Source organism: Allomuricauda sp. d1, assembly GCF_039592695.1.
Lineage (GTDB): Bacteria > Bacteroidota > Bacteroidia > Flavobacteriales > Flavobacteriaceae > Flagellimonas_A.
This window is the reverse complement of record NZ_JBBUTK010000003.1, coordinates 519,044-574,945: the sequence shown is the minus strand read 5'-3', so window position 1 is coordinate 574,945 and position 55,902 is coordinate 519,044. Positions and strand designations below refer to the sequence as shown.

Annotated in this window: 61 protein-coding genes and 2 tRNA genes (2 of these 63 only partly in view); 38 read left to right on the top strand and 25 right to left on the bottom strand. The window is 43.8% G+C overall.

Annotation, left to right across the window (positions count from 1 at the left end; translation table 11 throughout):
* Nucleotides 1-1,478, bottom strand: partial view of a translation elongation factor 4 gene (gene lepA, locus AAAH86_RS14395; protein ID WP_343488347.1) — the 5' portion only. 319 nt of this gene lie to the left of the window's left edge; 1,478 of the gene's 1,797 nt are visible here — the first part of the coding sequence; it begins with the start codon at nt 1,476-1,478; its stop codon lies off the left edge, out of view.
* Nucleotides 1,479-1,583: 105 nt separating this feature from the next.
* On the opposite strand from lepA, the gene AAAH86_RS14390 reads away from it, so the two are divergent.
* Entirely contained in the window at nt 1,584-4,001 is a 2,418-nt protein-coding gene (locus AAAH86_RS14390; RefSeq protein WP_343488346.1) for an outer membrane beta-barrel family protein, read from the top strand.
* A gap of 54 nt (nt 4,002-4,055) precedes the next feature.
* Complete coding sequence (gene dusB / locus AAAH86_RS14385; protein ID WP_343488345.1) at nt 4,056-5,048, top strand: tRNA dihydrouridine synthase DusB; 993 nt, start codon at nt 4,056-4,058, stop codon at nt 5,046-5,048.
* On the opposite strand, the gene AAAH86_RS14380 is transcribed toward dusB, so the two are convergent.
* A complete protein-coding gene (locus AAAH86_RS14380) occupies nt 5,045-6,253 on the bottom strand; it encodes an ABC transporter permease (RefSeq protein ID WP_343488344.1) in 1,209 nt (402 codons plus the stop codon). The two genes, dusB and AAAH86_RS14380, sit on opposite strands and share 4 nt — an antisense overlap.
* Before the next feature lie 2 nt (nt 6,254-6,255).
* The gene (gene rbfA / locus AAAH86_RS14375) at nt 6,256-6,648 is read right to left on the bottom strand and encodes a 30S ribosome-binding factor RbfA (protein ID WP_343488343.1); all 393 of its coding nucleotides are present in this window, start codon (nt 6,646-6,648) and stop codon (nt 6,256-6,258) included.
* A 90-nt stretch (nt 6,649-6,738) separates the two neighbouring features.
* On the opposite strand from rbfA, the gene mce reads away from it, so the two are divergent.
* On the top strand, nt 6,739-7,161 hold the full coding sequence (mce, locus tag AAAH86_RS14370) for a methylmalonyl-CoA epimerase (RefSeq protein WP_343488342.1): 423 nt from the start codon (nt 6,739-6,741) through the stop codon (nt 7,159-7,161).
* A 107-nt stretch (nt 7,162-7,268) separates the two neighbouring features.
* Nucleotides 7,269-7,345 (top strand) — tRNA-Ile (locus tag AAAH86_RS14365).
* Nucleotides 7,346-7,385: 40 nt separating this feature from the next.
* On the opposite strand, the gene AAAH86_RS14360 is transcribed toward AAAH86_RS14365, so the two are convergent.
* Nucleotides 7,386-7,562, bottom strand: a complete 177-nt coding sequence (locus tag AAAH86_RS14360; protein ID WP_343488341.1) for a hypothetical protein — start codon at nt 7,560-7,562, stop codon at nt 7,386-7,388.
* 84 nt (nt 7,563-7,646) lie between these two features.
* Nucleotides 7,647-8,393 (bottom strand): sulfite exporter TauE/SafE family protein, encoded by a 747-nt coding sequence (locus AAAH86_RS14355; RefSeq protein ID WP_343488340.1) that lies wholly within the window; start codon nt 8,391-8,393, stop codon nt 7,647-7,649.
* Nucleotides 8,394-8,458: 65 nt separating this feature from the next.
* On the opposite strand from AAAH86_RS14355, the gene AAAH86_RS14350 reads away from it, so the two are divergent.
* A complete protein-coding gene (locus tag AAAH86_RS14350) occupies nt 8,459-10,261 on the top strand; it encodes a sodium:solute symporter family protein (RefSeq protein ID WP_343488339.1) in 1,803 nt (600 codons plus the stop codon).
* Nucleotides 10,262-10,267: 6 nt separating this feature from the next.
* Here the strand turns inward: AAAH86_RS14350 and AAAH86_RS14345 are convergent, their stop codons facing one another.
* Nucleotides 10,268-10,858, bottom strand: coding sequence for a riboflavin synthase (locus AAAH86_RS14345; protein WP_343488372.1), 591 nt, complete (start codon nt 10,856-10,858; stop codon nt 10,268-10,270).
* 218 nt (nt 10,859-11,076) lie between these two features.
* Between AAAH86_RS14345 and pdxA the strand changes: the two genes are divergently transcribed.
* The 7 genes from pdxA (at nt 11,077) to AAAH86_RS14310 (ending at nt 17,243) form a co-directional block, all read left to right on the top strand.
* Entirely contained in the window at nt 11,077-12,129 is a 1,053-nt protein-coding gene (pdxA, locus tag AAAH86_RS14340; protein WP_343488338.1) for a 4-hydroxythreonine-4-phosphate dehydrogenase PdxA, read from the top strand.
* Nucleotides 12,130-12,240: 111 nt separating this feature from the next.
* Nucleotides 12,241-12,771, top strand: coding sequence for a DUF177 domain-containing protein (locus tag AAAH86_RS14335; RefSeq protein ID WP_343488337.1), 531 nt, complete (start codon nt 12,241-12,243; stop codon nt 12,769-12,771).
* Nucleotides 12,772-12,777: 6 nt separating this feature from the next.
* The gene (gene rpmF, locus AAAH86_RS14330; protein WP_343488336.1) at nt 12,778-12,978 is read left to right on the top strand and encodes a 50S ribosomal protein L32; all 201 of its coding nucleotides are present in this window, start codon (nt 12,778-12,780) and stop codon (nt 12,976-12,978) included.
* A gap of 169 nt (nt 12,979-13,147) precedes the next feature.
* Nucleotides 13,148-14,143: a beta-ketoacyl-ACP synthase III gene (locus AAAH86_RS14325; RefSeq protein ID WP_343488335.1), complete on the top strand. Its 996-nt coding sequence runs from the start codon at nt 13,148-13,150 to the stop codon at nt 14,141-14,143.
* Between the two features lie 24 nt (nt 14,144-14,167).
* A complete protein-coding gene (gene accB, locus AAAH86_RS14320) occupies nt 14,168-14,656 on the top strand; it encodes an acetyl-CoA carboxylase biotin carboxyl carrier protein (RefSeq protein WP_343488334.1) in 489 nt (162 codons plus the stop codon).
* Nucleotides 14,657-14,741: 85 nt separating this feature from the next.
* On the top strand, nt 14,742-16,094 hold the full coding sequence (accC, locus tag AAAH86_RS14315; RefSeq protein WP_343488333.1) for an acetyl-CoA carboxylase biotin carboxylase subunit: 1,353 nt from the start codon (nt 14,742-14,744) through the stop codon (nt 16,092-16,094).
* 36 nt (nt 16,095-16,130) lie between these two features.
* Nucleotides 16,131-17,243, top strand: a complete 1,113-nt coding sequence (locus tag AAAH86_RS14310; RefSeq protein WP_343488332.1) for an FAD-dependent oxidoreductase — start codon at nt 16,131-16,133, stop codon at nt 17,241-17,243.
* Nucleotides 17,244-17,267: 24 nt separating this feature from the next.
* Here the strand turns inward: AAAH86_RS14310 and AAAH86_RS14305 are convergent, their stop codons facing one another.
* The gene (locus AAAH86_RS14305; RefSeq protein WP_343488331.1) at nt 17,268-18,377 is read right to left on the bottom strand and encodes a LytTR family DNA-binding domain-containing protein; all 1,110 of its coding nucleotides are present in this window, start codon (nt 18,375-18,377) and stop codon (nt 17,268-17,270) included.
* Between the two features lie 185 nt (nt 18,378-18,562).
* On the opposite strand from AAAH86_RS14305, the gene AAAH86_RS14300 reads away from it, so the two are divergent.
* The 10 genes from AAAH86_RS14300 to AAAH86_RS14255 all read left to right on the top strand — a co-directional run bounded on the left by AAAH86_RS14300 (nt 18,563) and on the right by AAAH86_RS14255 (nt 25,279).
* A complete protein-coding gene (locus AAAH86_RS14300) occupies nt 18,563-18,958 on the top strand; it encodes a hypothetical protein (RefSeq protein ID WP_343488330.1) in 396 nt (131 codons plus the stop codon).
* A gap of 26 nt (nt 18,959-18,984) precedes the next feature.
* Nucleotides 18,985-19,539: a YceI family protein gene (locus tag AAAH86_RS14295; protein WP_343488329.1), complete on the top strand. Its 555-nt coding sequence runs from the start codon at nt 18,985-18,987 to the stop codon at nt 19,537-19,539.
* A gap of 2 nt (nt 19,540-19,541) precedes the next feature.
* A complete protein-coding gene (locus tag AAAH86_RS14290; RefSeq protein WP_343488328.1) occupies nt 19,542-19,955 on the top strand; it encodes a hypothetical protein in 414 nt (137 codons plus the stop codon).
* A gap of 12 nt (nt 19,956-19,967) precedes the next feature.
* Nucleotides 19,968-20,816, top strand: coding sequence for a DUF5777 family beta-barrel protein (locus AAAH86_RS14285; protein ID WP_343488327.1), 849 nt, complete (start codon nt 19,968-19,970; stop codon nt 20,814-20,816).
* 11 nt (nt 20,817-20,827) lie between these two features.
* A complete protein-coding gene (locus tag AAAH86_RS14280) occupies nt 20,828-21,100 on the top strand; it encodes a hypothetical protein (protein ID WP_343488326.1) in 273 nt (90 codons plus the stop codon).
* A gap of 140 nt (nt 21,101-21,240) precedes the next feature.
* The gene (locus tag AAAH86_RS14275; protein ID WP_343488325.1) at nt 21,241-22,788 is read left to right on the top strand and encodes a hypothetical protein; all 1,548 of its coding nucleotides are present in this window, start codon (nt 21,241-21,243) and stop codon (nt 22,786-22,788) included.
* A 240-nt stretch (nt 22,789-23,028) separates the two neighbouring features.
* Complete coding sequence (locus tag AAAH86_RS14270) at nt 23,029-23,352, top strand: hypothetical protein (protein WP_343488324.1); 324 nt, start codon at nt 23,029-23,031, stop codon at nt 23,350-23,352.
* Complete coding sequence (locus AAAH86_RS14265) at nt 23,345-23,890, top strand: YceI family protein (protein WP_343488323.1); 546 nt, start codon at nt 23,345-23,347, stop codon at nt 23,888-23,890. The genes AAAH86_RS14270 and AAAH86_RS14265 overlap by 8 nt, the downstream gene beginning before the upstream one ends.
* Nucleotides 23,880-24,800 (top strand): DUF5777 family beta-barrel protein, encoded by a 921-nt coding sequence (locus AAAH86_RS14260; RefSeq protein ID WP_343488322.1) that lies wholly within the window; start codon nt 23,880-23,882, stop codon nt 24,798-24,800. Before AAAH86_RS14265 ends, AAAH86_RS14260 begins: the two co-directional genes overlap by 11 nt.
* Before the next feature lie 107 nt (nt 24,801-24,907).
* A complete protein-coding gene (locus AAAH86_RS14255) occupies nt 24,908-25,279 on the top strand; it encodes a SnoaL-like domain-containing protein (RefSeq protein ID WP_343488321.1) in 372 nt (123 codons plus the stop codon).
* Between the two features lie 114 nt (nt 25,280-25,393).
* Here the strand turns inward: AAAH86_RS14255 and arfB are convergent, their stop codons facing one another.
* The 7 genes from arfB to AAAH86_RS14220 form a co-directional block, all read right to left on the bottom strand.
* Nucleotides 25,394-25,795 (bottom strand): alternative ribosome rescue aminoacyl-tRNA hydrolase ArfB, encoded by a 402-nt coding sequence (gene arfB, locus AAAH86_RS14250; protein ID WP_343488320.1) that lies wholly within the window; start codon nt 25,793-25,795, stop codon nt 25,394-25,396.
* A 27-nt stretch (nt 25,796-25,822) separates the two neighbouring features.
* Nucleotides 25,823-26,812 carry an ABC transporter ATP-binding protein gene (locus AAAH86_RS14245; protein ID WP_343488319.1) on the bottom strand — a complete coding sequence of 330 codons (990 nt, stop codon included), beginning with the start codon at nt 26,810-26,812 and terminating at the stop codon, nt 25,823-25,825.
* A 65-nt stretch (nt 26,813-26,877) separates the two neighbouring features.
* Entirely contained in the window at nt 26,878-29,031 is a 2,154-nt protein-coding gene (locus tag AAAH86_RS14240; protein WP_343488318.1) for a prolyl oligopeptidase family serine peptidase, read from the bottom strand.
* A 249-nt stretch (nt 29,032-29,280) separates the two neighbouring features.
* Nucleotides 29,281-30,270 (bottom strand): aspartate-semialdehyde dehydrogenase, encoded by a 990-nt coding sequence (locus tag AAAH86_RS14235; protein ID WP_343488317.1) that lies wholly within the window; start codon nt 30,268-30,270, stop codon nt 29,281-29,283.
* A gap of 182 nt (nt 30,271-30,452) precedes the next feature.
* The gene (gene mscL / locus AAAH86_RS14230; protein ID WP_343488316.1) at nt 30,453-30,848 is read right to left on the bottom strand and encodes a large conductance mechanosensitive channel protein MscL; all 396 of its coding nucleotides are present in this window, start codon (nt 30,846-30,848) and stop codon (nt 30,453-30,455) included.
* A gap of 66 nt (nt 30,849-30,914) precedes the next feature.
* Nucleotides 30,915-32,021 carry an alanine racemase gene (gene alr, locus AAAH86_RS14225; protein ID WP_343488315.1) on the bottom strand — a complete coding sequence of 369 codons (1,107 nt, stop codon included), beginning with the start codon at nt 32,019-32,021 and terminating at the stop codon, nt 30,915-30,917.
* Nucleotides 32,014-32,658: a thymidine kinase gene (locus AAAH86_RS14220; protein ID WP_343488314.1), complete on the bottom strand. Its 645-nt coding sequence runs from the start codon at nt 32,656-32,658 to the stop codon at nt 32,014-32,016. The genes alr and AAAH86_RS14220 overlap by 8 nt, the downstream gene beginning before the upstream one ends.
* A gap of 157 nt (nt 32,659-32,815) precedes the next feature.
* Between AAAH86_RS14220 and AAAH86_RS14215 the strand changes: the two genes are divergently transcribed.
* The 9 genes from AAAH86_RS14215 (at nt 32,816) to AAAH86_RS14175 (ending at nt 38,803) form a co-directional block, all read left to right on the top strand.
* The gene (locus tag AAAH86_RS14215; RefSeq protein WP_343488313.1) at nt 32,816-33,496 is read left to right on the top strand and encodes a hypothetical protein; all 681 of its coding nucleotides are present in this window, start codon (nt 32,816-32,818) and stop codon (nt 33,494-33,496) included.
* A gap of 46 nt (nt 33,497-33,542) precedes the next feature.
* The gene (locus tag AAAH86_RS14210) at nt 33,543-33,896 is read left to right on the top strand and encodes a DoxX family protein (RefSeq protein WP_343488312.1); all 354 of its coding nucleotides are present in this window, start codon (nt 33,543-33,545) and stop codon (nt 33,894-33,896) included.
* 9 nt (nt 33,897-33,905) lie between these two features.
* A complete protein-coding gene (gene rsmI, locus AAAH86_RS14205; protein WP_343488311.1) occupies nt 33,906-34,577 on the top strand; it encodes a 16S rRNA (cytidine(1402)-2'-O)-methyltransferase in 672 nt (223 codons plus the stop codon).
* A 35-nt stretch (nt 34,578-34,612) separates the two neighbouring features.
* Nucleotides 34,613-35,737, top strand: coding sequence for a DUF819 family protein (locus AAAH86_RS14200; RefSeq protein ID WP_343488310.1), 1,125 nt, complete (start codon nt 34,613-34,615; stop codon nt 35,735-35,737).
* A gap of 63 nt (nt 35,738-35,800) precedes the next feature.
* Nucleotides 35,801-36,850: an AraC family transcriptional regulator gene (locus AAAH86_RS14195; RefSeq protein ID WP_343488309.1), complete on the top strand. Its 1,050-nt coding sequence runs from the start codon at nt 35,801-35,803 to the stop codon at nt 36,848-36,850.
* Between the two features lie 87 nt (nt 36,851-36,937).
* A complete protein-coding gene (locus AAAH86_RS14190) occupies nt 36,938-37,288 on the top strand; it encodes a hypothetical protein (protein WP_343488308.1) in 351 nt (116 codons plus the stop codon).
* Nucleotides 37,289-37,298: 10 nt separating this feature from the next.
* Entirely contained in the window at nt 37,299-37,649 is a 351-nt protein-coding gene (locus AAAH86_RS14185; RefSeq protein WP_343488307.1) for a hypothetical protein, read from the top strand.
* 38 nt (nt 37,650-37,687) lie between these two features.
* On the top strand, nt 37,688-38,152 hold the full coding sequence (locus AAAH86_RS14180) for a YHS domain-containing (seleno)protein (RefSeq protein ID WP_343488306.1): 465 nt from the start codon (nt 37,688-37,690) through the stop codon (nt 38,150-38,152).
* Nucleotides 38,153-38,227: 75 nt separating this feature from the next.
* A complete protein-coding gene (locus AAAH86_RS14175; RefSeq protein ID WP_343488305.1) occupies nt 38,228-38,803 on the top strand; it encodes a uracil-DNA glycosylase family protein in 576 nt (191 codons plus the stop codon).
* Here the strand turns inward: AAAH86_RS14175 and AAAH86_RS14170 are convergent.
* From AAAH86_RS14170 to AAAH86_RS14160, 3 genes are all read right to left on the bottom strand, one after another.
* Nucleotides 38,781-39,365 carry a Crp/Fnr family transcriptional regulator gene (locus tag AAAH86_RS14170; RefSeq protein ID WP_343488304.1) on the bottom strand — a complete coding sequence of 195 codons (585 nt, stop codon included), beginning with the start codon at nt 39,363-39,365 and terminating at the stop codon, nt 38,781-38,783. The genes AAAH86_RS14175 and AAAH86_RS14170 overlap by 23 nt on opposite strands.
* A 58-nt stretch (nt 39,366-39,423) precedes the next feature.
* Nucleotides 39,424-40,002 (bottom strand): hypothetical protein, encoded by a 579-nt coding sequence (locus tag AAAH86_RS14165; RefSeq protein ID WP_343488303.1) that lies wholly within the window; start codon nt 40,000-40,002, stop codon nt 39,424-39,426.
* A gap of 112 nt (nt 40,003-40,114) precedes the next feature.
* Nucleotides 40,115-40,717, bottom strand: a complete 603-nt coding sequence (locus AAAH86_RS14160) for a carboxymuconolactone decarboxylase family protein (RefSeq protein WP_343488302.1) — start codon at nt 40,715-40,717, stop codon at nt 40,115-40,117.
* Between the two features lie 57 nt (nt 40,718-40,774).
* Between AAAH86_RS14160 and AAAH86_RS14155 the strand changes: the two genes are divergently transcribed.
* The 4 genes from AAAH86_RS14155 (at nt 40,775) to AAAH86_RS14140 (ending at nt 44,600) form a co-directional block, all read left to right on the top strand.
* Entirely contained in the window at nt 40,775-41,203 is a 429-nt protein-coding gene (locus AAAH86_RS14155; RefSeq protein WP_343488301.1) for an OsmC family protein, read from the top strand.
* 36 nt (nt 41,204-41,239) lie between these two features.
* Entirely contained in the window at nt 41,240-41,590 is a 351-nt protein-coding gene (locus AAAH86_RS14150; protein WP_343488300.1) for a four helix bundle protein, read from the top strand.
* A 63-nt stretch (nt 41,591-41,653) separates the two neighbouring features.
* Nucleotides 41,654-43,342, top strand: coding sequence for a single-stranded-DNA-specific exonuclease RecJ (gene recJ / locus AAAH86_RS14145; RefSeq protein WP_343488299.1), 1,689 nt, complete (start codon nt 41,654-41,656; stop codon nt 43,340-43,342).
* A 1-nt stretch (nt 43,343) separates the two neighbouring features.
* Nucleotides 43,344-44,600, top strand: a complete 1,257-nt coding sequence (locus AAAH86_RS14140; RefSeq protein ID WP_343488298.1) for an MFS transporter — start codon at nt 43,344-43,346, stop codon at nt 44,598-44,600.
* Between the two features lie 13 nt (nt 44,601-44,613).
* Here the strand turns inward: AAAH86_RS14140 and AAAH86_RS14135 are convergent, their stop codons facing one another.
* From AAAH86_RS14135 to AAAH86_RS14110, 6 genes are all read right to left on the bottom strand, one after another.
* Entirely contained in the window at nt 44,614-45,381 is a 768-nt protein-coding gene (locus tag AAAH86_RS14135) for a UDP-2,3-diacylglucosamine diphosphatase (RefSeq protein ID WP_343488297.1), read from the bottom strand.
* A 20-nt stretch (nt 45,382-45,401) separates the two neighbouring features.
* Nucleotides 45,402-46,583 carry a Gfo/Idh/MocA family oxidoreductase gene (locus tag AAAH86_RS14130; protein ID WP_343488296.1) on the bottom strand — a complete coding sequence of 394 codons (1,182 nt, stop codon included), beginning with the start codon at nt 46,581-46,583 and terminating at the stop codon, nt 45,402-45,404.
* Between the two features lie 130 nt (nt 46,584-46,713).
* Nucleotides 46,714-47,481, bottom strand: a complete 768-nt coding sequence (locus AAAH86_RS14125) for an enoyl-CoA hydratase/isomerase family protein (protein ID WP_343488295.1) — start codon at nt 47,479-47,481, stop codon at nt 46,714-46,716.
* The gene (locus tag AAAH86_RS14120) at nt 47,471-47,875 is read right to left on the bottom strand and encodes a nuclear transport factor 2 family protein (protein WP_343488294.1); all 405 of its coding nucleotides are present in this window, start codon (nt 47,873-47,875) and stop codon (nt 47,471-47,473) included. The genes AAAH86_RS14125 and AAAH86_RS14120 overlap by 11 nt, the downstream gene beginning before the upstream one ends.
* 13 nt (nt 47,876-47,888) lie before the next feature.
* On the bottom strand, nt 47,889-49,229 hold the full coding sequence (locus tag AAAH86_RS14115) for an MATE family efflux transporter (protein WP_343488293.1): 1,341 nt from the start codon (nt 49,227-49,229) through the stop codon (nt 47,889-47,891).
* A gap of 3 nt (nt 49,230-49,232) precedes the next feature.
* Nucleotides 49,233-49,733, bottom strand: coding sequence for a GNAT family N-acetyltransferase (locus tag AAAH86_RS14110; RefSeq protein ID WP_343488292.1), 501 nt, complete (start codon nt 49,731-49,733; stop codon nt 49,233-49,235).
* A gap of 213 nt (nt 49,734-49,946) precedes the next feature.
* On the opposite strand from AAAH86_RS14110, the gene AAAH86_RS14105 reads away from it, so the two are divergent.
* From AAAH86_RS14105 to AAAH86_RS14095, 3 genes are all read left to right on the top strand, one after another.
* Complete coding sequence (locus AAAH86_RS14105) at nt 49,947-50,744, top strand: universal stress protein (protein ID WP_343488291.1); 798 nt, start codon at nt 49,947-49,949, stop codon at nt 50,742-50,744.
* Between the two features lie 56 nt (nt 50,745-50,800).
* Nucleotides 50,801-50,874 (top strand) — tRNA-Ala (locus AAAH86_RS14100).
* 431 nt (nt 50,875-51,305) lie between these two features.
* Nucleotides 51,306-51,524 (top strand): hypothetical protein, encoded by a 219-nt coding sequence (locus AAAH86_RS14095; protein ID WP_343488290.1) that lies wholly within the window; start codon nt 51,306-51,308, stop codon nt 51,522-51,524.
* Here AAAH86_RS14095 and AAAH86_RS14090 read toward each other — a convergent pair.
* Nucleotides 51,521-53,746, bottom strand: a complete 2,226-nt coding sequence (locus tag AAAH86_RS14090) for a TonB-dependent receptor plug domain-containing protein (RefSeq protein ID WP_343488289.1) — start codon at nt 53,744-53,746, stop codon at nt 51,521-51,523. The two genes, AAAH86_RS14095 and AAAH86_RS14090, sit on opposite strands and share 4 nt — an antisense overlap.
* 789 nt (nt 53,747-54,535) lie before the next feature.
* Nucleotides 54,536-55,902: the 3' portion of a methylmalonyl-CoA mutase gene (scpA, locus tag AAAH86_RS14085; RefSeq protein ID WP_343488288.1), read on the bottom strand. Its footprint extends 706 nt past the window's final position; the window shows 1,367 of its 2,073 coding nt (coding positions 707-2,073); its start codon lies beyond the right edge, outside the window; it ends in the stop codon at nt 54,536-54,538.

Sequence of the window (55,902 nt, the reverse complement as noted above, 5' to 3'; positions counted from 1 at the left end):
GGTTGCGCATTCAGAAGGATGTCTACCCGAACCAATTTTGAGGTACGCATCCCAATGGGGGAATAGTCAAAAGACGCATAGCCTTTCGAAACTGTTTTTAGGCGGTCGTAAAAATCAAAAACGATTTCGGCGAGGGGCATATCAAAAGTAAGCTCAACGCGCTCAGTGGTCAGATAGGTCTGATTGGTAATCTGGCCACGTTTGTCAATACAGAGCGACATTACATTGCCGACAAAATCAGACTTGGTAATGATAGTGGCCTTGATGTAGGGTTCTTCAACGCGGTCAAGTGTTGATGGGTCGGGCAGATCGGAAGGGTTGTTTACAGTGACCACTTCTTCTGGGTCTTTGGTAGTGAAAGCATGATAGCTCACGTTGGGCACAGTGGTGATGACGGTCATATCAAACTCGCGCTCCAAACGCTCTTGAATGATTTCCATGTGCAGCATCCCCAAAAACCCACAGCGGAACCCGAACCCAAGAGCCGCACTGCTTTCGGGAGTGAACACTAAAGAAGCATCGTTCAGTTGCAGTTTTTCCATCGAAGAGCGCAGCTCTTCATAATCCTCGGTATCAACAGGATAAATTCCCGCAAAAACCATCGGCTTTACATCTTCAAACCCAGAAATGGCCGCTGTAGCCGGGTTTTCTGACAAAGTGATGGTATCCCCAACCTTAACCTCCCTCGCATCTTTGATGCCTGTGATCAAATAGCCTACATCACCGGTCTTTATTTCTTGTTTGGGATGTTGTGTCAACTTCAAGGTGCCGATCTCATCGGCAAAATAGCTTTTGCCCGTGGCCATAAACTTGATTTTCTGGCCTTTTTTGATAGATCCGTTAAGCACCCTGAAATAAGTTTCGACACCCCGAAAGGGATTGTAGACTGAATCAAAGACCAAGGCTTGTAGTGGCCCCTCTTCATTTCCTTCTGGTGCCGGAATTCGTTCAATGATTGCTTTCAAAATGTCATCTATACCGATACCGGTTTTTGCGCTTGCAGGAATGACCTCTTCGGGCTTGCATCCCAATAAATCAACAATATCATCGGTCACCTCTTCAGGATTCGCACTGGGCAGATCCACCTTATTCAGCACAGGAATGATTTCGAGATCATTTTCCAAAGCCAAATACAGGTTTGAAATGGTCTGTGCCTGAATACTCTGGGCTGCATCGACCACCAATAGTGCCCCTTCGCAGGCCGCAATCGAACGGGATACCTCATACGAAAAATCAACGTGCCCGGGAGTATCGATAAGATTCAAGATATAGGTGTCGCCATCGTATTGGTATTCCATCTGAATCGCATGGCTCTTGATGGTGATGCCGCGTTCACGCTCCAAGTCCATACTGTCGAGCAATTGCTCTTTTTTTTCGCGTTCGGTCACAGAACCTGTATAATCCAATAATCGGTCGGCCAACGTGCTTTTACCATGGTCGATATGGGCAATAATGCAGAAATTTCGAATCTTTTTCATAAGAACTGCAAATATACTTCTTTTGAAGGCCCAGAGGGGTCTTTTATTGCTTTAACAATAGCCTCGCAAATAAATCGTTAGATTTGCCTACAACCCAAACGATGAATGAAACCACTGCTGCGCTGTTTCGTATTAGCGGCTTTTGCCATTTCTAGCATTTCTGCCCAGACCTTCTCCATAAAGGGCAAAGTAATTGACGACAGTAACGAGGTAGTGGCTTTTGCCAATATCTTGTTGTTGAACGCTACAGATTCCACATTTGTGCAGGGTACTTCAGCTGATGAGCAGGGCATTTTTAATCTTGAAGACATCGCCCCCAGCCTCTATCTGTTGCAGGCCAGTTATGTGGGGCGTGCTTCAAAACCCTTGGCTTTGGACGTCAAGAACGATATATCGCTGGGCGCATTGATCATTCCCGCAGCTGCCCAGACTTTGGATGAAGTGGTGGTGACCGCAAAGCGCCCGACCCTCGAACGACTTTCGGATCGATTGGTCTTCAACGTCGAGAACACGGTCGTTTCACAAGGCAGTTCTTGGGATATTTTGAGAAGCACACCTGGGGTCATTGTCAATCAAGAAGACCTTCAGATCAAGGGGCAATCGGCCACGGTATATCTAAACGACAGAAAAGTGCAATTGTCAGGTCAGGAAGTGAAAGACTTACTGGAAGGATTATCGGGAACGAACATCAAATCCGTTGAAGTGGTTGCCAACCCACCTGCGCGCTACGATGCCGAGGGCGGACCGATATTGAACATTGTTACCAGCAAGAACATCATACCGGGCTACAAGGGCAGTGTCAACGGGAGTTTTACCCAAGCCATATTTCCCAAATATGTCATCGGCACGAGCCATTATTTCAAAACAGACAAGCTGAGCCTTTTTGGCAACTATTCTTTCAATCCAAAAAAAGAGTCTCTACAGGTCGACAAGGGCATCAATTTTATCAATGACAGCAACGATGTTTTTTCAAGATGGTCGACAGATGATGAACAGATTACCGATTCGCAGATCCATACCGCTACAGTTATAGCTGATTATGATATTGACGGTAGAAACAGCCTGAATCTGACATCAAACCTGTCTTTTAATCCAGATCAAGAATGGCGAAGAAATCTGGACGCTGTAATACTCGACGGGCAAAACCAGTTGGATTCCACCTTTGTGACCGACAATTCAGGAAGACGCGACCGCACCAACCTCGCTTTTGATGTGAACTATATGCACAAATTCAAAAAAGAAGGCGCCCAATTGTCGCTCAATGCGCATTACACCGATTATGGCAAAGCATCCACACAAAACATTCTTTCAGATTATTTTGATGCAACGGGAGGTTTTTCAAGAAGCTTTGGGTTTCGGACCGATGCAAATCAAGACATTCAAATTTTGACCGGCCAGGCCGATTTGTACTTTCCATTTGGAACAACATCGTTGGAGACAGGCCTGAAAGTTTCGACTATCGATTCTCAGAACAGCATTTTGTATTCCAATTTTTTGGGCAACAGCGATGTAGTCGATAGCTCACTGTCTGATGATTTTGAGTACAATGAATCGATTTATGCGGCCTATGTGAGCATCTTGAAGAGTTGGGAAAAATGGTCGGTCAAAGCCGGGGTCAGGGGCGAACAAACCAATGCCGAAGGCATTTCACGCACCCTTGACGTGGTCAATTCACAAGATTTTTTGAGTGTTTTTCCTTCTTTGAATGTGCTGTTCACGGCATCAGAAAGCCATAGCTTTTCATTTGATTACGATAGGGGCGTGGCACGGCCAAGGTACAATGATTTGAATCCGTTTCGATTTTTCTATAACGAAAATGATTTTGAGGACGGTAACCCAAGGTTACAGCCCAACTTCACCAATAACTTCAACCTCAACTATACCCTGAACAACGAGTTTTTCTTTGATCTGTATTATCGCGATAATGGCAACTACATCAGCGACTTGGTATTTCAAGACAACAATTTGTTGGTGCTGCGACAGTTGAAGCAAAATGTTTTGGAAAGCACATCATACGGCATTGACTTTACATTGAGCAAGAGTATTGCCAATCCTTGGTTTTTGTACGCCTATACTTCTATTTTTCACGAGGATGAAACTTTTTTGGCAGTGGAGAGTGGCGACATCCCCGCGACTAATAGCATTGAGGGCTTTTACGTATACTTGGCCAATTACCTCACTCTTTCAGAAGATGGAAGTTTTACAGGAGAGGTCACGTTCACCCATTTTTCAAAATATCTCTTCGGTTCGTACGTACAATCACCTACCACGAATCTGACGCTTGGCCTCAGAAAATCGTTTTGGAACAACCGCGCCGTAATATCCATTGCTGCAGAGGACCTTTTGGGCAAAGCAAACGGCACCTACACCTCTCAATACCTGAACCAAGACAATTTCTATTTTTCACAGCCTGAGACCCAGTTCGTCAGGTTTGGGTTCACCTATAACTTCGGCAATTTCAGACTCGAAGACAACGAGCGGACCATTGAAAAGAAAGAACGTGAACGACTTGAAAATCAATGATTTGCCCTTCTTTTTGGCAATTTTGTAATTTTGCTGTCCGAAAAAGAAAATGGTTTGCCCAAAATAGGAAACATAGAACTGCCTGATTTTCCGTTGCTTTTGGCCCCTATGGAAGATGTCAGCGACCCACCCTTCCGTGCGCTTTGCAAAGAGAACGGGGCCGATGTGGTGTACACCGAGTTCATTTCTTCTGAAGGATTGATTCGCGATGCCGCAAAAAGCGTCATCAAATTGGACATTTACGAAAAAGAACGCCCCGTGGGCATCCAAATCTTTGGGGCCGAAATGGATTCGATGTTGCAAGCCATTGATATCGTTGAGAAATCCAACCCAGACATCATCGACATCAATTTTGGTTGCCCGGTAAAAAAAGTGGTCTGTAAAAATGCTGGGGCAGGTATTCTTCGCGACATTCCCTTGATGGTCAAATTGACCGAGGCCATGGTGAAGCGCACCAAGCTTCCGGTGACCGTAAAGACCCGCTTGGGGTGGGACCACAATTCCATAAAAATAGTTGAGGTTGCCGAACGCCTTCAAGATGTGGGCATTCAGGCCATTTCCATTCATGGAAGAACAAGGGTTCAGATGTACAAAGGTGAAGCTAACTGGAAACCTATTGCTGAGGTCAAAAACAATCAAAGAATGCACATTCCCGTTTTTGGTAATGGCGATGTGGATACCCCTGAGGCTGCAATGAGAATGCGTGATGATTACGGACTTGATGGTGCTATGATAGGCAGGGCAAGTATTGGCAACCCTTGGTTCTTCAACCAAGTGAAACATTATTTTGAAACAGGCCGGCACTTAGACCCCCCAACCATGGAAGAACGTGTTGAGGCGGCCCGTCGCCATTTGCAGATGGCCATCGATTGGAAGGGCGAAAAATTGGGCGTGTTCGAGACCCGAAGGCATTATACCAACTATTTTAAGGGCATTCCACACTTTAAGGAATACCGAATGAAAATGGTGACCAGTGACGAAGCAATTGATGTGTTCGCCGCTTTTGATGAGGTTCTCGAAAAGTTCGGAAATTTTCAATTCGCCTAGAAAGACACCAGTTTTTTTGATACCCGACTACTGGCAATCTTTGAAGAAATGACCCCCAACACCACAATCGTTGCCAAAACGATGACAACATTCATCACACCATATTCTACTGGGTAAGCCAGAGAAGGGGTGATTTTAAGCCAGCCGAAAGCCAATTGTGAAACAATCAGCAATGAACCTATGATGACACCGATAAGCCCACCCAACGAGGTCACCAAAACGCCCTGAACAAAATAAATTCTTCGAAGTTCTTTGATGGTCGTGCCCAGACTGAAGAGTGTTTTTGAATTTTGTTGTTTGTCCAAAATCATCATGATAATGGCCCCGACCACGTTGAACAGGGCGATAATGAGCACCAATGTAAAAATAAGGTAGGTGGCCAAATTTTCTGTGTTCAGCATACGGTATAGTGTCCCGTTGAGCTCACGTCGACTCAGTACAACCACTTTTTCGCCCAAGATGTTTTTTATGGCTGTGCGGACTTCCTCTAAATCAACACTAGGGTTCAGTTTGAAATTAATGCCTGAAATCTCGCCATCGTCTTTTTGCAGAAGATTTTGAACCAGAGGAAGGGAAACAAAAACATACTTTTTGTCGAGATTGTCTTCAATGGCGTACACACCGCTCAAAACGAGGGGCAGTTCTGTATAGGGCTTTGAATTGAGCGATTGCGATGAAACAGAACCTTTGCCCGGTTTTGGGGCCAAGACCACCATGGGGTTTTGATAGTTGCCGACAGGAATGCCCAGTGAATTACTGATACCGATACCCATGACCGCGCTCTGCCCATTCACGCCCCAATTACCAAAATATATCGTACTGTCAATACCTGTGGTCTTTCGATAATTCTCATCTACCCCCTTGATATCAACAATATCACCCTTGTCTTTAAACGAGAGGTATACGCGCTCTTCCAGCTCTTTTGAAAAATGAGTGACCTCGCCAATGTTGCCCAATTCGGTTTCCTCTTGTGGGGAAAGGGAAAAAACCTTCCCGGTCACAGGCATCGCTTTTAGGTCAGGGTCAAAGCTGTTGGTAAACTGTAGACTAAAAGTCTTCAATCCCGCAAAAGCAGAGAGAACAATAAACAAGGCTGCCGACCCGATGACAATCACCAAAAAAGTGATAAAATTGATAATGTTCACCGCATTTTGGCTGCTTTTAGAGCGTAGATACCGCTTGGCGATGTACAATGGAAAATTCAAAGCTATTTTTTCTTTCGCTTATCCAGAAGGTCGCGATTTTCAAGTGGATTTTCATTGCCCTTCAATGATTTTTCGATGTCTTCTATGTAGTCAAGAGAATCATCCAAATAAAATATCAGCTCTGGTACGCGGCGCATTTGATGGCGCGTGCGCTGGGCCAGCTGGTGTTTGATCAAGGGTTCGTTTGATTTGATGCCGTCCAATAATTCTGTCCCTTTATCCGAAGGAAAAATACTGATGTACACCTTTGCAATGGAAAGGTCGGCGGTCACATTCACCTTTGAAACGCTGATAAGAACGCCCTTCATACCACCATCTGTGGCGGCCCGTTGCAATATTTCGGCGAGGTCTTGCTGTAAGATACCCGCTATTTTTTTCTGTCGTTGCGTTTCCATCTTGCAAAAATAAGCCAATTAATGACCAAACTCATCATTTGATAATTTAGGAGTGGTTAAATTGGGGCTAACTTTAGTAATTTCATGCAAATGAAGAAAATAGAGCACATCGGTATTGCCGTGAATGATTTGGAAGCCTCAAACAATCTGTTCGAAAAATTGTTGGGCAGGCCCCATTACAAAATAGAAGAAGTGGCCAGCGAAGGGGTACGCACCTCTTTTTTCAAAAATGGCCCCAATAAGATCGAACTGCTGGAAGCGACCAACCCCGATAGCCCCATTGCAAAATTTTTGGAGAAAAAGGGGCAGGGCATACACCATGTTGCCTTTGCTGTGGATGATATTGTGGGTGAAATCAAAAGATTAAAAGGGGAAGGGTTCACCATATTGAACGAAACCCCAAAAAAAGGAGCAGACAATAAGTTGGTGGCTTTTTTGCATCCAAAAACCACAAATGGGGTGTTGGTGGAATTGTGCCAAGAAGCCCCTCTCCCCAAAGGAGAGGGGGCTTAAAAATTGGAATCCATTAGAAATATCGGAAGAATAGCTTAATTTTGCCATCCTCAAAAACATTTCTCATTTTGGGATTTGGATTTTGAGTTTTGTCGCTAAAGCGACAGGGTCCTATAGCTCAGCTGGTTAGAGCACTTGACTCATAATCAAGGGGTCCCTGGTTCGAGCCCAGGTGGGACCACCAGTATAAGCCCTGCGAAAGTGGGGCTTGATTTTTGTTTAGATTATAGTTTTGCCAGACTATTCTCCATATCAGGCAAAAGCTCAACAACAGTTTTTTCAATGTGATCTGAGATTTCCTCTGAATACTCCCTATGTACTGTATAGGCCAAAACTGCAATACTGAACAGTAGGGCAGCGGTAAGAATTCGTGCAGCGGTTACATTTTCTTTGGCTTTCATCGGAATAAATGATTGATTCACAGGCATGAAGATATTTCAAATAGTTAGAATTAACAAATACTTAACAAAACAGAAAGGCTTGCACTACCTGAACAATATCACCACAGCCCCAATCGCGGTCACCACCAAGACAAACTGCCGGTATTGTTTTTCATTGATGATCTTTACCAAGAACACACCCAAGACCAAACCAGCAAAAATGGCGGGCAACAACTTTAGATCTATGATTAAGGTTTCCCAAGAAATGGTTTTCCAGACCCAGATGTGAAAGGGCATTTTAAAGGCATTGGTAATCAAGAACAGCCATGCCGCAGTACCCACAAATTCATTTTTGGGCAGGCGCATGGCCAAAAAGAAAATGTTGGTAAACGCCCCAGCCAAATTACCGATCATGGTGCAAATACCGGCCAAAACACCGATGCTTCCCGCAAAGCTCCAGTGCGTGGGTACAGACTTTGATTTTCGTCTATCCCAATAAACCAAAAGGGCCAAGCTGATAAAAATGACAATGACCATTCCGATTTTGAACTGGGTTTCGGGCAGCTCTTTCCCAATCCATACTCCGATCAGAATTCCGGTAATCATCCATGGCATAAAGCGTATGATATATTTCCATTGGGTATGGCGGTTGTAATAAATCACGGCAAATACATCACCCACCAAAAGCAGCGGCATCATTATTCCTGTAGACTCCCGTGCTCCGAAAGCAAGCGCCAATAGCGTTACATTAAAAATGGAGAGCCCTTTCAGACCAGATTTTGAAATGCCCAAAAGAAAAATGGCGGTATAGGCCATGGCCCAAGCGGCGGTAGAAATAGCAATGGTCGACATAGTGCTGGCTGAAGGTCAAAAATATTGATAAAATACTATCTTTAACATTCGACCAACATCAAATTATGGATATTCAAACCCTCGATTACGCCATTATTTTTGGCTTTTTTGCCCTTGTGCTCTTCATTGGCGTCTACGTTTCAAAACAATCGGGAAAAAACACCACAGAGTATTTTTTGTCGGGCCGAAACATGCCTTGGTGGCTATTGGGCTTTTCAATGGTAGCCACCACCTTTTCAACTGACACCCCTAATCTGGTCACTGATTTTGTACGTACCGATGGGGTTTCGGGCAATTGGGGCTGGTGGGTCTTTTTGCTGACAGGGTTATTGACCGTTTTTGTCTACGCCAAACTTTGGCGAAAATCTGATGTCAAGACTGATATGGAATTCTACGAACTTCGCTATGGTGGTAAACCAGCCGCTTTTTTAAGGGGATTCCGCTCAATTTATCTCGGTATTATCTTCAATGTCATGGCCATGTCTGCGGTAACCTTGGCGGCCATAAAAATTGGGCAGGTCATGTTGGGGCTTAGCCCCATTCAAACGGTGCTGATTGCCGGAAGCATCACCATGATTTTCAGTGCCATTGGCGGCTTTCGAGGCGTCGTCTATACCGATTTTGTGCTCTTCTTTTTGGCAATCGTTGGCGCTATTGGCGCGGCCATCTATTTGGTGAACATGCCAGAAGTCGGTGGGCTCTCAAGCATATTGGAGAACGATTTGGTCAAGAGCAAAATGTCCATTCTGCCCGATTTTTCGAATACCGAAGCGTTGATTACCGTGTTGATAGTGCCCCTGGCCGTCCAGTGGTGGAGTGCATGGTATCCAGGTGGCGAACCGGGTGGCGGTGGCTATATCGCGCAGCGTATGCTCGCGGCCAAAAATGAAAACCACGCCGTTGGGGCCACGTTCTTCTTCAATATTCTTCACTATGCCCTGCGTCCATGGCCATGGATTCTGGTCGCGTTGGCATCATTGGTGGTTTTTCCAGACTTGGAGAGTATTCGACAGGCATTTCCCAATATTGAAGAAAGCAAATTGGGCCATGATTTGGCCTACTCGGCCATGTTGACCAAATTGCCCTCGGGATTGTTGGGCATTGTGCTGGCTTCGTTGGGTGCTGCCTATATGTCAACAATTTCAACCCACCTGAACTGGGGCTCATCGTACGTGGTCAATGATTTTTACAAGCAGCAAATCAACAAAAACGCCTCTGAAAAAGAATTGGTCAGGGTGGGGCGTATCACCACAATTGTGCTTATGGTGCTCAGTGCACTGTTCGCCTTGGCCTTGCAGAACGCTGTGCAATTGTTTGACATCATCATCATGTTCGGTGCGGGCACGGGGCTTATTTTTATACTCCGATGGTTTTGGTGGCGCATCAATGCATGGAGCGAAATCGTTGCTATGTTCTTTTCTGGTTTTGTCTCCATTTTGTTTTGGCAATTTGAAGACGAATTGTTTCTGTCGGATGGCGCACCATTTCCTGCATGGAGCAAATTTGTATTAGTGGTGTTGCTGACCACCATTGTTTGGTTGGCGGTCACCTATTTGACAAAACCTGAATCTAAAGAAACCTTGTACGCTTTTTACAAAAAAACACAGCCCGGTGGCCCTGGATGGGAAAAAATTCGGAAAGCTGCCCAAGCTGAAGACAAATCTATAGTTGACGGCACACAAAGGTGGACTGTTCCTTCGGGAATCATTGCCATGCTCGTAGGTTGCGTACTGGTCTACAGTTGCCTTTTTGCTACCGGCAACTGGATTTATGGCAATTATACATTGGCGGTAATATTGACCATAATAGTTGTGATTTCTGCTGTTACACTGCGCCGAGTATGGGCCAAGATGAAAGACGTTTTCTGAACGCTTTCAATCGTTAAGTTGCAACAACCGTGCGACATACTTGCCAATCACATCAAACTCTAGATTGATCACGCTTCCTACTTTATAGGTGCTGAACCGTGTATTTTCGTAAGTATACGGAATGATGGCCACTGAGAACGAACCTTTTTTTGAATCAATAACCGTTAGGCTGACACCATCAACAGTGATGGAACCTTTTTCAATGGTAACATTTTTTTTTGAAGTGTCATATCCGAAGGTAAAAACCCAGCTACCGTCTTTCTCTTCAATATTGTTACAAATTGCGGTTTGGTCCACATGGCCTTGAACAAGATGCCCATCCAATCGTGAGCCCAAGACCATGGCACGCTCCAAATTGACGATGTCGCCCACTTCAAGATTTCCCAGATTGCTTTTGTCCAACGTTTCTTGAATGGCGGTAACAGTGTACACATTTCCTTCGAGGGCGACTACGGTTAGGCAGACCCCATTGTGGGACACACTTTGGTCTATCTTTAGCTCTGAAGTGATGGAAGATGTAATGCTGATATGAAGGTTTTCACCCTCTTTTTCGAGGGCGACCACTTCGCCCAAGGTCTCAATGATGCCCGTGAACATATTCGTTTTATTGAGTGAACTCATTTAAACTTTTTGGATTGAAGCGAAAATTAGCAGTTTTGTGCCCATTTGCAGGCTTTTTCTAGTTGCATAGCTGGGCTACGGAAGGAAAAAAAGTCAAAAAATGGGCGCAAAAAAGCAATTTTATAGCCAATTGAAAAAGTTTAAATGAGTTCAGTAGCTTTGTGCTGTAAAAGTACGCATCACAGGTAGAATACATGGGTGAAAATGGCAAAATAAAATTGGGGATATCCATCGGGGATTTAAATGGAATAGGCTGCGAGGTGGCCCTGAAGACCTTTGAAGATAAACGGATGCTCGATTTTTGCACCCCGGTTCTTTTTGCTTCGAACAAAACGATCTCGTTTCAAAAAAACGCCCTGAACCTGAACCTTACCTTTAATGGGATACCCTCAGCAGACAAAGCACTTGACGGTAAACTCAATGTGGTCAATGTTTGGAAAGAATCGCCAAAAACCGAATTTGGCAAAGCAACGGATGAAGGAGGAAAATTTGCCATCAAATCATTGCGAGCAGCCGTTGAAGCTCTCAAAACGGGTGTGATAGACACTCTGGTGACCGCCCCAATAAACAAGAACAATGTTCAGGCAGATGACTTTAAATTTCCAGGCCATACCGATTATCTCGCACAAGAATTTGATGGCGAAAGTTTAATGCTCATGGTTTCTGAAGGGCTTCGTGTCGGGTTGTTGACTGATCATATCGCTGTAAAAGATGTAGCAGTGGCCATTACCCAAAAACTGGTGCGAAACAAAATCCAGATCATGGCAAAGACCCTGCGAATGGATTTTGGCCTGCGAAAACCCAAAATCGCCTTATTGGGAATCAATCCGCATACCGGAGACAATGGCACCATTGGCAATGAAGACCAAAAAATCATCATGCCCGTGATAAAAGAACTGTTTGACAAGGGCGAAATGGTCTATGGCCCTTACGCCGCTGACAGCTTTTTTGGTTCAAAAAACCATGAAAAGTTTGATGGAATTTTAGCCGCCTATCATGATCAAGGGCTGATACCCTTTAAGACACTGTCTTTCGGCAAGGGCGTGAACTTCACGGCAGGGTTGTCAAAAGTACGCACATCGCCCGACCATGGCACGGCCTATGAAATAGCAGGTCAGGGCAAAGCAGACGAAGGTTCGTTCAAAGAAGCGGTCTTCTTGGCCCTACAGGTTTTCAAGAATCGCAGGGAGTACCAAGAACTGGTTTCAAATCCGTTAAAAAAACAAACGCCCAAGAAGTCCGCATAAAATAAGTAGCTTCAATTGGGCATTCACAAATAAATACTATCTTTGCACCCGCTATAACCGAAACGGGTTGAGCCGTTTATATGGCGAAGGTTGCAAATCTATTAGGAGAAGATGGGAAACAAGGAGTTTACAATTCCTTTTTCAGGATTAAAAGAGGGAAGCCACGGATTTGAATACCAACTCAACAACACGTTCTTTGAGTCTTTTGATTACAACGAGTTCAATGGGGCGGCCATCAAGGTAAAAGCCATCTTAAAAAAGATGTCGACCATGATGGAGCTTGATTTAGATGCGGGCGGCACGGTCAATGTTGATGGTGATCTCAGCGGAGAACCCTTTGATCAGCCGGTCAATGCGAACCTACATTTGGTCATCAAGTTTGGGGAAGCTTATGACGACACCGATGATGAGATTCTGATTATTCCCCATGGAGAACATCAAATCAATATTGCACAGTATGTATATGAGATGTTGGTGTTGGCGGTTCCACAGAAGAGAATCCATCCGGGGGTGCTAGACGGCACTTTAAAATCAGACATGCTCGACAAATTGGAAGAGCTGCGATTGAAAGACGAAAAAAGTAAATCAGATACGACCGACCCCAGATGGGACGGATTAAAAAAATTATTAACAAACAAATAGGAAACGATGGCACATCCTAAAAGAAAAATCTCGAAAACCAGAAGAGATAAAAGAAGAACACATTATAAGGCTACCATGCCCACCATCGCTAAAGACTCTACAACTGGCGAGATGCACTTGTACCACAGAGCGCACTGGCATGAGGGTAAACTCTATTATAGAGGCCAGGTTTTGATTGACAAGACCGAAGAAGAGACAGCTGCCTAAAGGCATTGATTCAATGACAGTATAGACTCCCGGTGATGAACCGGGAGTTTTTTTATGGAAAACACTTTGCGAACACAAAATCTAATTTTGGCCAAGATGTTGCAAAAAATCACTACTTTTCATCGTTTTTGGGTCAAAAAACACGATTTTTGACGAAAATATCCCTCAGATGAACAAAACTACGGCAGCGATTACAGCTGTGGGAGCCTATGTCCCGAAATTTGTATTGACCAACAAGCTGTTGGAGACCATGGTCGAAACTACCGATGAGTGGATTACCACCCGAACTGGAATCAAGGAACGGAGAATACTAAAAAAAGAGGAAGGAGAAGGCACTTCATATCTTGGCATCAAGGCTGCTGAGAACTTAATCGAGAAAAGCGGGATCGACCCTGCTGAAATCGATATGGTCATTTTGGCTTCTGCCACCCCTGATATGCCCGTGGCGGCCACTGCATCCTATATCGCCGCTGAGATTGGAGCAGTAAATGCTTTCTCGTACGATTTGCAGGCTGCATGCTCCAGTTTTTTGTACGGCATGTCGACTGCGTCAAGCTATATTGAGTCTGGTCGTTACAAAAAAATATTGTTGATCGGGGCAGATAAAATGTCGTCAATCGTCGATTATACGGATCGCACGACCTGTATTATTTTTGGTGACGGTGCCGGGGCAGTATTGTTTGAGCCCAATGATGAAGGGCTTGGGGTTCAAGATGAATACTTGAGAACCGACGGTGGGGGCAGGCAATTTTTAAAAATTGATGCGGGGGGGTCTCTGCTTCCTGCTTCGGAAGAAACCGTAAAAAACAAGCAACACTACGTCTTTCAAGACGGTAAATCAGTATTCAAGTTTGCCGTTTCTAATATGGCGGATGTTTCCGTTTTGATGATGGAGCGAAACAACTTAACTTATGATGATGTAAACTGGCTTGTGCCCCATCAGGCAAACATGCGTATCATTAATGCAACAGCTAATCGCATGGGGATTGATGAAAACAAGGTGATGGTAAACATAGATCGCTATGGCAATACCACATCTGCTACATTGCCACTTCTGTTGCATGATTATGAAGACAAACTAAAAAAAGGCGATGACCTTATATTTGCTGCCTTTGGGGGCGGATTTACTTGGGGTGCCATTTATCTGAAATGGGCCTATAACTAAAAGAGAACAACTAAATTACATTCCATGGATATCAAAGAAATTCAAAGTCTAATCAGGTTCGTGGCCAAATCAGGTGCCAGTGAGGTTAAATTAGAGATGGAGGATATCAAAATCACCATCCGTACTGGTAGTCACGGTTCGGCACCAGAGACCACTTATGTGCATCAGGTACCAATGGCACCGGCTCCCGCAGCTCCAGTAGTCGCAGCCCCTGCCCAAGAGGCCACGGAATCCCCATCAAAGGAAAAAGAGAGTGCCGATGACGATTCAAAGTATATCACCATCAAGTCACCGATTATAGGCACATTCTACAGAAAACCCTCACCCGACAAGCCACCTTTTGTTGAGGTAGGTCAAGATATTTCGCAGGGTGATGTGCTTTGTGTCATTGAGGCGATGAAGCTTTTCAACGATATTGAATCTGAAGTGTCTGGTAAGATTGTCAAGATTTTGGTTGATGATTCCACTCCAGTTGAGTTCGATCAACCGCTGTTTTTGGTAGACCCCAGTTAGGTAACCAAAGGTTTAAAGTTTAAAAGTTTAAAGCGATTGCATTAAACCCACTAAACCACAAACCATAAACTCTTACACTAAAAAAATGTTCAAAAAAATATTGATAGCAAACAGGGGAGAGATTGCACTTCGTGTGATTCGAACCTGTAAAGAAATGGGCATCAAAACCGTTGCAGTCTATTCAAAGGCAGACGAAGAAAGCCTACATGTTCGTTTCGCAGATGAGGCCGTGTGCATCGGCCCTGCACCCAGCAGTGAATCGTATCTCAAAATACCGAACATCATTGCAGCAGCAGAGATTACCAATTCAGATGCCATTCATCCGGGGTACGGCTTTCTTTCAGAGAATGCAAAGTTCTCAAAAATCTGTGCAGAATCAGATATCAAGTTTATCGGGGCTTCTGCAGAACAGATTGAAAAGATGGGCGACAAGGCCACTGCCAAGGAGACCATGAGAAAAGCCAAGGTGCCTACTGTACCGGGTTCTGAAGGGCTGCTCAAAGATGTGGCCCACGCCAAAAAAGAGGCCAAGAAAATGGGGTATCCGGTCATGATTAAGGCAACCGCAGGCGGTGGTGGAAAAGGCATGCGCGCCATTTGGTCCGAGGATGAAATGGAGAAGAACTTCAACAGCGCGGTTACCGAGGCAAAGGCAGCTTTTGGCAACGGCGGGATGTACATGGAAAAGCTGATAGAAGAACCTCGACACATTGAAATACAGGTTGTCGGGGATCAATTCGGCAAGGCTTGTCACCTTTCTGAACGCGATTGTTCAGTGCAACGTCGCCACCAAAAATTGACCGAAGAGACCCCATCACCGTTCATGACCGACAAACTGCGTGATGAAATGGGCAAAGCTGCGGTAAAGGCTGCCGAGTTCATCAAATATGAAGGAGCGGGAACGGTTGAATTCTTGGTAGATAAGCACCGCAATTTCTATTTCATGGAAATGAACACCCGAATTCAGGTCGAGCATCCGATTACCGAACAGGTGATTGACTACGATTTGATTCGTGAACAGATTTTGGTGGCTGCTGGCGTTCCCATTTCTGGTAAGAACTATACCCCGAAACTGCACTCCATAGAATGTCGCATCAACGCTGAAGACCCGTATAACAATTTCAGGCCTTCACCGGGGAGGATAACCACACTGCATACTCCAGGCGGGCACGGGGTTAGACTGGACACCCATGTGTACAGTGGGTATATTATTCCTCCGAATTATGATTCGATGGTGGCCAAATTGATCACCACGGCACAGACCCGTGAAGAGGCCATCAACAAGATGCGTAGGGCACTCGACGAATTCGTGATTGAGGGCGTAAAGACCACGATACCCTTTCACAGACAACTGATGGATCACCCCGATTATTTGGCGGGCGATTACACCACAAAATTCATGGAGGATTTTGAAATGGATGAAAAGTACGATTATTGATTAAAGCCCTGATTTATTCAGGGCTTTTTCTTTTTTATGCAGCTGAGTTACTGGGAATATAAAACATGGTTTTCAAACATTGACCACACCGTCGTGGGGAGCGGTATTGTAGGACTATCCACAGCAATCTTTCTGAAAGAAAAATATCCCAAAGCAAAAGTAGTGGTTTTGGAGCGTGGCGTTCTCCCACAAGGCGCAAGCACAAAAAACGCAGGCTTTGCCTGTTTTGGCAGTCTTTCAGAAATATGCTCCGACTTAAAGGCGCACTCAGAAAAGGAGGTGATTGGGCTGATATGGCAACGCCACAAGGGCATACAACTGCTTCGAAACTTGCTTGGAGATGACCGAATAGGATATCAACGGCTTGGCGGGCATGAAATTTTTCTCTCCAAAAATGAAAATTTGTTTGAGGAGTGTCTCCAAAGGATGGCTGAAGTCAACGAATGGCTACGCCCAGTTTTTGGAGAACCTCCTTTTGCGTTGACAAAAAACAGGTTTGGGTTTAAAGAAATCAATCCCCAATACATTACACATCAATTTGAAGGCCAGTTGGACGCAGGAATGATGATGAAATCACTTCTCGACTTGGCCGTTAAAAAAGGGGTGCATATATTCAATTCGGTCGAAGTTTTAGAGTACGACGATACAGGCGACGATGTCAGCTTAAAAACAGATGCTTTTGAGTTTTCTACAAGAAAACTGATTATAGCCACCAATGGTTTTGCAAAGCAGTTTCTAAAAGAAGAAGTCAATCCAGCTCGGGCACAGGTGCTGGTAACAAAGCCAATCAGATATCTTCATATTAAGGGCGCCTTTCATTTTGATGAAGGGTATTATTATTTCAGAAACATCGATGGACGCATTTTATTCGGCGGGGGAAGAAACCTCGATTTTAAGGTCGAGACAACAACAAAGTTGAACACGACGGAGAAGGTTCAGAACAGACTTGAGGCACTTTTATCGACGGTAATCCTTCCAAATACACCTTTTGAAATTGAACACCGCTGGAGTGGGATCATGGGTGTGGGCAACCAAAAAAAGCCCATTGTGAAAGCACTTTCAGATAATGTATTCTGTGGAATCCGATTGGGCGGAATGGGCGTTGCCATTGGCAGTACGGTGGGCAAGGAATTGGCAAGCTCAATCTAAAACCGAATCACACTATCTTCTTGGTCACAGATTAAGCCACTGTTTGAACTCGGCAGCCTTATTTTTGCTGATGATGATATCGACCTCAGAATTTGGGTTCACCAGTATCTTCAATTGGTTGTTGCCATATCTTACAATTTTATCTATGGCAGATATGGCAATGATGAATTGCCTGTTCGCCCTAAAAAAGTAACTGCTGTCAAGATTCGAAAACAGTTCATCAAGACTCAGGTTGGAAGTGGAACGCTTGCCGTCGTCACATACTACATAGGTAATGGTATTCTCGGTATAGATATGGGCAATCTCTTCTATGGAAATGGGCAACAGTTCGTTGCGCAAATAGGTCAGTATCCTTTTTTTTGTCGTGCCGTCTTCAATTTTCTTGGCCGGGTTCTTTTCACTGACCTTCTGTTGATAGTCACCTACCGCCCTGTTGAGTTTGGCAAGATTGATAACCTCATCAGAAAGTTTCTGGTTTTTTGCCTCTAATCGTTTTTCATACGAACTGCCGATAAGTCTTACGGCAATTACGGAGGTTAAGATCATGACCAGCCCCATGATACCCAAAATGGTGTAGAACCTATTTCTAAGATTATCGATTTCATTTGATATTTTGTCGATATTGGCATGGGCCGCTACCATCCAATCAGTACCATTGACAGGATATAGGTACACGACTTCTGAATCTTGGGAATCACCTTCAAAATCACGAATGCCCCCCGCTTCCCGCTTTAATTTTAGGAGCTCATAAAAATCTTCAGGGGTCAAATCGTCAGAAACTGAAGACACAAACGACTCTTTGGGCGAGATAAGTTGGCCTACCTTATTGTTTTCCGGATGACAAACTATTCGGCCAGACCAATCGAACATACTTATAAAGCCCATATCAAGATTGGCCTTTGAGATACTGTTTTGCAGTGCCTCAATAGTTTGTTCTTTTCCTGAACCGTTTTCAATTTGCGCTCCTATAAAGGTTGCAATTTCTTTTGCCTCACGCTTGCTTGATTCCAGTTGGGTGTTCAGTAACCTATCTGCACCGTACTTTACAAAATACTCGATGGCCACGCCAGAGATCAAAATAAAAATCAGGGTGACGGCCAAAAAGCTTAATAAATAAAGTCTGTCTTTCTGCATTTTGAAAAATGTACCTGCAATTTAAAGATTCAATTCGCAAACATGAAAGATTTACCATATAGGTGAAATTTTAAACCCCCAATTTTTCCCTTTCACATTCAAGAATTCCCTTTCACACAGATTCTTACTTAGTAAGATGCCAAATATCAGTTGCTTAGCACCACAGAATCACAAACGGAAGAAAAATGAACAAGACCAAAATTTTACTGATAGGATGCTTTCTGGCATTGCTGACTTCCTGTACGTACGACAGTGAAAACGATTTGATTGCCCCTGATGGCACGGACAATGAAGATGATGGGTCTGGGGAAGACCCGACAGATTCGGCCATTACTTATGATGACACCATCAAGGCAATAGTTGACTCCAACTGTATTTCGTGCCATTCCAGTCCGCCACGAAACGGGGCACCTTTCGCATTGGTAAACTTTTCACAGGTAAGTGCGAGGGCAAACGGAATCTTAAGTGCCATATCCAGGCAATCCGGAGCAGCTGGGGCAATGCCTCCTGCAGGGCGTTTGCCGCAAAGTACCATTGATGCTTTTGATGAATGGATTGAAAAAGGAACACCTGAAAATTAAATATAACAAATTAAAGATCCTTAAAAATGAAAATACGACGAACCACTATAACGATTACACTGCTGCTTTTGGCATTTACCAGTTTCAAATCAACGGCCCAACGATTGGTCGACAAAAACGGAACGGTTGAGTTTGAAGCATCTGAGGCCTTGTTCGAGCCCGTTGAGGCCAAAAACGAATCGGTCACAGCCGTTATGGACACCGAAAAAAATGAAATAGCCTCTTTGGCTTTGATAAAAGGATTTCGATTCAAAAACTCGTTGATGGAAGAACACTTTAATGAGAACTACATCGAATCAGAAACCTATCCCAAAGCCACATTCAAAGGAAAACTTATTGATTTTAACATCACTGACTTGGGCAATGAACCCAAAAAAGTGCGCGTAGATGGGAAATTACAATTGCATGGAAAAGAAAAGAACATTGATACGCATTTAGATGTTAGCAAGTCTGGTGATGGTGTTGTCATCAGGGGTTCGTTCATTGTCACCCCTGATGATTTTGACATCAAGATCCCATCGATTGTCAAAAACAAAATTGCCAAAGAAGTAAAGGTGTCCCTTGATTTTAATCTCAACTGATCATGAAAAAGAGACGGCTATATATCATCGGATTGGTTGTTTTGGCACTGGCAATTTTGGCAGGGGTTGCCTACAACATGACCTTTAACTCAAAACACCGGGAAATATCAAAAGAAGAGGCCACTTTTCAGATCGCAGCTGATGAACTGCAATACTTTTTTGCAAACAACGAAGCCTCTTCGGTTCAAAAGTATATGGATGAAGTCCTTGAGGTTTCTGGAACAATAACAGAGGTCGAACAGAACAGCATCGTGCTTGACAAAAGGGTCATGGTCAATTTTCTGGCCAACGCTGAAAACAATTTTGAAGATGGACAGCCCATCGTAATCAAGGGAAGATGTGTCGGCTTTGATGAATTGTTGTTACAGGTAAAAATTGACCAAGCCTCGGTTATTGACAAGAGACATCAACTATAAAACAAAACAAACATGAAAAATTTTATTTGCATACTGCTGCTGTTGCCATTTGGACTTTTAGGCCAGGATGATTTGTTGGCCGAATTGGATACGGTAGAAGTGGATGATTACAAAAGCGCCGCTTTTAAAGGCCTTAAGATTGTAAACTTCGAATCCACAAAAATGGTCTCATCAAAGGAACTTTATTTTGTGGTCTCCCACAGATTTGGCTCTGTGAAAACAGGGTTTGAAGATTTTTTCGGGTTGGACCAAGCCGTGACCCGACTGAATTTTATTTACGGTATTTCCGATGGCATCAACATTGGTGTCTCAAGAAGCTCTTTTCAAAAAATCTATGAAAGCTCACTAAAACTTAGACTGTTTAGGGAGAAAAAAGGAGGTTTTCCGTTCACCATTGTCAGTTCAAACAACATTTTGGTGAATACCGCTTTGGACGAAGTTGTACTACCTGGGCTTGAGTTTGAAAACAGATTGGGCTACACCGCACAACTTTTAATATCAAAAAAGATAAGTGAAAGTTTGTCTTTACAGCTTATGCCAACATTTTTTCACGACAACTATGTCGCAATAAATGAACAGCACAATTCACAATACGTCATTGGTTTTGGGGGAAGACAAAAACTGACCAAGAGATTTTCACTCAATTTTGATTACGGACTTCATTTAAACCGGGCAGAGACTTCACCTTTTAGAAATTCACTTTCGGTAGGGGTAGACATTGAAACAGGGGGCCACGTCTTTCAGCTTCATTTTACGAATGCCCAGCCCATGAATACCAATGGCTTTTTGGGTCAAGGCACTGGTGATTGGGGGTCGGGGGATTTTTTCTTCGGATTTAACCTTTCAAGAGTATTCAATTAACAAAAACATACATGAAAACAGCAACAAAAAGAAATGTGGCAAAAATTGAAGTTCAAAAGAGCTTTTGCAGACGATGCCAATTTAAAATCAAGGAAGAGCTTCAAAAAATTGAGGATATCGCCGACATCAACCTTTATCCAGAATATGCGATGGTCATTTTCAGTTTTTTCAGGGCGAACGAACTGGCGGTCGCTTTGAACACATTGACCGAGATGGGTTATCCTGAAATTGGGGAAATACCTTCCCAAACCCAGTACGGCAAAAGACTTGTTTGCAATTGTTGAGACCAAATACAACAAAAACGAAGTATAACAAAAATGCATTCCGCTTTAAAGCCCATTTTTCCGCTTGACACTACTTTATTAGGTAAACGGCCGTAGTTAGGGCGTTCTTTGGGCCAGTATTAATTCTAAAAACAAACAAAATGAAAAAGATGATTTTAGCATTGTTGGTAATAACAGCCATAGCAGCTTGCGAGACAGATGATGGTTATGGTGGTGACCCAAACCCGCCTGATCAAGGTGAAGACCCAGGGGATGATGACGGAAGCTCTGAAGACCCAAACCAAGTTCAATTGCGAAACGACGCCACATTTGGTCAAGTATTGACAGATGCCGATGGTTTTACACTTTACTTTTTTGCACCAGACAGTAAGGGTGATGCCAATTGCCTTGGCGATTGTGCTGATGTTTGGCCTGCTTTTAACCCTTCAGAATTGACTTTGGATGAGGGCCTTGATACAGCTGATTTTGGCGCCATTACACGAGAAGATGGCGCTGAACAAACAACCTTTAAAGGATGGCCATTGTATCGCTTCGTCAATGATGCGGCAGCAGGTGATGTCAACGGTGATGGATCCGGGGGAGTGTGGTTTGTGGCAAAACCTGATTACTCAATTATGGTTACCAGAGCACAATTGGTGGGGCGCGATGCCGATGGCAACGAAACCAACCTTACTTCAACCTACCAACCAGGTGATGAGGAAACATTTTACATGACCAATGCCAGTGGGCGTACCATTTATCATTTTTCAAATGACAAGGAAGACACGAACACCTTCACCAACGAAGACTTTTCAAATGATGGAGTATGGCCCATTCTTAAAATAGATGTTGTCAATATCCCCAGCATTTTTGATCCCTCGGATTTTGGCACGATCGATGTTTTCGGCGAGACCCAGGTAACCTATAAAGGTTGGCCTTTGTACTACTTCGGCGGAGACGAAAATAGGGGTGATAATTTTGGTGTAGGTTTCCCAGTTGCTGGTATTTGGCCAATTGTCAATCCAGATACGGAGCCAGCTCCAGAAAATGATGACCAACAGTCAGAAGTTGAAAGAACGTTTGAAGTGGGCAATGTTGGTGCCACTGCTTATACATTTGCTTTTACTGATGTTCAAAATCCTGAAATTGAACTGATAAGGGGCAAAACGTATGAATTTAACGTAGATGCTCCCGGACATCCGTTTTTAATCAAGACCAATCAAAGCACCGGTACTGGCGATACTTTTGATGATGGTGTCACGAATAATGGTGCTGCGACAGGTACGATTTCATTTACGGTGCCTGAAGGTGCACCTGACGTATTGTTCTACAATTGTGAATTTCACGGTACCATGACGGGCAGAATACGGATTGTCGATGAAGATACGAGCAGCTCGTTCACGGTTGGAAATATTGGTGCTTCCTCCTACACCTTTAGCGATAGCGGTTTGGATGAAGCTGAAAACCCAAATTTTACATTGACAAGGGGTAGAACCTATGTTTTTAATGTTGATACTCCCGGCCATCCATTTTTGATAAAGTCGGTCCAAGGCACAGGCACAGGCGATACTTTTGATGATGGGGTTGCAAATAATGGGGCTTCATCTGGTCAGATAACATTTACAGTACCTCAAGACGCTCCTGATAAGCTTTTTTACAATTGCGAGTTCCATGGTTCGATGACGGGCATATTTGTGATTGTAGACTAAGGAGATCTGAAAAATAAGTTTAGTGTTTGATTAGTTAAGTTTGGTTAGCTCTGGGGAACCTATTTGGGTTCCCCAGTATTTTAACAAACCATCATGCGCAAGAACAAAAACGAGTATCGGGTTAATTTTCTTTTTAAGAACTTTACAAGGCTTATGACAAATTCAAAACACATCGTTGCCCTCATTTTTTTGTCATTGTTTTTGGTTTGTTGTGAAAGTATATTTCAAAAAGACATTACAATGGTTGCGCCCATTGCATTTTACAGTGCCGACGAACTTATTAATGATTTAAAAAACGATGAAAGTTTTCCTAAGGAAGGAGTGGTGTCAGTAAAAGGATTCATAAAGGAGACAAATACTAAAAATGGTAAATTCAACATTCTGATCAGGGGAAACACCAACCGTAACCATTACATAATTTGCGAAATGAACGAATCTTTTGAAAACTCTAAATTTGGTTTGTCAGAAGGTGATGCCATTGACATCAAAGGTGTTCTAAAGGGATATCTGAATGATGTAATACTGTTAAATTGTGTCATGAACAATACTTTGCAAAATGAATAAGGTGTTTATGCTCATATTGACCATGGTGTTCAGTGTGCAAACCGATAATTCAGAAAAGGTGATTTGCAGACAGGGCAGTGTCTCTTTCTTCTCATACACTTCAGTAGAGAACATCAAGGCCCAAAACAACCAGGTGTCAAGCATAATCGATTTCGAAAGTTCGAAAATCGCAGTCAGTATGCTTATGAATGCTTTTGTGTTTGAAAAGGCTCTGATGCGTGAGCATTTTAACGAAAGCTATATTGAATCGGATATTTATCCAAAAGCCACCTTTGAAGGCAAAATCATAGATTTTGATCCTTCTATCGAAGGCGAACAGACCAGAATGGTCAGGGGTACATTTTCAATGCACGGGGTCAACAAAGAGTTGGAGATAAAGACCAAAATTGAGAATATAGAGGGCAAGTATGTGCTGTCGGGCACATTTGAGGCCTATGTCAAAGACTACAATATAAAGATACCGCCACTTTTGGCGGGAAATATTGCAAAAACTATTTCTGTGGATTTTCGATTTGAATATGAACCCTATGAAAGCTAGAGCGCTAATCACGTTTATGATTTGGGCAGCTGTGGCAAATACCATGGTCGCGCAAGACCTTTTGGGCATTCTTGAAGAGGAGCAGCAAGATATTCCACAATATACCCAAGCCACGTTCAAGTTCAGTAGAATTGCTTTCGGGCACTCCATTGAGACCCGAAAAAAAGGGATATTGGATGTTTTCGTGGCCAACCGTTTTTGGAACACTCCCGAACAAAGAACCCAGAGTTTTGCCGCAGATCGTTTGAGCACCCGTATCGCATTGGAATATGGTGTCAGCGATAGGTTTTTGATGGGATTCGGCGGCACTACCTTTGACGGGCTGTTCGACGGTTATCTGAAATACAAACTGGTACAACAACGCAGCGACCAAAAGGGGTCACCCTTCAGCATTACGCTGCTTCAAAGTGCCAGTTATTTTAGCGAGGCCCTGACCGCACCCAATATTCAAGATGATTTTGCAGACCGGCTTTCATATACGACGCAAATGCTCATCGCCAAAAAGGTCACTCCTAATTTCTCGCTTCAAATCGCGCCTACGTTTGTCCATAGAGGGCTTGTGTTTTCAGAAGAAGACCCCCAAAACCATTTTGCCATTGGCTTTGGTGGCAGGTACAAGCTGGGCAATCATGTTTCGGTGGTTTCAGAATATTATTACAATACCAACCCTGTAGAATCTTTTGACACTTATGGCCCTTTTGCCTTGGGCGTAAATTGGGAAATAGGCGATGTCATGTTGCAGTTTATGCTCACCAATGCGGTCCGTATGGTCGAGGATGCCTTCATCACACAAACGAGGCATAATTTCAATTTCAGAAACCCGAATTTAAACTTTGGGTTCAATATGACCTATGTGATTCACTTTAAACGGAACTTAAAAAAAGTGCAGGACAACAATCAGCAAGATTGATGTATTCTTTTTGGCCAAAAGATTGAAAGAATCTGATTTAACTTTTCCTTAAAACCGCAAACCATGTTCTTCACTATCTTTAATGGATTAACCAAAAACAAACACTCATGACAACACAAGAAGTAGCAGACAAATTGGTTCAATTCTGCAGGGAAGAAAAGTACAAAGAAGCCTATGATCTATATGCGGATGATGCCGAAAGCATAGAGATGGACGGAATGCCCGGTGAGAAGGTGACCAAGGGAAAAGAAAACATCTGGAATGCTTATCTCGAATGGGCTGAAGGCATTGAGGAAATCCATGGAGGTTCTGTGGGCGACCCCGTAGTTGCTGCAAATCATTTTGTGGTACCAATGTCTATGGATGCCACTTTCAAAGGACAAGGCCGATGGGCTTTTGATGAACTGTGCGTTTATGAGGTCGAGAACGGAAAAGTCAAAAAAGCGCAGTATTTCTATGAAGTCCCAGAAATGGGATAGCCTTCCGATTACCTATCTGCATGCAGGCGAGTTCCTCTCCTAACAAAGGGAAATCTTATGGGTTGTCCCCTTGAGGGGACAGCAAGCTTTGGTTATACCAAGCTTGCAGGGGTGTTAAAAATCAGGCTTCTTTCGGTTGATTTTCTTCTCTGAAGATCTTCTTTTTGATTTAAGACGCTTTTCTATTGAGGATTTTGAAGGCCTTGTGCGTTTCCGTTTTTTGGGAACGTACAAGGCCTTTTTCAATACATCGAAAAACCGTTCAACAACCTGCTTTTTATTTTGATGCTGGCTTCTTGCCTCGTCACATTGCAGCACCAAAACACCTTCATTGGTCAGACGATGCGATATTTTTTCTTGAAGCCGTTCTTTTTCTTCAGGCTTTAAGCCCAATGAGTTGGCAACATCAAAAGAAAGCTCCACTTTTGAGGCCACCTTGTTGACATGCTGTCCACCAGCACCACTGCTTCTAACAGCTTTGAACTTTAGCTCTCCCAAGATTTTATCCTTGTTCACAAAAGTGATTTTTCACGAAGGTACGCTTTATGACCGGGCGAGATTTGACAGTCGCAAATTGACCAACTCCAAAGGAATGTTCAGATACACCAAAATATCGGAATCAATCCTTTTTTTGCTTTGAAAGAGGACGGTCTGCCCGTTTTCAGCAAGTCCTTCCGTAAGATAGTGGCTTCCCCTGAAAAAACTCTTTTTTACGGTGACCTCGACCCCTGAACTGGCAGAAATCTCAAATTCGTGGGGATATACCAAAATGGTCTGGTCTTGTTTGGCATACTCCTTTAGAAGTCCGATAGGAAGCGCATTGACCTGACCAAACAACGTTGCAATGTATTTTTCTCTCGGATTTTTATAGAGGACCGTTGTATTGCCAAAAGCAATTTTTTGGCCATTGCGCAGCACAATGATATCATCAGAAAACGGAAGCACGTCCTCAGGGTCGTGGGTCGCTGTAATTACGGTAACACCTTTGGCCTTGAGGTACGGAAACAGGCGATGCCGCAATTCATTCTTTTTAAATTGGTCGATACTGCTAAAAGGCTCATCAAGCAACAATAGTTCAGGTTCTTGGGCCAGTGCCCGCGCCAATGCCACACGCTGTTGTTGGCCACCGCTAAGGCTCTTGACCTTGGTATTGGCAAAATCTTGCAAGCCTACAATATCCAAAAGTTCTTGTATGCGGTCATGGTGGTGTTCCCTGTCAAAAACGGAAAGATGTTCCCCCACGTTTTCGCTTACATTGGTGAAAGGCATCAGATCAAAATCCTGTGATACATACTTCATGGTCTTTTCCCCGGGCACCAAGTTGAAGTTTGGCCCGAGGACTTCATCTCCGTTCCATAAAATGGCCCCTTCATCCAAATGCAACAATCCGTATATGGCCTTGAGCAAGGTACTTTTGCCAGAACCACTTTCACCCATAATGGCCAAGTGTTTTCCTTCAAGGTGATCAAAGGATACATCTTCCAAAACGGGATGCTTTTGATATGAAAAAGTAATGTTCTCGACGGTCAGCATAGCAAAAAAGAAAAAATCCGCTTCTATTGAAACGGATTTTTAGCACGATTTATTCTGTTGTTGCCTTATCCTTTGAACTCTTTAAGCACCGCTTGATTGGGCAGTTCATCATACCCCATGTTGAACAGCGTGAAACCAAAGATGTCGGCATATTGCTCGATGGTCTTGCTCACAGGCGTACCCGCACCATGACCGGCATTGGTCTCAATGCGAATCAAGGTGGGATTGTCACCCATTTGTTTTGACTGCAATTCGGCAGCAAACTTAAAGCTATGGGCAGGCACTACGCGATCGTCATGGTCAGCCGTTGTAATCAAGGTCGCCGGATATGCAACACCTTCTTTGATGTTGTGCAGGGGCGAGTATCCTTTGAGGTATTCAAACATTTCTTGACTTTCTTCAGAGGTGCCATAATCATAGGCCCAGCCTGCACCAGCGGTAAAGGTATGGTAGCGAAGCATATCCAAAACACCGACAGCGGGCAACGCCACTTGCATCAAATCAGGGCGTTGTGTCATTGTCGCACCGACCAGAAGCCCGCCGTTTGAACCACCGCGTATCGCCAAATATTCTTTTGAGGTGTAGTTGTTGTCGATAAGATATTCCGCGGCAGCGATAAAATCATCAAACACATTTTGCTTTTGTGTTTTTGTACCTGCGATATGCCATTCTTTTCCGTATTCACCACCACCGCGAAGATTGGGCACGGCATACACACCGCCCTGTTCCATCCAAACCGCATTGACAATACTGAATCTGGGGGTCAGGCTGATGTTGAATCCGCCATAGCCATATAAAATGGTCGGGTTCTTTCCGTTGAGCTCAATTCCCTTTTTATGGGTGATGATCATGGGTACTTTAGTACCATCTTTTGATTCGTAGAATACTTGGTTCGATTCATAATCTTCGGGATTAAAATCGATTTCTGGCTTCCAATACAGCTCATACTCGCCAGTTTCAACATTGTATTTGTATGATGAGCCCGGGGTTTTGTAATTGGTGAAATAAAAGTAAAACTCGGTATCCTCTTTTTTGCCCCCAAATCCGTTGGCACTGCCCACACCAGGCAATTCGACCTCTCTGACCAAGTTGCCTTCATAATCGTATTGCAATACTTTAGAGATGGCATCGACCATATATTCCGCAAAGAAATAGCCGCCACCGGTACCCGCTGTCAATACGTTTTCGGTTTCAGGGATAAGGTCTTTCCAATTGTCAGGAGTGGGATTTGATGCATCAGTGACCACTATCTTTTTGTTCGGGGCATTTCTGTCGGTGACCAAGAATAATTTTGAACCTTCGTTATCGATGACATAGGTGTTAGAATCCGCCATGTCAAGAATGGTCACCAACGGACTGTTTTCTTTCGTCAAATCTTTCAAGAACAGTTTTCGGCCATAGGTCGATGTTGCTGCGCTGATGTACAAATATCGCCCGTCGTCTGAGACGCTACCACCAATATAGCGGTGTTTTTCTTCAGGCACACCGCCATAAATAACCTTGTCCTCTGATTGTGGGGTGCCCAGTTTGTGGTAATACAATTTGTGTTGATCGGTCTTTGCAGACAGTTCACTGCCCTTTGGTTTATCGTAACTGGAGTAGAAAAAACCGTCGTTGCCCTTCCACGAGATGCCACTGAACTTCACTTCAACCAAAGTGTCTTCAACAATTTCTTTGGTTTCAGAATTTAAGGTAATGACCTTTCGCCAATCACTCCCGCCTTCAGAAATGGAGTAGGCCGCCAAAGTACCGTCTTTGGTAAAACTGAGTCCGGCAAGTGATGTGGTGCCGTCTTCAGAAAAGGTGTTGGGGTCTAAAAACACTTCTGCATCATTGTCTCCTTTTTTCCTGTAGACCACGTATTGGTCTTGCAGGCCATCATTTTTATAGAAATACGTATAATCGCCCTCTTTGAACGGAGCGCTCAGTTTTTCGTAATTCCATATTTTTTCGAGACGATTTTTTATATCGTCCCGAAAGGGAATACTGTCTAAATACCCAAAAGTGACCTTATTCTGTTGGGTTACCCATGCTCCGGTCTCTTGGCTACGATCATCTTCAAGCCAGCGATACGGATCGGGCACTTCGGCTTCAAAATAGGTGTCAACGGTATCGACAGTTTTGGTTTCAGGATAGTTCACCACAATAGGTTCTCGTTCTTTTTCAGTTTTGCAGGCCGCAAAGATAAGCACTGCCATTAGGATGGAAAGTTGTCTCATTTTCGATAGGAATTAGTTGCGCTAAAAATAACGCAATTGCGTTGGATGCCAGCCAAGAAGGACAAGTCTTAACGTTTTTTAACGCTAAATATAAATTGTCCCCTTGAGGGGACAGTCCGCGATATGCGGACAGGGGTGTCAGGGGTTGCTTCAGACCCCTCCGTCTGCTGACGCCGATGCTTCGACTGCGCTCAGCATGACACTTCAGCATCCACCTCCACTCATCTGAGTGGAGGAGCTTCATTTAATTTAAACTAAGTTTTTCTCCACCAAATACTCCGCAATCTGCACCGCATTGGTGGCGGCACCCTTGCGGAGGTTGTCAGAGACAATCCACATGTTCAACGTGTTACGTTGCGTTTCATCACGGCGAATGCGCCCCACAAAGACCTCATCTTTGTCATGGGCATAAATGGGCATGGGGTAGGTGTTGGTATCGGGATTGTCCTGTACCACGATACCGGGAGTTTCGGAGAGCAGTTTTCGAATCTCAGATAGCTCAAAATCATTATGAAATTCCACATTGACAGATTCTGAGTGACCCCCAGCGGTGGGAATGCGCACTGCGGTAGCAGATACCGAAAAGGTACGGTCGTCCAATATTTTTTGGGGCTCACGCGCGAGTTTCATTTCTTCTTTGGTGTAGCCGTTTTCTAAAAACACATCGCAATGGGGCAATGCATTTCGGTTGATGGGGTACGGATAGGCCATTTCGCCCTGTACTCCTGCCATTTCATTTTCGAGTTGCTGAACGGCTTTTACACCCGTACCCGAAACGGATTGATAGGTAGAGACCACCACCCGCTTCATTTGATATTTTTTGTGCAAAGGATTCAAGGCCATCACCATTTGAATGGTAGAGCAGTTGGGGTTGGCAATGATTTTATCATTCTTGGTCAAGAGGTGGGCATTGATTTCAGGCACCACGAGTTTTGTATCGGCGTCCATACGCCATGCAGAAGAATTGTCAATCACGGTGGTGCCCACTTCTGCGAATTTCGGGGCCCACTCCAGTGAAGTGCTTCCCCCTGCCGAGAATATGGCAATGTCTGGTCGTGCGATGACCGCATCGGCCAAGCCAACAACGAAATGCTCCTTTTTCTTAAACAACAGTTTTTTTCCAACGGAACGCTCTGAAGCGACCAAGAGCAATTCCGTAATCGGAAAATTACGCTCTGCCAATACTTTTAACATCACCTCGCCTACCATCCCGGTAGCACCGACAACTGCTACTTTCATATCGTTTTAATTGAACAGCAAAGGTACTTCAGCTTGTCTTTAAAACAAGTCTTTTTGACAGAAATGGCAAAAAACAACAATTTGTTATAAATAAAACAACCGTCAATCTGTTAGCGAAACAGATTGACGGCTTTTAGATTAAAAATGGTGTAGCGGAAATCCTGAAATTTCAGGAGCTACGGTTATTTTTTCAGGTTATCCCTGATTTCCTTCAATAAATCAATTTCTGATGGCCCTGGGTCTGGTGCGGGCTCTTCGGGTTTCTTCATCCTGTTGACACCCTTTACAATCATGAACATCACAAAAGCCACAATGATGAAATCAATAACCGAAGTGATGAAATCACCGTACATTACCGCAACTTCACCTACCATTTCGCCGGCATCGTTCATTGTTCCCTCTTTAATAACATACTTTAAGTCTTTGAAGTCGGCATCAAATAATAGACCGATCAATGGCGATACAATACCTCCGGTAAAAGAAGTGACCACCCTATTGAACGCGGCACCCATGACAAAACCTACGGCGATGTCAACGAGGTTGCCTTTCATGGCAAATTCCTTAAACTCTTTAAGCATTTGAATTATAGTTTTTATGGTTAATACGGGGATAAGGTAATCAAAAAAAGAAAGAGAAATGAAAATTCATTCCTTGATTTTTCTTGTAACTCGTTGAGAAATAGCCGTCAATAGTTCATAGGAGAGGGTATTTGCTGATTTTGCGAAGTCTTCAGCGGAGTTTCCATCACCAAAAATGACAACTTCGTCACCTTCTTTGCAATCGATGTCGGTGACATCGACCATGACCATATCCATACAGACATTCCCTATGATTGGGGCTTTTTGCCTATGTATAGAGACATGAGTTTTACCATTACCGTATTGCCTACCGATACCATCCGCATGGCCAATGGGAAGCGTAGCCGTTGTGCGATACCCATCAGACGTATACGCCCGGTTATAACCGACCGATTCATGGGGCTCAATTTTGTGCAATTGTGATATGATGGTTTTTAGGGTGGCAACGGGCTTCAGTTCATTATCGATTTCAGGTTGGTTGCCATAGCCATACAACCCAATACCGCTTCGCACCATATCAAATTGTGCTTCCGGATAATTGACGATGCCCGAGGTGTTGAGCATGTGCCGCATGGGTTGGTACCCCAATCTCTTTGCCAGGGATGTATTTATTTTTTGGAAGGATGCTATTTGTCGCAAACTGAACTTTTCTTCGTCCCTGTCTTCAGATGCTGCAAGATGGGAAAAGAGCGATACAATCTTGATTTCATCCCTTCCTTCCAAAGTGTCCTGAATGAAATCCACATCACTTTCCCAAAAACCGAGACGGTTCAAGCCTGTGTTGAACTTGATATGTACTGGATAATCTTTTTGGCCTTTTTGTGAGGTTTTTTTTAAAAATTCTCGAAGTATTCTTGGGGAATAAAGGCTCGGTTCAAGGCAACGGTCAATCAATTCACTAAAATTGATTGTTTGGGGATGCAACACCAAGATGGGTAACCGTATACCAGCATCTCGAAGCAACACTCCTTCTTTGGCATAGGCCACAGCCAAATAATCCACCTTGAGCTTCTCCAGTTTTTTTGCAATGGTTACCATATCGTTACCGTATGCAAAGGCCTTGACCACGGCCAAAAATTTGGTGTTGGGGTTTAATTTTGCTTTGAGATAATTGAAATTGTGCGCTAATGCCGAAAGGTCAATTTCTAGCGTAGTTTCACCGATGTTACCCATTGGAGGCTTTCTTTTTTGGAACGACCTCTTCGGCATCTACGTTCATTTGGCTGATTTTTTCCTTGAGCATGGCCTTGTAGAAAGCAGCCCGGCTCAATGGTTCATATTCTTCCGTTTCCCCCAAAAGCACTAGTTTGTCATCATTCGATTTTCGAAAACTATAGTTGGCCAGGTTTCCTGTTCGGGTACATACCGCATGTACTTTGGTAACGTATTCAGCAGTGGCCATAAGAGCGGGCATAGGCCCGAAAGGATTCCCCTTAAAGTCCATGTCCAATCCAGCTACGACCACGCGCACTCCCCGATTGGCCAAGTCATTGCAAACGGCGACAATCTCATCGTCAAAGAACTGCCCCTCATCAATGCCTACAACATCACAGTCATCGGCCAGTATGCGAATGTTGGCAGCAGCGGGCACGGGGGTCGACCGTATTTCATTGGCATCGTGCGAGACCACCATCTCTTCATTATAGCGGGTATCAACGATGGGCTTGAAAATCTCGACCTTTTGCTTGGCGAACTGGGCACGTTTCAAGCGACGGATAAGCTCTTCGGTCTTACCTGAAAACATAGATCCGCAGATAACCTCTATCCACCCAAATTGTTCTTTATGATTGACCGTATTTTCGAGAAACATGCTAAAATTTTAAACGAAAGTGCTTCGTTTTTCGTTTTTAAATAAAAGAAGTATAAAAGTAGTGAAAATTATACCTTTGGTCTGCCCACAAAATTTAACCTTTTGTTCAATAAAGGGCATGGATTTTGGTGGTACATTTATATAAATTACAGAAAGCATGAAGCGCAAGATACGAGAAGAATTGGTCAAGCTCTCAACGGACATTATTACCTCAAGAGAAGACAAAGAGTTGACCGAGCTGTATGAACGAGCCAAAGAGCTGTATGAAAAACTTGCGGTGCTCAAATTCATCGATGAAAAGTTGAACGATATAGAAGTCGATGTCTCTAAAAATGTACTGGCATCGCGTTTTGAGAAAATGGCCACTGCCGTACTCAGTGGCAACACCTCGGTACCCGAGAGCAATCCACATGAAGAGGACATTATCACACCGGGCATGCAGACGATCAAAGACATGGTATCTGAAATGCCCAGCGAAGCGGTGGAACATATTTTTTCAGACTTTATCGCAAAGCCTGAGAATATGAAGAGTGATAAAGAAATTGTCAGTCCACGGCCAGTCGACATCGATCAGGCACCCAAAAAATCACTGAACGATAAACTGAATGTCAACAAGATACAGATTGGCCTCAATGACCGTCTTGCCTTTGTGAAGCATTTGTTCAACAACAATACCGATGATTATCAACGGGTACTTTCACAGCTCAATACTATAGATTCTGAAGAACGCTCTTTGGCCTTTATCGATAACATGGTAAAGCCCGAGTATAACAATTGGGAAGGCAAAGAGGAATACGAAGCAAGATTTAAGTCATTGATACAACGAAAATTTGCTTAATTTTTTTGGTTAAATTGGATGATGTAATCAATCCAATCCAATCCTTATGCTAAAGAAAGTTCTTTTCTGGGCGTCTACTGCGGTGTTGACGTTCATCATGCTATTTTCCGTTTACAACTATTTTTTTAATCACGAATCCATCAAAGGGGCCTTTGAGCACTTTGGCTACCCAACGTATTTGATTTATCCAATGGCAATCGCAAAGATTCTGGGGTTGATAGCAATCTGGGGCAATTTCTCAAAAGGGCTCAAAGAATGGGCCTATGCAGGCTTTTTTTTCAATACCATACTTGCTTTTTTCGCCCATTATATCACGGATGGAAACGGTGTGCTCTTTTCGTCCATTGCCTTTATTTGTGTTTTGATTTCCTATTTTACAGGAAAAACGGTAAGGCCGTAATTTGGGTCTATGGGAAAATTATATCTGGTTCCGACACCTATCGGCAATTTGGAGGATATCACGCTTCGAGCAATTTCTATCTTAAAGGAAGTGGATGTAGTTCTTGCTGAAGACACCCGTACCAGCGGGAAGCTTTTGAAGCATTTTGACATCGAAACATCGCTGCAAAGCCACCACATGCACAACGAGCATAAAACCGTGGATGCCCTGGTAAAACGCATGAAATCCGGGGAGACCATGGCATTGATATCCGATGCGGGCACCCCGGCCATCTCAGACCCCGGATTTTTATTGACACGAGCGTGTATCGAAAATGGGGTTGAGGTCGAATGTTTACCAGGTGCGACTGCTTTTGTACCGGCATTGGTGAACAGCGGTTTACCCAACGACCGATTTGTTTTTGAGGGATTCCTCCCCATAAAAAAAGGCCGCCAGACCCGATTGCAACAATTGGCCGAAGAGACCCGAACGATGGTCTTTTATGAAAGTCCGCATAAGTTGGTCAAAACCCTGACCCAGTTTGTAGACTATTTTGGCGCGGATCGGCCCGTGTCGGTTTCCCGTGAGCTGACAAAATTGTATGAAGAAACCATTCGGGGCACTGTAAAGGAGGTTTTGGAGCATTTTGAGGCACATCCCCCGAAAGGGGAGTTGGTCGTTGTGGTTGCGGGCAAAAAATGACTACCCGAACAATCTATTTTAGTATTTTGGCCTGAATGTACACACCTTGGATTATCACAGCGGTGACCGTTGTTGCAGTCTATTTTTTAGACCGGTGGGAAAACCGATACATCAAATCACTTTTTGACTGGGTGCCCGCAATCTTGTTGGCGTATGTGATACCCGCATTGTTTTCTTTGGTACTACAAAAAGATTTTTCCGGGGCGGCCATCCATGATTATAGCAAAGATTTTTTCATTCCGCTGGCAATTATATCGGTCATGTCAAGTCTCTCTTTTCGCCAGTTGAAATCCGTGGGAATCAAACCCATTGTTGTGTTCGTGGCGGGCAGTATGTTCATTGCGCTGTTTCCAGTATTGGCCGTTTATGGTTTTTCATCATCAGACTGGGTCAACACCACTTTGGTTGCAAAACAGTACTGGATGGGGATTCCACCTGTCGTTGGAGGTTGGATTGGAGGCAGCACCAGCCAACTGGTATTGAAAGAACTGGTCAACTGCCCTGAGAACATCTTTCTGACCATTTTGGTAATGGACAATATTTTGGTCAATATCTGGACCATCTTGATGTTTCAAGGGATAAAGAGGAGCCACCAATTGAACAGTTGGTTTGCAATTTCGGATACAAAGATGCCCGACGAGCTTGACTTAAAAAAAGAAAAGACGCTATCACCAGTTTTGACCCTGCTGATTTTTATAGCTTTAGTAGGGGTCTTTCATTTTCTGGTGGATACCTTTGTTATCAAGGTAGTGCTCTTTTCATTATTGGGACTGGCCTTGAGCAATTTTATAAAAAGTTGGAACAACACCTTTTCATTAAAGGTGGGAAGCATCTTGATTATTTTGGTCATGGCGGTCTTGGGGCTGAAACTGCAATTCGCCACCTTCGGATTTAATTGGGCCTTTTTCGGGTTCTTGATAGTTTGGCTGGTCGGCCATTTTGTCTTTACCGTAGGGGTTGCAAAAGTGCTGAACGTAAACATGGCCTGGGTGCCGATTGCCAGCATGGCCAATGTGGGAGGCATTGCCACGGCCCCCGCCGTTACGGCCGCCTATAATAAAAAATGGATGCCCCATGCCATAGTATTGGCTATTCTAAGCATGGCTACCGGCACTTTTTGGGGTATGCTGACGATTTATCTGTTGGGCATTATGATATAACCGCACCATGTCTTGTCAGGAAGTGCAGGGGTTTTCGACCAAGAAACCGTGAGGTCCAGATCAATGTTACACAACTTTTTTCCTGATATCAACAAGGTCTATTATTTGACCCAGCCCGCTCTTTTTCATATCATATCGGGCTCTGGGGGTATACAGGTTGATTTTGAAAATTATTTTGGTTGGACCAACAAGGCCATTTTTTTGGAAAAAGGGCAATATGTCAAGTTTCTATCTGATGATTTCAAGGTGGAGAAAATGGAATTTTTCGATAGTGGAATCCTTGACGACAGAGCGGCGAGGGTGTTGTTCAAACATTTGGTGTCGCTGGGGCATATCGATTTTTCTTCCTGTGTTGATTGTAATAAGGACATGGAAGTATTCAATACGGCAAATAATCCAAAAGAAATCATTAAAGCATTTTCCCAGCAATGGTTTTTGCAAAACCCATTTGAGGCCACCGAGGAAGAATATGAAGTCATATTCGATATCAAGGAAATCGTTGACGCTAAATATGATAAGCACCTAAAGTCTCAAGAGTTGGCGTTGTTTATCAACGACAACAATGAAAAAGTGCAGACCCTAATGAAAGAGAAAGTTGGGCTGTCAGTCAAGGGCCTATGGGAGCGTAAACGATGGGCAGAGAGCCGCAAAGAAGTGGCGTTGACCGATAAGAGCATTCAAGAAGTTTCGTATGCGATGGGGTATAAAGACCCGGGTTATTTCAACAGGGTGTTCAAACAGAAAGCCAGAGCCACCCCAAATGAGTTCAGGCAGCATTTTGATTATGACAATCGCGATACATTCGTACAAGATATTGTGGCGCTTGTTCGACAACACCATAAAGAACAACATCAGTTATCGTTTTATGCCGACAAAATGAACCTCTCGGTCAAAACACTGCAGAAAAAGACCAAAGCAAAACTTGGCGATTCGCTTGGCAAATTGATTCGCCAAGAAATTGTCGATTCTTCGAAAAAAATACTGGCACAAGATGCTTCGATAAAAGAGGCAGCCTTTACCCTTGGTTTTGAAGAGGCCAACCACTTCACTTCTTTTTTCAAACGCTACACGGGCGTGAACCCTTCTTCCTTCAAAAGCGAAATCTACAATTAATCGCTCCTTTTTTGTAGCCTTCCAACGTTCCTTTCAATTGAAATTTGCAGGGTATTTAAATCAAGTTTTTAACCCAAAACAAAGCAAATGGATATTAGAAAACTAGTAAAAGAGATGGATGGCATGGTTGCCGAAGGGGCAATAGTAGATGCCGTCGAGAAGTTTTTTGCCAACAGCGCAGAAACTTCTGACTACAATCAGGTGACCACTAAGAACAAAGGCCAGATGATTGAGAAAATGACAGGTTTCACAGGAGCCATAGCCAATGTCAATGGCATAACCCTGCATAACACTTTGGTTGATGGTAATGTCTCGGCCTCTGAGTTCACCTTTGACTTTAAGATGAAAGACGACAGTTCAATTTACTGGCACGAAATCATAAAACGTGTCTGGAATGACGACGGGCAGGTCATTTTTGAAGAATACTTCAACGCCTAATTCAAGAGCTATGAAACTAAGGTTTATTACCCCGACACTTCATGGAGTGGCCGATTATACAGCTGGAATGGGCTTAATTGTGGCGCCTTTCCTCTTGAATTTGGGAGAGACCTCAAATGTGGCCCTATGGTTTTCGGTGATGACGGGCATTGCTGTATTGGCGGCTAGTCTGTTGACCGACTATAAATTGGCCGCGTATCGGTTGATTCCCTTTCAGGGCCATTTGGCCATAGATCTATTGGTGGCCGTAACCTTTATGGCCGTGCCATTTATTTTCAATTTTTCGGGCATCGATGCCATCTATTATTGGTTCAATGCCACGGTAGTTTTTTTGGTGGTCTCGTTGAGTGCCAGCAAATAATTTTTAATACAAGTATTAATCTTTAATTTTTAACAACGATGAATTTCAAAAGAATTTCAATTTTTATGATTGCGGTCATGACCGCGGGAGTGCTATTTGCACAAGACAAAAAAGCGAACAACATTGATGACAGTAAGATAGGGCTACAGGGCTACAGTCCGGTGTCTTATTTAGATTTGGGCTTGGCGCAGCAAGGTTCAAAGCAGTACAAGGCAGTACACGATAAGATTGCCTATTACTTTACCTCCGCAGAGCAAAAGTCAAAATTTGAGAAAAACCCAGACAAATATTTGCCACAGTTTGGCGGCTTTTGTGCTTTTGGCGTTTATGCGGGAGCAAAATTCAGGGTTGACCCTAATAAGTTCGTGGTAAGCAATGGTAAATATTATCTGTTTTTAAACGATGTTGAAGTTGATGCCAAACAATTATGGGTGGCTGAGAAGGAATCTAAATTATTGGCAACCGCCAATAAAAACTGGAAGAACCTAAGAACCAAATCGTAGTCGTTAGCCCGACTTTTTCATGATCTAAGGCACATCGACCCAGTTGGTGTGCTTTAGTTGTTTATTTTTAAGAGGATGGAAAAACTGCTTTCAGAAATCAGAAACTGTACCGTTTGTGCAGAACATTTGCCCTTGGGCCCGCGGCCCATCGTGTCAGCCCATCCCCAATCGAAGATTGCAATCATCGGACAAGCACCGGGGACCAAAGTCCACAAGACGGGAGTGCCTTGGGATGACCCCAGTGGAAAGCAATTGCGTGAATGGTTGGGTGTTACTGACGAAAAGTTTTATGACGAAAGACTTTTTGCATTGATTCCCATGGGATTTTGTTATCCCGGAAAAGGCAAATCGGGTGATTTGCCACCTCGTCCCGAATGTGCTCCGTTATGGCATGAACCGCTATTGAAACAAATGCCAAATTTACAGTTGACGATTTTGATTGGGCAATATGCCCAGAACTATTATTTAGTCGACGGAATGGAAAAGAACTTGACCGAAACCGTAAGAAACTATAAAAACTATCTGCCCCACTATTTTGTACTGCCCCACCCATCACCCAGAAATCGGTTTTGGTTAAGCAAAAACCCATGGTTTGGGGAAGAGGTGTTGCCTGAATTAAGACAGAAAATCAATACGATACTGAAGCCCTGAGCCTAGAAAACGTTTCAGGCTTCATATTAAGGTACGATGCCAAATATTTTTGGGGAATCACTTTCAATTCTTCCGGGCAACGCCGCATAAAAGCTACATAGCGTTCTTCGGCCGATAAGGTCAACAATTCGACCTCACGAAAAAGACGGCCAAAGAGAATATCCCTAAAAAAATAGTGCCCCCATTGATGAAGTTCAGGATGTTTTTCAAAAAGGTGCAAGTACTCGTTTCTTGAAATGGCCAATAATCTTGAAGGTTTCAATGCCTCTAAAAACGTGTCGGAAGGTTTCTGGTGGATGAACGAATCAAATACCCCTGACGGACTCCCGGCATACGAGAACCCAAGTACCACTTTTTCACCTTTTTGGTCGAGGAGGTAAATAGCCTGAACCCCTTCGATGACGACATAGAAATACCTTTCGATGCTTCCCGCCTCGGTGATGAGCCCGTTTTGTTTGAAATGACGTTCTTTCCAGAGCTTTGCAAATGAAAGTTCCTCCTCTCCAGTGAAGGCAATTCCTTTAAAAACTGATTTTAAGAGCTCAAGATTCGAGTGTTCCATCCACCATAAAGATAACCATCACTCCATAATCTAGATTTATGATGCCCCCCGGGGTAGTTTACTTTTGTGATGCAAGAATTTCCTCAATCTGTACAAGATGCCGTTCTGCATGGCAAATCAGAAATTCGAATGCTTCGGGAAGGTAAAAACGAACTACAGGGCCGATTGCTGAGGCAAAAGGTCTGTGCTTCATTTGTTTCTGTCGGCTCTCCACAATACTCGATTTCAATAGCTGGTAGGCAGTAAAAAAATTTTCGAAGATGGAATCTGATGCTTCCTCGGACAAGCTTTTATCGTCCAACAACGGCTCAAACCTTTTTAAGGTCTTTATCTTAAAGGGACGTTTTTTACCCTTTGGCCTTTGCCCCTCAATAAGGAACCGTTGCCAAGGGCGGGCCTTAAAGCTCCATGAATCAAGATTGGATGATGGAGACCCAACAAGGGCATTTTCGATTTTTTTGTCATAAAGCGAATAGGCGATTCGTAGATGCTCCAATACTTCCAGCACATTCCACGATTTGGTATTTGGGGCCGTAATCAAGCGATTCAAGGGAAGCTTTTGTAATACCTCCACCTTATTGAGAATGCTGTTCAATCGCTGAATTTGCTGTTCGGGCGTCAAAACCAATGTTGCCATGACCGTTCGTTTTTTGATTGAGCCAAAGTTCTAACATTGAACTTGAATAAAAGTTGATACACATCAAGAAATAAGGAAATGGCACTAAGGAAAAGAGCCCGATTTCTAAAGCCTAATACTTAGACCCGTCATGCTTTCCCTTTTGCCAACCGTATTTTGAAAGGTATTGGTTGGCGCTTTCCACAGCACCATCTTCGATATCGGTGCCCATGCTGTCATTCCACCGGTTCAGATATCCAAAAAGAGAGATCACACCCAACATTTCCACAATTTCGCCATCGCTCCAGTGGTCGTGCAGTCGCTTTTTGATATCGGCACTCACAGTATTGGGCACCTGCGATGCGGCCACAGCAAAATCCAATGCTGCCCGTTCTGCATCAGAAAAGGCAGGGTGGGTACGGTATTCCCAAATATTGTCCAATTGCTCTTGCTCGGCACCGTAACGCTCTGCTGCACGAATGGCATGGGCCTGACAATAGCGGCACCCGGTGGCATTGCTGCTGACCCAGGCAATCAAACGTTTCAATGCTGAAGTGACCCTGCCCTCATTGGTCATTACCGCTTTGTTCAGATTGATAAAAGCTTTAGAGATAGAAGGGCGGTGCTGCATGGTCAGCACAGAATTGGGGCAAAACCCCAAAGTTTCATTAAAAAATTCGGCCAGTTCTTTGGTTTCTGGGTCGTGGTTAGGTTCAAGGGGATTTACTAGTGCCATTTGGGTTGCATTTAGTTGAGTTGGAGTATTTTTAACCATTACAAGAAACAAAAATTTATGGCGACAACAAATCATATTTCTACAAAGTGGCTTGGCAACATGGCCTTTGAGAGCAATAATCCATCGGGAATGACTTTTAATATCGATGCGAGTCCTGATGATGGGGGCGAAGGTGCGGGGCTTCGGCCCAAGGCGTTGATGCTTTCTTCATTGGCAGGATGTTCTGGGCTTGATGTGGCTTCGCTCATCAAAAAAATGAAGTTGGAAGTAGATGCTTTTCACATTGAGACTATCGGTGATTTGACCGATGAGCACCCGAAATATTATGGCACCGTGCGTATCGAATATCATTTTTATGGGAAAAACCTAAAGGAAGACAAACTGCAAAGAGCGGTAGATTTATCTGTGGAGAAATATTGTGGTGTGATGGAAATGTTCAGAAGGTTTGCGGAGTTGGAGATTAAAGTTTTATTCCATAGAGGTTAAATATAAGCACAAACACAAAATTCAAAATTTTACTCTATGAGCGATAGAAAGTTTGATTTAGAAGACCGTTTCGTTGATTTTGGGGCATTGACGGTTTTTTTCTGTGCGACACTTCATAATGACATGCCAGGTCAGTATTATGGAAATCAGCTATTGCGTTCTGCGGGAAGTTCTGCTTTGAATTTTGGCGAAATGCAGGGCACCCAAAGCGACCGTGATTTCAAGAATAAAGCTACGATCAGTCTTAAGGAGTTGAAAGAGTCGAGAATGAATCTGAGGATTTTATCCAAAGTAAATTATGGTGAATCGGAGAAAAGGGGAAAGTTGTTGGATGAGGTTGAGCAGCTTATTAAAATTATGGCCACTATAATCAAGAACAAAGGATGATTTTTTGAGTTTACGTTTACCATTTGAATTTGTATTTGCCATTTGAGTTTGTATTTTAACCCAATGCGCTGGACAATTAAGCCAATTCCTGAAAAAAAGCAAGTCGAAGAGCTTTCCGCAGCGCTGAAAGTAAATGGTTTGGTGGCGCAACTGCTTTTGCAACGAGGCATCACCACGTATGATGAGGCAAAAAAATTCTTCCGCCCAGAACTATCTGATTTGCACGACCCCTTCTTGATGAAGGATATGGATGTGGCGGTTAGCAGAATCGAAAAGGCCATTGCCGATAACGAGAATATTTTGGTCTATGGCGATTACGATGTAGATGGCACTACGGCTGTAGCTTTGTTTACAACCTACTTAAGGGAACATTATGATAATGTAGCAACTTATATTCCCGATAGATACATCGAAGGTTATGGCGTGTCGTTTCAAGGGATTGATTTCGCCGACGACAATGGTTTTTCACTCATTATTGCACTTGATTGTGGGGTGAAAGCTGTGGAACAGGTAGGTTATGCCAAGGAAAAAGGCATAGATTTCATCATCTGTGACCACCATCGGCCAGGAGCTCAACTTCCTGATGCCATTGCCATTTTAGACCCAAAACGCGAAGACTGTGAATATCCCTATAAAGAATTGTGCGGTTGTGCGGTTGGGTTTAAACTGGTTCAAGCCTTGGCAACTAAAAAAGAGAAATCAGTTGAAGATTTGCTTCCCTATTTGGATTTGGTGGCCACGGCGATTGCTGCAGACATCGTTCCCATCACAGGTGAAAATCGGGTGTTGGCCTATTTTGGGCTGCAGGTTATGAATTCAATTCCCCGTACAGGATTTCAGGCCATCATCAACCAAATCAAGAAACAGCAGCTCACCATCACCGATGTGGTGTTTATCATTGCCCCGAGAATCAACGCCGCAGGGCGTATGAAACACGGGCAGCATGCGGTCAATCTGATGATGGAAGATGATTTGGAAAAAGCAGAGGTTTTTGCCCAAGAGATTGAACAATTCAATCTTGACCGACGTGGGCTGGACCAAGAAATCACAGAAGAGGCACTCGCCCAAATTAGAGATAACCAAGAGGAAGAACGATTCACTTCTGTGGTCTATAATGAACATTGGCACAAAGGGGTCATCGGCATTGTGGCTTCCCGATTGACGGAAACCTATTATCGCCCAACCTTGGTCTTTACCAAAAGTGGGGATAAATTGGCCGCCTCGGCACGTTCCGTTAAGGGTTTTGATGTGTATGAGGCTTTGGAAGGCTGTGCCGAGTGTATCGAGCAGTTTGGCGGCCACAAATATGCAGCTGGGCTTACACTTCTTGAGGCACAGTACGGGGCTTTCAAAAAGCAATTTGAGAAAGTGGTTTCTGAAACTATCGACCAAAAGTTGCTCACACCTGAAATTCGTATTGACGCCGAGATAGATTTCCATCAAATCACACCAAAACTGATGCGAATCATCCGTCAGTTTGCCCCTTTTGGCCCAGGGAATATGACCCCTATTTTTATGACCAAGGGGGTGCAAGATACAGGGTATGGAAAAGGCGTCGGTGAGGATGAGAAACACCTAAAACTGAACCTTACCCAAAACGGCTCAAAACCCATTGGAGCGATTGGATTCAATCTTGGGGATTCAATCGAAAAAACAAGGAATAGGCAACGATTTGACATTGTTTATTCGTTGGATGAAAATGAATGGAACGGACAAGTCAGCCTGCAGCTTAAAATAAGGGATATTCGCTAGTATGGATCCCTACGCATCGCTACGATATCGAGAATTCAACATTTTTTTATTGGTTCGCTTTGCGATGGTCTTCGCCTGGTCAATGCAGTTTATTGTCATTGAATGGCAGGTATATTCATTGACCAAAGACCCGCTTTCATTGGGTCTTATTGGTTTGATGGAAATTATACCCGCTGTGGGCATCGCTTTGTTTGCAGGGCATGTGGTCGACCAAAAAGAAAAACGGAACCTTTTGATAAAATGTATTCTAGGCTTTTCGGTCATCAGTCTCGGACTTTTTTTGGTCACCTTGCCATCCGTTGAACGTGACTTTTCACAAAAGGGCATTTTGTATAGCATTTATGCCTTGGTTTTTTTCGGTGGATTGGTTCGCGCCTTTATCGGGCCCACTATTTTTTCGTTGATTGCGTTGATTGTGCCGAAAAAAATCTATCCGAATGCCGCTACGTGGAGCAGCTCCACATGGCAGGTGGCTTCCGTTTTGGGTCCCGCTTTTGCAGGATTTTCCATCAGTTGGATTGGCGTGCATTGGTCACTTTGCATCATCGTTGCATTTTCTGTTTTGGCACTGCTGTTCTTGCTACAGATTTCGCGGAAGCCGATTTTGAATCCCAAATTGGGCGAGCCTATTTTTCAAAGCCTAAAAGATGGACTTCGTTTTGTGAAAAACACAAAATCTATCTTGGGTGCCCTGACGTTGGATATGGTCGCGGTACTCTTTGGGGGAGCTGTAGCGCTGCTTCCCATTTATGCACAGGATATTTTACAAGTAGGCTCTGAGGGCTTTGGCATTCTTCGTGCGGCACCAGCTGTAGGGGCTTCCATTACGATGTTGGGGTCCACTCGATTTCCGTTGCATAAAAACGCAGGTAAAAAATTGCTCTGGGCCGTGTTCGGCTTTGGGGTCTGTATCATCGTATTCGGACTTTCAAAACTTTTCTGGCTTTCAGTAGCCGCCCTTTTTGTGAGTGGGGCTGTTGATGGGGTCTCCATGATTATCCGTCAGACCATTTTACAGTTGAAAACCCCTGACAATATGCGGGGCAGGGTGGCCTCGGTGAATTCTATTTTTGTGGGTTCTTCCAATGAGCTGGGGGCATTTGAAAGCGGTGTCACCGCCAAATTGATGGGTACGGTAACTGCAGTGGTTTTTGGCGGCTGTATGACACTTTTGACCGTGGGGGGAATGGCCGCATTCTTTCCCAAGTTCAGAAAGCTCGATTTGTCAAAGGATGTGGAAGAGCAAGAGGGCGACTAATTGCTCCTCGCAACTAGTGTTTGAATTCCTTTAGGGTCAACCGCTCCCCATCAAAAACGGCATAGGTGAAGTATTTTATCCAATCACCAAGGTTGATGTAAGTGGATGTATCGTTAAGGTCAATTTCAAGCGGAAGGTGGCGGTGTCCGAACACAAAATAATCGTAGTGTTTTGATTCCAGTTTACGTTTACAGTACTGCACAAGCCATTCTTTATCCTCACCCAAAAATTTGGCATCCGCATCCCCCGAAATAATTTTGTTGTTGATGGATAGATGTTGTGCCAACCGCACCCCCAAATCAGGGTGCAACCAACGAAAAAACCACTGCGCCACAGGATTCTTAAACACTTTTTTCATGCGTTTGAAGCCCTTATCGCCAGGGCCGAGCCCATCGCCGTGGCCAATCAAGAATTTGGTGTCATTGACTGTAAGTTCTTGTGGATTGTGGTAAACAGGTATATTGAGTTCTTCTTCAAAGTAGCCGTTCATCCAAAGGTCGTGGTTGCCCACAAAGTAATAAATGGGGGTGCCAGAATCCGTGAGTTCGGCCAATTTTCCCAAGGTTCTGGTAAAGCCCTTGGGCACCACCCGTTTGTACTCGAACCAAAAATCAAAGAGATCGCCCATCAAAAAAATGGCGGCGGCATCCACTTTTACAGCATCCAACCAAGCGACAAACTTCTTTTCTCGTGGGCGGCTTGATGTATGGTCAGGTGCCCCCAGATGGTTGTCACTGGCGAAGTATACTTTTTTGCCTTTTGGAAGTTGAATGGCGTTCATGCACCGCTAAAATACAAATACTAAGACTTTGGCGATTTGAAAAATTCGTCCCAGAGCACGGTCTCTCCGATTTCAGCGGAATGTTTGGCAGCTTCCAAAATCTGCATGACCAAAAGATTGTTCTCAATAGAGGAAACATCAAATGGCTTCACCTTCATATCTTTCTTGACTACTTGGTAGAAGTAGGCAAAAGGGTCGTGAACACCTTTTGGCAAAGGCCCAGCCTTAAAAGTTGAAGACCCTTTTTCTTCATCTTCCAAAATCTCTAGGTCTTCTCCGTTCTTGCAGATTACATAGCCTGTCTTGCCGTAGAGCTCCATATCCTTGCGGTTATGCGACCAATTCCAAGAAGCCTGTATGATGACTTGGGTGTCTGGGTAATCTAAAATGATGGTCGCATCATCGTCAACTTTTGGGTATTTTTCAGGCTTGAACTGTCGTGTCAACGCGGTCACTGATTTGGGTTCCTGCCCTTTGAGCAACCAAGTCGCCAGATTGGCCCCATAACAACCGAAGTCGGTAATTGCGCCACCGCCATTCAAAACGGGGTCTGTCAACCACTCTAAAAATTCAGGATTGCAACCAATTTCAATGGGCCCTGGATGGCCATGATGGAAAACCATTCGCTGAATGGCCCCAACAATATTCTCTTTTTCTATTACATGATATGCTTTATGGTTTGAACCATACCACGAGGTTTCATAATTGGTGAGTAAATGAACGTTATGATGCTTCGCCAAACCGACCATTTTTTGGGCATGCTCCCAACTGACTGCGAGTGGTTTTTCGACCATGATATGCACGCCTTTTGGAGCAAAGAATTCGACGGTTTTTAAATGCTCGTAAATGGAATTAAAGGCCAGAACCGCTTCTGGTTTGACGGCTTCGTACAGTTCTTCCTTGGATTTAAAGACCAAATCCATTGGATAGCCATGTTGTTTGCCATAACGTTGGGCCAAATCTTTATTAGGCTCAACGATGCCCACGATTTCCACATCACCTATTTTCTCTCGGCCTAAAATCCAGTGTACATGGGTATGGGTCAGACCTATAATGGCAACCTTGAGCGGATTGGTTTTATCAAAATAGGCGTCATCTTTTTGCAAAGCATCAGTTTCTTGGGCTTGCTGTTTTTGATTACAGCTGAGGCTTAGAGTAAGCAAAGCGAAACAGGCAATGGCAGTATGAAACAACTTCCTCATTTCCATTTAAGCAATTCAGCGTTTGAAACGTTTGTTATTTCTTATTCGCGTTATAACGTAAACTGCGATTACCAAAACGGCCAAGATGGGTAGAATCAAGTCACTGTTCAAATAGTCAAGGAGTTCCATACTATTTTTTAAATTTTTCCAACGCTTTTTTGGTTGCTTCTGATAAGGCCAATTTGCCCGACATTTCGGCTCGTTTTATTAAAAAGTCGTCCCAGTGGTCGGTGCCCTCCCAGAGCACTTGCTTCATTTTTGACAACGCTTCTGGATTGTAACTGGCCAGTTTTTCGAGATGGATGTCAATTTCTTTGTCCATTTCTACTATGGAGTCATGCACTTTTGCATACAAACCTTTTTCTTTGGCCCAATAGGCATTTTTCCATTCGGAAGGATACAATGAGAGTTCGCCCATGGCCGCTTTGCCAATTTTACGGGTCACAGCTGGCTCAATCACAAACGGACCGATACCTATTGCCACTTCGGAAAGCTTAACAGCAGCATCAACCGTGGCATGTACATAATCGCAAGCAGAAGCCAGACCAACCCCACCGCCTACTGCCTTGCCCTGAACTCGGCCTACAATTGGTTTTGAACATTTACGCATGGCATTGATGACATTGGCAAAGCCACTGAAAAATACCTTGCCCTCCTCGAGGTTTGAGATTGCCACCAATTCGTCAAAAGAAGCCCCAGCGCAGAAAGCCCGTTCCCCTTCCGATTTTAGAAGAATGACGGAAACGGCACCATTTTTTGAAAGGGAATCAAGTTCTTCGGCCAGTCGTTGCAACAATTCGGAAACAAAAGAATTACTTGCAGGATGCCCAAACTCAACATGGGCGATGTTATTTTCAATTTTGGTGTAGAGACTTCCGTTTGGTCTGTCAATTGCCATTTTCCGTAGCATTTAGTTCGTTGATGAGAGGTGTGCTCTCAGAAGCATTGTAAATGATGTTCAATTTTATAATTTTTCCTTCTTCGTTCAGTTCAAAGACATCAACGACATCAAAAACTGTCGTCTTCCCGTTTGTCAATGTCCATTTATAATTAAAATAGAGCACAAATCGATTGGAGTTGGGCTGGTCAAAAAACCCATTCAACTTGAGTTCAGAACTTTTGGTGTCATCACCAAGCTCACTATAAAAATCAGCTGCTCTTTTTTTGCCATAAACGGGCGAATGCACTATTGCATCTAAAGTGAACAAGGATAAAATTTTATCAATTTTTCCTTCAGAAAGCCAATCAAAATAATGCTCTGCAACCTGATGCTTTATTTGTGTTGTTACCATTCTACAATGAAAGTTACTTGTTTTGTAATAGGGGGCGAAATTTTTGGTAAAATTTAAAGACCAATGCCCCTCCACGAATGGCCATCCATACCACAAAGGCAATCCAGATGGCATAAAAGCCCCATCCCAGATACTTGCCCAGATAAAGTGCAGGAATAAAACCTAAAAAAGTGGCAGACAACAATACATTTCGCAGGTATTTCATTTCACCTAAGCCTTTGAACAAACCATCAAAAAGAAACGCAATGGAATTCATGGGCAAACCTAAGATCACAATGAAAAAGATGCTGTAAAAAGTAGTCAGAACGATGGTTTCATTTGAAAAGAGCCTTCCCAAAGGATAGTAAAAAATAAATCCGACAAGCATCAAGATAATACTTACGATGATTCCGTAGGTGGCAATTTTCTTAGCCAGCAACCATAAACCTTTGTAATCTTTGGCACCGAGCAGTCTGCCCCCCATACTGTTTCCGGCAGCCGCATAGCCATCAATAAAAAATGCCGCAAAAAGCCATAGATTGATGGCGATGGTGTGTGCACCAATATACTTATCACCCAAAGCCGTTGCTTCACGTACGGCAATGATCAACGCCGCATTCAGGGCAAGTGCCCGAACAAATAGGTTAAGGCTCATAAAAATCAGCCGTTTTAATTCTTTGTTCAATGGAAACCGAAGGCGCAGGCTGATATCTGTTTTGGCTCGGAACAAAAAGAAAACCAATAACGCCATCACAGCCTGAGAAATGAGGCTTGCCCAAGCGGCGCCTTCGAGATACAGTGCAGGAATCCATCCTTCAACACCATAAACAAGCATAAAATCAAGCACGATGTTCAATACAGCACCAACGATGGCAATGATCATGGGATAGAACGTGTTTTGTAGGCCCCTGAAAATTCCAAAAACGGCAAAAGTGAACAACGTCAATGGAAAGCCCCAAACCCGGATGGAATAGTAACTGACACAATACTCCAATATCTTTCCTGAAGCCTCGAAAAGCATAAAAATTTCTTCAACGATAAAAATGGTCGAGCCCAAGATGACCAAGCTCAAAAGAATGTTGAGAAAAATGGCCTGAGCGGGCAAATCTTCGACTTCGGCCAACCTGCCAGCCCCCAAATATTGTGAGACTATGGCTGAAATGGCACTTCGCGTTTGACCGAGTACCCAAATGAGCATGGATAGAAAAGAACCCACAATGCCCGCAGCGGCCAGTGATTCGAGACTATCAACGGGAATATTGCCCACAATGGCTGTATCAGTAATGGAAAGCACAGGTTCAGCAATGCCTGAAATGGTTGCCGGTATGGCCAGATTGTTGATATTTTTGAAGGTGACCGCTGTTTTTGATATCATGGGTCAGAGTACCAATTCATAACAGTGAAACGGATGTTTGCTCTGTTTCGGAAAGAAAATGTCACCCAACCTTTGGTACCCTCTTGATTCATAGAACCTTTGATTTCGCTTGTTTTGGGAAAAGGTATCGAGACGCACAGAAAGCGCTGTACGTTGTTTTGCGTGGTTCTCGGCAAAATCCATCAACGATTGGGCATGCCCTTGCCCCTGGCGCTCTGGGTGAACGCACAAACGGTGAATATAAATGTTGTTCTTTGAAGGGGTCAACCATTCAATGGGGATGTATTCCTCATCCTTATGGGTCGATATCACAACAGCACCTATGACTTTTCCGTCAGAATGTTTTATAAAAAGCTCACCCCGTTTCAAGTCATTCAAAAAGGCATCTTCAGACGGGTAATGCTCATTCCACTGATAGATTCCTTTCTTGGTCATGTGCCGTGCACAAGCCTTTGTTATGGCCATGATTTGTGGGATTTCGGCTAATTTTGCCTGACGTATCATAGTTGTACGATTTTAATAAACTGATTCAAACTTTTTTCATTTGCTAAAAAATTGCCCTTTTTCGTCCATTCTTCACCTTTTAATCGTTTCGTAACGCTGTTATGCAACTCAAAAAAGCTATCAAATGTCCAAAAAATGACTAATTTTCGCCTAAACGTAAAAAGTTTGAATCAGTTCATTGTAAATTTAGGGGATAATTAGAACAACCAAGCCATGAACAACATACTGGTACCTTTAGGAACTTCACCCAATGCCAACGAAACCCTGCAGTATGCCGTAGACTTTGCAGCTGATTTTGGAGCCCAGATTTTCATTATGGATGTTTTTACCGTAACATCAGGGGCCGGTAATTTAGGGAATGTCACCGAAAAAGTCGCCCAGAGCGGAAAAGAAGCCATCAAAGAGATTATATCAAAGATTGACACCAAAGGGCTTGACATCAAAATTGCTTCTTACAATGGTGATATCGTTGACGGGCTTATTGAAATCAAAAAAGAATTGGGCATTGACTTGATCATTATTTCTCCGAGAAGCAACGACATTAATGAAGAATATTATTTGGGCAATACCACGGGAAGAATCATCAAGCAAACCAACATACCAACGTTGATCGTACCGAAGGGCACTTCATATAAACCCATTAAGAACATTTTGACAGCCTTCAAATCAGGTATTTTAAAGCGCAGTAAAATTCTGCACCCACTTATCAGCATTATCAATAAACACAAAGCTGAGGTAAATTTATTGCTGGTCAAGACACCAGGGTATTCTGAAGAAGATCTACGGATCAATACCGCTCTTTTGGATTTAAGTAAAAAAGTCACCATATCAGAAAACCCGACCACATATCTGGGCGTATTGGAACATTTTCAGACCCAACACCCCGATTTGCTCTGTGTCTTTAGAAGAAAGCGCGGCTTCTTTCAAAAACTCTGGGAAAAAAGTACCGTTTTAAAATCAGAATTCTTTGCGCCCATCCCAGTATTGGTGCTCAGCGTCAAAAAGGATTAGTTCGAAGCATTACATTTTGAAATTGCTATAAATTGTGTTTCCTTTGTAGGCTCTTTGGGGGATTAGCTCAGCTGGCTAGAGCGCTTGCATGGCATGCAAGAGGTCACCGGTTCGACTCCGGTATTCTCCACATCAAGCAGAAAAAACCACACTTTTGTGTGGTTTTTTTGTTTTCAAGTTCTCAGAGAAGAAAGGTGTGTTCAAGCCTTATTCTCAAAACCCAAAGGGATTGGTATTCTCAAATACCTTATCATTGGTTTAGTTCCGTAAAAGGCGAATTTTCGGTACAATTAAAAAGAACGGAAAATGGAACTGACCAATCTTATCTTGATTGATAACCCCTATAGTTTCGTAAGACGGCCGTTTCTTGGTACGATGAACACCAACTGAAAAGATTAAATTAGTAATGTTCTTATGATTGATATATTATTTCTGCTCATATTTAATTATTTAATGCAGCTACCCAATAATTGATGCATCCAACAATAAAATTAGCATGAAATTTTTTTTGCCTTTTTTCTTATAACACTCTTGATTTCAAGTTGTGATCCCGTATCGGATATGGAAGAAAATATTGAAAACTTGACATCACAAACCCTTACTATTGATTTTACCTCATCCGATGAAAGTTCAAGCAAAACATTACAAATACTTCCAAATGAAATAGAAATCTTTCAGGAAAGTTTTGATGTTGGCAGCACCTTCCATGAAGCTCCACTTGTAGAATACGATTCAGTGGTCATTCAAAATCGACCAAAGTATATCCAAAAGACAGTTTAGAAACGTACCGAAAGCTTTCCCCTGATATAAAAGGGCACGCCAGGGGTAAAATGGATTTCCTCCACAGCCTCCGTTTCATTGAACAACCGACTCTCTGTGGCGAATTGGGTTTCGTTCCATTCCGTATCGAAGAGATTCTCCACGACCAATCCCAACGTCCAATTGCCTAGATTGTAATTTAGGTTGGCATCGGCCACGAAATAACCCTCTGCAACGATGGAATTGTCCTCGTTGGCCGGCCGGTCATCGATATACCGATAATTTATTCCACCGGAAAGTCCGTTTTCACAATCGATCACGAGACCCCCGACCGTGGTAAGATCGGGTGCTAAGGGAATGAAATCCTCCCCATCCACCGCTTCGATACTCCTAGCATGGGTATAATTGGCATCCGTATACAAATAGAGCCAGTCGGTGGCTTGATACCTTGCCCCCACTTCGATGCCCAACCGTCTGGTCTTGCCGCTCGGTTCCACAATTCCGGCATCCCCTACATAAACAAACTCTTGATTCAAAAAGAGCGTCCACAAGGTGGCATTGAGCACCAAACGATTCGCCGGTTTGAGTAGGGTACCCAAATCGACGCCATAGGCCGCGGGAAGGATTTCCTGACCATTGTTCGCCACTACGACCCTGGCATCATTGGAATGAAAGCCAATGCCCGTCTTCAAAAAGAACTGGGTATTTGCTGTGGGACTGTAAATAGTGTTGAACTTGGGGCTAAAGGCCACCTTCTCTTCACTTTGGTTGTCGTACAGTTCGCTCAATTTGTTCACATAATCAAACTTAAAATAGTCCAACCGCAGCACGGGATTAAAGCTAAAATCACCCGACTTGAAATCAGCGTCCAAAAAACCATGGGCATTGACTTGGTCGATATCGCCAAAAGCCAAGCGCCCCAGTATGGTCTGACGGTTCAGGGTGCGAGAGAGCTGGTTGTCATCTACATTGTCATAGCGAAAACCGACGCCCGCATTGTAGCTAAAGTCCAAATTGCCCAAACGGCCCCTTTCATTTTTGAATACCGTTCGGGCACCCAAGACCAGCCTGTCCTCAAACTGCCGGATTTGGTCGCCGTTCTCGGGGTCTTCCAAAAAGAAGGTGAAATTGGAAAACAGCTCAAAGTCATACCGCGAAAGAAAAGCATCGGTTTCCAAGACTTGTCCCGCGTTCAATTGTTTGCTGTGGTTCACGACAACATTGGTACGACTGGTCTGCCCGCCCTCGGTGTCGTCAATGGCCCCAAAACGACCAATAATGCCTTGATCTACCGCCCGTTGGGGTATTTGCCCCGATGCATCCCATTTGCTTTGGAAATGCGATGCGGTCAAAGACAGCTCCTGTTCGCCGGACAAGCTAAAATGGTAACGTCCCAAAAGATTGAGGCGATTGAAGTTTTGGGGCGATTCAAACGGGCCATCGGTCAAATAGAGTTCCGAAGCCAAATAGGCCGAACTGTTGTACTTCTCAAATAGGTCGAACATACCTACAAAACGGCGGGTGCCAAACTGGCCCGATTCGGCGGAAACAAAACTGTTGTCGATATGTTTCCTGAGCCTCAAATCGACAAATCCCGCGGTATTGAAATCTCCCTGATTGGCATAATAGGGGCCCTTACCAAAATTGATGTTCTCCAAGGTCTCTGGGATGACGAAATGGAGGTCGGCATAGCCTTGGCCGTGGGCATGCGAGACCATATTCACCGGCATGCCATCAACACTGATGGCCACATCGGTGCCATGGTCCACATCGAAGCCGCGCAGAAAGATTTGTTCGGCCTTACCCCCGCCCGCATGTTGGCCTATGATGAGCCCGGGGACTTTACGCAGGATTTCCTGTGACGACTTCACAGGGTTTGCCTGAACATCGATATCGACAATCTTGCTCAATGCATCCACTTTGGAGACCAATACCACTTGGTCCAATGAAATGGAGGCCTGTGGCAACGTGACCGTAATCGGGTTTTCCAAGGTTGAAGGTGATACCACAAGCGTTTGCGTGGCATGGCCCAAGCGCGAAAAGTAGATTGTATCGCTGACTTTTGTACGAGACAGCACAAAGCTTCCAGCACTATCTGTATGGCTGTGCTGCCCATTGGTCTTGTTGAAAATGCCCACATCTTCCAAGGGCACTCCCTCGGTGTCGAACACGTTTCCCTTAAGGGTCTGGGCAAAAGTGTAGTGTATGGCCAAAAAGGCCAATATTGATATAATATATTTCATCTGTTTTTTAATAAAATGATGCTTCCCCAACCGGAAAGCTTGACGTATTTTGGATAAACGACGGACATCCAATCCCATAGCGGGGATAATTATAGCATGTCTACTGTTGGCTCAACAGTGTTGGGGAGGTGGGGTAGGGATTTTTTCCTTATGGATAGGAACAATAGGTATGACGTATGTAATCTGTCGAAATAAACGTTTGCAGAAAATGTGTGGCGATGTACAGTCTTGGGAAATCAAGTGTTTGTCGATCAGTTTCTTGAAAAGCCTTTCCTGAGCACCATTGTTTGATTCAGAATGATCCAGCAACTGTTTGAACCAGAATATTAGCTTATGGGAATGTAAGTCTTTATGGTCATTGTTTGTTTGCAGCATCTCGTAATCCAAGAACACATGATGATGTCTCGAAGAATCTTGATGATGATGGGTGCTGTGGTCTTCAATCCAATGTGAAATATTGTGCATCAATTTCAGTACTGGTATTTGCAAGGCCCCAAGCAGATAACAGAGGCAAATGAGGGTACAACAAATCCTTACGAACGAATCAAAAAAATCGGGCTGTAGTTTTTTCGACATTGGATTTTAGCATTGCACGACCTTATTTACGAAGTTTCCGATACAATGGTTTTACCTGCATATCTTTTGAAGCTAAAGGGAGTTGATCCTTAAATCCATTTTTATTGAAAAAGAAGATTTTTGGGAAATTGGAAAATGACGGATGTGATTGTGTTATTAACTATAGGACATGGACATATTGGAGTTTCAGAAATTGAACTTTTTTTGAAACTATCAATTTTTCAAAAGCTCTAAAATCTTAATCGCCGCCTCAGAAATTTTGGTTCCGGGCCCATAGATGCCCACTGCACCTGCTTTTAGAAGAAAATCATAATCTTGTTTGGGAATTACTCCGCCAACTATGACCTTGATGTCACCCCGGCCATAGCTTTTGAGAGCTTCGATGACTTTGGGAACCAGCGTTTTATGGCCCGCTGCCAGTGAAGATACCCCAAGAATATGCACATCATTTTCTACGGCCTGCTTTGCAGCCTCTTCTGGGGTTTGAAAAAGCGGCCCAATATCAACATCAAAACCTAAATCGGCATAACCTGTGGCAACCACTTTGGCACCACGATCATGACCATCTTGCCCCATTTTGGCAATCATGATTCGTGGCCTGCGACCTTCTTGAAGGGCAATCTCATCAGACAGTTGTCGCGCTTTTTCAAAAGAGGGGTCTTTTTTCACTGCTTTGGCATATACTCCGGTAAATGATTTTATTTCAGCTTTGTGACGGCCAAAGGCCTTTTCCATGGCATCGCTGATCTCGCCCAAAGTGGCCCTTGCCCTTGCGGCTTCCACACAAAGGGAAAGGAGGTTTTCGCCCTTGCCCCGGAGCTTCAATTGGGCGTTTTCAGCAAGCTTATCCAAAAGTGAAGTTACCAAATCTTCGTTTCTTTCTGAACGTACCTTCTTTAATCTCGCAAGTTGCTGTTGGCGAACCGCTTGGTTGTCAACTTCTAAAATTTGTAGCTCGTCTTCTTTTTCTAACTGATATCTGTTGACACCGACGATGACTTCTTGGCCACTATCGATACGGGCCTGTTTTCTGGCAGCTGCCTGTTCGATACGCATTTTGGGGATGCCCGCCTCTATGGCCTTTGTCATACCGCCCAACTCCTCGACTTCTTCAATAAGTTCCCACGTTTTTTTGCATAGGTCTTCGGTCAATTGTTCCACATAACGGCTTCCGGCCCATGGATCTACCGTTTTGATGATATGGGTCTCTTGTTGCAGGTATAATTGGGTGTTACGTGCGATTCGTGCAGAAAAATCTGTGGGTAGAGCAATGGCCTCATCCAACGCATTGGTGTGCAGGCTTTGGGTGCCGCCAAAAGCAGCTGCTGAGGCTTCGATGGCTGTTCGAGCCACATTATTGAATGGATCTTGCTCGGTAAGGCTCCATCCGCTGGTTTGGCAGTGTGTTCGCAACGCCATTGATTTTGGGTTTTCTGGATTGAACTGCTTCACGATTTTCGCCCACAGCATTCTGCCGGCTCTCAGCTTGGCTATTTCCACAAAATGGTGCATCCCTATGCCCCAGAAGAAAGAGAGGCGGGGTGCAAATTCATCGATTTTGAGTCCTGCTTTTAGCCCTG

What these genes read in the sequence shown, in the direction of transcription:
- AAAH86_RS14120 (WP_343488294.1), bottom strand. Translation starts at nt 47,875, where the DNA reads ATGGTAACAACACAAATAAAGCATCAGGTTGCAGAGCATTATTTTGAT.
- accB (WP_343488334.1), top strand. Translation starts at nt 14,168, where the DNA reads ATGGATATCAAAGAAATTCAAAGTCTAATCAGGTTCGTGGCCAAATCA.
- AAAH86_RS14345 (WP_343488372.1), bottom strand. Translation starts at nt 10,858, where the DNA reads ATGTTCACGGGCATCATTGAGACCTTGGGCGAAGTGGTCGCCCTCGAA.
- AAAH86_RS14110 (WP_343488292.1), bottom strand. Translation starts at nt 49,733, where the DNA reads ATGATACGTCAGGCAAAATTAGCCGAAATCCCACAAATCATGGCCATA.
- AAAH86_RS14095 (WP_343488290.1), top strand. Translation starts at nt 51,306, where the DNA reads ATGGAAGAAAATATTGAAAACTTGACATCACAAACCCTTACTATTGAT.
- rpmF (WP_343488336.1), top strand. Translation starts at nt 12,778, where the DNA reads ATGGCACATCCTAAAAGAAAAATCTCGAAAACCAGAAGAGATAAAAGA.
- AAAH86_RS14235 (WP_343488317.1), bottom strand. Translation starts at nt 30,270, where the DNA reads ATGAAAGTAGCAGTTGTCGGTGCTACCGGGATGGTAGGCGAGGTGATG.
- AAAH86_RS14255 (WP_343488321.1), top strand. Translation starts at nt 24,908, where the DNA reads ATGACAACACAAGAAGTAGCAGACAAATTGGTTCAATTCTGCAGGGAA.
- mscL (WP_343488316.1), bottom strand. Translation starts at nt 30,848, where the DNA reads ATGCTTAAAGAGTTTAAGGAATTTGCCATGAAAGGCAACCTCGTTGAC.
- AAAH86_RS14260 (WP_343488322.1), top strand. Translation starts at nt 23,880, where the DNA reads ATGAAAGCTAGAGCGCTAATCACGTTTATGATTTGGGCAGCTGTGGCA.
- AAAH86_RS14335 (WP_343488337.1), top strand. Translation starts at nt 12,241, where the DNA reads ATGGGAAACAAGGAGTTTACAATTCCTTTTTCAGGATTAAAAGAGGGA.
- rsmI (WP_343488311.1), top strand. Translation starts at nt 33,906, where the DNA reads ATGGGAAAATTATATCTGGTTCCGACACCTATCGGCAATTTGGAGGAT.
- AAAH86_RS14390 (WP_343488346.1), top strand. Translation starts at nt 1,584, where the DNA reads ATGAAACCACTGCTGCGCTGTTTCGTATTAGCGGCTTTTGCCATTTCT.
- AAAH86_RS14130 (WP_343488296.1), bottom strand. Translation starts at nt 46,583, where the DNA reads ATGAGGAAGTTGTTTCATACTGCCATTGCCTGTTTCGCTTTGCTTACT.
- mce (WP_343488342.1), top strand. Translation starts at nt 6,739, where the DNA reads ATGAAGAAAATAGAGCACATCGGTATTGCCGTGAATGATTTGGAAGCC.
- AAAH86_RS14140 (WP_343488298.1), top strand. Translation starts at nt 43,344, where the DNA reads ATGGATCCCTACGCATCGCTACGATATCGAGAATTCAACATTTTTTTA.
- pdxA (WP_343488338.1), top strand. Translation starts at nt 11,077, where the DNA reads ATGGGTGAAAATGGCAAAATAAAATTGGGGATATCCATCGGGGATTTA.
- AAAH86_RS14175 (WP_343488305.1), top strand. Translation starts at nt 38,228, where the DNA reads ATGGAAAAACTGCTTTCAGAAATCAGAAACTGTACCGTTTGTGCAGAA.
- AAAH86_RS14265 (WP_343488323.1), top strand. Translation starts at nt 23,345, where the DNA reads ATGAATAAGGTGTTTATGCTCATATTGACCATGGTGTTCAGTGTGCAA.
- AAAH86_RS14275 (WP_343488325.1), top strand. Translation starts at nt 21,241, where the DNA reads ATGAAAAAGATGATTTTAGCATTGTTGGTAATAACAGCCATAGCAGCT.
- AAAH86_RS14150 (WP_343488300.1), top strand. Translation starts at nt 41,240, where the DNA reads ATGAGCGATAGAAAGTTTGATTTAGAAGACCGTTTCGTTGATTTTGGG.
- AAAH86_RS14165 (WP_343488303.1), bottom strand. Translation starts at nt 40,002, where the DNA reads ATGGCAACATTGGTTTTGACGCCCGAACAGCAAATTCAGCGATTGAAC.
- AAAH86_RS14310 (WP_343488332.1), top strand. Translation starts at nt 16,131, where the DNA reads ATGCAGCTGAGTTACTGGGAATATAAAACATGGTTTTCAAACATTGAC.
- AAAH86_RS14115 (WP_343488293.1), bottom strand. Translation starts at nt 49,229, where the DNA reads ATGATATCAAAAACAGCGGTCACCTTCAAAAATATCAACAATCTGGCC.
- AAAH86_RS14180 (WP_343488306.1), top strand. Translation starts at nt 37,688, where the DNA reads ATGAATTTCAAAAGAATTTCAATTTTTATGATTGCGGTCATGACCGCG.
- AAAH86_RS14190 (WP_343488308.1), top strand. Translation starts at nt 36,938, where the DNA reads ATGGATATTAGAAAACTAGTAAAAGAGATGGATGGCATGGTTGCCGAA.
- AAAH86_RS14360 (WP_343488341.1), bottom strand. Translation starts at nt 7,562, where the DNA reads ATGAAAGCCAAAGAAAATGTAACCGCTGCACGAATTCTTACCGCTGCC.
- AAAH86_RS14270 (WP_343488324.1), top strand. Translation starts at nt 23,029, where the DNA reads ATGGTTGCGCCCATTGCATTTTACAGTGCCGACGAACTTATTAATGAT.
- AAAH86_RS14215 (WP_343488313.1), top strand. Translation starts at nt 32,816, where the DNA reads ATGAAGCGCAAGATACGAGAAGAATTGGTCAAGCTCTCAACGGACATT.
- AAAH86_RS14285 (WP_343488327.1), top strand. Translation starts at nt 19,968, where the DNA reads ATGAAAAATTTTATTTGCATACTGCTGCTGTTGCCATTTGGACTTTTA.
- AAAH86_RS14240 (WP_343488318.1), bottom strand. Translation starts at nt 29,031, where the DNA reads ATGAGACAACTTTCCATCCTAATGGCAGTGCTTATCTTTGCGGCCTGC.
- AAAH86_RS14200 (WP_343488310.1), top strand. Translation starts at nt 34,613, where the DNA reads ATGTACACACCTTGGATTATCACAGCGGTGACCGTTGTTGCAGTCTAT.
- rbfA (WP_343488343.1), bottom strand. Translation starts at nt 6,648, where the DNA reads ATGGAAACGCAACGACAGAAAAAAATAGCGGGTATCTTACAGCAAGAC.
- AAAH86_RS14350 (WP_343488339.1), top strand. Translation starts at nt 8,459, where the DNA reads ATGGATATTCAAACCCTCGATTACGCCATTATTTTTGGCTTTTTTGCC.
- AAAH86_RS14125 (WP_343488295.1), bottom strand. Translation starts at nt 47,481, where the DNA reads ATGGCAATTGACAGACCAAACGGAAGTCTCTACACCAAAATTGAAAAT.
- alr (WP_343488315.1), bottom strand. Translation starts at nt 32,021, where the DNA reads ATGGGTAACATCGGTGAAACTACGCTAGAAATTGACCTTTCGGCATTA.
- AAAH86_RS14325 (WP_343488335.1), top strand. Translation starts at nt 13,148, where the DNA reads ATGAACAAAACTACGGCAGCGATTACAGCTGTGGGAGCCTATGTCCCG.
- AAAH86_RS14300 (WP_343488330.1), top strand. Translation starts at nt 18,563, where the DNA reads ATGAACAAGACCAAAATTTTACTGATAGGATGCTTTCTGGCATTGCTG.
- AAAH86_RS14220 (WP_343488314.1), bottom strand. Translation starts at nt 32,658, where the DNA reads ATGTTTCTCGAAAATACGGTCAATCATAAAGAACAATTTGGGTGGATA.
- AAAH86_RS14195 (WP_343488309.1), top strand. Translation starts at nt 35,801, where the DNA reads ATGTTACACAACTTTTTTCCTGATATCAACAAGGTCTATTATTTGACC.
- accC (WP_343488333.1), top strand. Translation starts at nt 14,742, where the DNA reads ATGTTCAAAAAAATATTGATAGCAAACAGGGGAGAGATTGCACTTCGT.
- AAAH86_RS14170 (WP_343488304.1), bottom strand. Translation starts at nt 39,365, where the DNA reads ATGGAACACTCGAATCTTGAGCTCTTAAAATCAGTTTTTAAAGGAATT.
- recJ (WP_343488299.1), top strand. Translation starts at nt 41,654, where the DNA reads ATGCGCTGGACAATTAAGCCAATTCCTGAAAAAAAGCAAGTCGAAGAG.
- AAAH86_RS14155 (WP_343488301.1), top strand. Translation starts at nt 40,775, where the DNA reads ATGGCGACAACAAATCATATTTCTACAAAGTGGCTTGGCAACATGGCC.
- AAAH86_RS14185 (WP_343488307.1), top strand. Translation starts at nt 37,299, where the DNA reads ATGAAACTAAGGTTTATTACCCCGACACTTCATGGAGTGGCCGATTAT.
- AAAH86_RS14305 (WP_343488331.1), bottom strand. Translation starts at nt 18,377, where the DNA reads ATGCAGAAAGACAGACTTTATTTATTAAGCTTTTTGGCCGTCACCCTG.
- AAAH86_RS14280 (WP_343488326.1), top strand. Translation starts at nt 20,828, where the DNA reads ATGAAAACAGCAACAAAAAGAAATGTGGCAAAAATTGAAGTTCAAAAG.
- AAAH86_RS14135 (WP_343488297.1), bottom strand. Translation starts at nt 45,381, where the DNA reads ATGAACGCCATTCAACTTCCAAAAGGCAAAAAAGTATACTTCGCCAGT.
- AAAH86_RS14105 (WP_343488291.1), top strand. Translation starts at nt 49,947, where the DNA reads ATGAACAACATACTGGTACCTTTAGGAACTTCACCCAATGCCAACGAA.
- AAAH86_RS14210 (WP_343488312.1), top strand. Translation starts at nt 33,543, where the DNA reads ATGCTAAAGAAAGTTCTTTTCTGGGCGTCTACTGCGGTGTTGACGTTC.
- AAAH86_RS14290 (WP_343488328.1), top strand. Translation starts at nt 19,542, where the DNA reads ATGAAAAAGAGACGGCTATATATCATCGGATTGGTTGTTTTGGCACTG.
- AAAH86_RS14295 (WP_343488329.1), top strand. Translation starts at nt 18,985, where the DNA reads ATGAAAATACGACGAACCACTATAACGATTACACTGCTGCTTTTGGCA.
- AAAH86_RS14355 (WP_343488340.1), bottom strand. Translation starts at nt 8,393, where the DNA reads ATGTCGACCATTGCTATTTCTACCGCCGCTTGGGCCATGGCCTATACC.
- AAAH86_RS14160 (WP_343488302.1), bottom strand. Translation starts at nt 40,717, where the DNA reads ATGGCACTAGTAAATCCCCTTGAACCTAACCACGACCCAGAAACCAAA.
- AAAH86_RS14090 (WP_343488289.1), bottom strand. Translation starts at nt 53,746, where the DNA reads ATGAAATATATTATATCAATATTGGCCTTTTTGGCCATACACTACACT.
- AAAH86_RS14245 (WP_343488319.1), bottom strand. Translation starts at nt 26,812, where the DNA reads ATGCTGACCGTCGAGAACATTACTTTTTCATATCAAAAGCATCCCGTT.